Origin of the sequence: Salmonella sp. 741265073_HBA (assembly GCF_046569105.1) — a bacterium.
GTDB classification, from domain to species: Bacteria; Pseudomonadota; Gammaproteobacteria; order Enterobacterales; family Enterobacteriaceae; genus Salmonella; species Salmonella enterica.
Map to the genome: position 1 here is coordinate 173,015 of NZ_JBKFRY010000007.1, position 57,671 is coordinate 230,685.

Annotated in this window: 50 protein-coding genes and 3 pseudogenes (2 of these 53 running past the window's edge); 24 read left to right on the top strand and 29 right to left on the bottom strand. The window is 53.4% G+C overall.

Translation table 11 applies throughout. The annotated features are described in order from the left end of the window. From polB to rluA, 3 genes are all read left to right on the top strand, one after another. Window positions 1–96, top strand: the end of a protein-coding gene (gene polB / locus ACLD3P_RS12185) for a DNA polymerase II (RefSeq protein ID WP_023228074.1). Its footprint begins 2,256 nt before the window's first position; the window shows 96 of its 2,352 coding nt (coding positions 2,257–2,352); the start codon falls outside the window, past its left edge; its stop codon occupies window positions 94–96. A gap of 173 nt (window positions 97–269) precedes the next feature. Further along, window positions 270–3,176 carry an RNA polymerase-associated protein RapA gene (gene rapA, locus ACLD3P_RS12190; protein WP_001116966.1) on the top strand — a complete coding sequence of 969 codons (2,907 nt, stop codon included), beginning with the start codon at window positions 270–272 and terminating at the stop codon, window positions 3,174–3,176. 11 nt (window positions 3,177–3,187) lie between these two features. Next, window positions 3,188–3,847 (top strand): bifunctional tRNA pseudouridine(32) synthase/23S rRNA pseudouridine(746) synthase RluA, encoded by a 660-nt coding sequence (gene rluA / locus ACLD3P_RS12195; protein WP_131046609.1) that lies wholly within the window; start codon window positions 3,188–3,190, stop codon window positions 3,845–3,847. Between the two features lie 94 nt (window positions 3,848–3,941). Here rluA and djlA read toward each other — a convergent pair whose 3' ends face one another. Then, window positions 3,942–4,754 carry a co-chaperone DjlA gene (gene djlA, locus ACLD3P_RS12200; RefSeq protein ID WP_001200595.1) on the bottom strand — a complete coding sequence of 271 codons (813 nt, stop codon included), beginning with the start codon at window positions 4,752–4,754 and terminating at the stop codon, window positions 3,942–3,944. Between the two features lie 253 nt (window positions 4,755–5,007). Here djlA and lptD point away from each other — a divergent pair, with 253 nt between their 5' ends. From lptD to apaH, 6 genes are read left to right on the top strand one after another with little or no spacing between them, the layout of a single operon-like run. Next, window positions 5,008–7,368, top strand: coding sequence for an LPS assembly protein LptD (gene lptD / locus ACLD3P_RS12205; RefSeq protein WP_131046610.1), 2,361 nt, complete (start codon window positions 5,008–5,010; stop codon window positions 7,366–7,368). Window positions 7,369–7,421: 53 nt separating this feature from the next. After that, window positions 7,422–8,708 (top strand): peptidylprolyl isomerase SurA, encoded by a 1,287-nt coding sequence (surA, locus tag ACLD3P_RS12210; RefSeq protein WP_000800482.1) that lies wholly within the window; start codon window positions 7,422–7,424, stop codon window positions 8,706–8,708. Beyond that, window positions 8,708–9,697 carry a 4-hydroxythreonine-4-phosphate dehydrogenase PdxA gene (gene pdxA / locus ACLD3P_RS12215; RefSeq protein WP_047603035.1) on the top strand — a complete coding sequence of 330 codons (990 nt, stop codon included), beginning with the start codon at window positions 8,708–8,710 and terminating at the stop codon, window positions 9,695–9,697. The genes surA and pdxA overlap by 1 nt, the downstream gene beginning before the upstream one ends. Further along, window positions 9,694–10,515 carry a 16S rRNA (adenine(1518)-N(6)/adenine(1519)-N(6))-dimethyltransferase RsmA gene (gene rsmA / locus ACLD3P_RS12220; protein WP_001065397.1) on the top strand — a complete coding sequence of 274 codons (822 nt, stop codon included), beginning with the start codon at window positions 9,694–9,696 and terminating at the stop codon, window positions 10,513–10,515. The genes pdxA and rsmA overlap by 4 nt, the downstream gene beginning before the upstream one ends. Before the next feature lie 2 nt (window positions 10,516–10,517). Then, window positions 10,518–10,895: a Co2+/Mg2+ efflux protein ApaG gene (gene apaG / locus ACLD3P_RS12225; RefSeq protein WP_000610894.1), complete on the top strand. Its 378-nt coding sequence runs from the start codon at window positions 10,518–10,520 to the stop codon at window positions 10,893–10,895. 10 nt (window positions 10,896–10,905) lie between these two features. Then, window positions 10,906–11,754, top strand: coding sequence for a bis(5'-nucleosyl)-tetraphosphatase (symmetrical) ApaH (apaH, locus tag ACLD3P_RS12230; RefSeq protein ID WP_000257211.1), 849 nt, complete (start codon window positions 10,906–10,908; stop codon window positions 11,752–11,754). A gap of 264 nt (window positions 11,755–12,018) precedes the next feature. Here the strand turns inward: apaH and folA are convergent, their stop codons facing one another. The 3 genes from folA to kefF all read right to left on the bottom strand — a co-directional run bounded on the left by folA (window position 12,019) and on the right by kefF (window position 15,082). Beyond that, entirely contained in the window at window positions 12,019–12,498 is a 480-nt protein-coding gene (folA, locus tag ACLD3P_RS12235; RefSeq protein ID WP_000624379.1) for a type 3 dihydrofolate reductase, read from the bottom strand. A gap of 198 nt (window positions 12,499–12,696) precedes the next feature. Then, window positions 12,697–14,559, bottom strand: coding sequence for a glutathione-regulated potassium-efflux system protein KefC (gene kefC / locus ACLD3P_RS12240; RefSeq protein ID WP_000377164.1), 1,863 nt, complete (start codon window positions 14,557–14,559; stop codon window positions 12,697–12,699). Beyond that, window positions 14,552–15,082 carry a glutathione-regulated potassium-efflux system oxidoreductase KefF gene (kefF, locus tag ACLD3P_RS12245; protein ID WP_000600706.1) on the bottom strand — a complete coding sequence of 177 codons (531 nt, stop codon included), beginning with the start codon at window positions 15,080–15,082 and terminating at the stop codon, window positions 14,552–14,554. The genes kefC and kefF overlap by 8 nt, the downstream gene beginning before the upstream one ends. 135 nt (window positions 15,083–15,217) lie before the next feature. Here kefF and ACLD3P_RS12250 point away from each other — a divergent pair. Beyond that, window positions 15,218–15,283, top strand: a pseudogene (locus tag ACLD3P_RS12250) (hypothetical protein); the annotation flags it as partial. A gap of 351 nt (window positions 15,284–15,634) precedes the next feature. Here ACLD3P_RS12250 and ACLD3P_RS12255 read toward each other — a convergent pair. After that, the gene (locus ACLD3P_RS12255; protein WP_000066315.1) at window positions 15,635–17,524 is read right to left on the bottom strand and encodes a sulfatase-like hydrolase/transferase; all 1,890 of its coding nucleotides are present in this window, start codon (window positions 17,522–17,524) and stop codon (window positions 15,635–15,637) included. Window positions 17,525–18,421: 897 nt separating this feature from the next. On the opposite strand from ACLD3P_RS12255, the gene srfN reads away from it, so the two are divergent. Then, complete coding sequence (gene srfN, locus ACLD3P_RS12260; RefSeq protein ID WP_000745961.1) at window positions 18,422–18,712, top strand: DUF1471 family virulence protein SrfN; 291 nt, start codon at window positions 18,422–18,424, stop codon at window positions 18,710–18,712. Window positions 18,713–18,935: 223 nt separating this feature from the next. Here the strand turns inward: srfN and ACLD3P_RS12265 are convergent, their stop codons facing one another. From ACLD3P_RS12265 to ACLD3P_RS12300, 8 genes and pseudogenes are all read right to left on the bottom strand, one after another. Beyond that, a complete protein-coding gene (locus ACLD3P_RS12265) occupies window positions 18,936–19,352 on the bottom strand; it encodes a hypothetical protein (RefSeq protein ID WP_000802643.1) in 417 nt (138 codons plus the stop codon). Between the two features lie 164 nt (window positions 19,353–19,516). Beyond that, window positions 19,517–19,611, bottom strand: a pseudogene (locus ACLD3P_RS12270) (glutathione-regulated potassium-efflux system ancillary protein KefF); the annotation flags it as partial. A gap of 26 nt (window positions 19,612–19,637) precedes the next feature. Continuing rightward, a complete protein-coding gene (locus ACLD3P_RS12275; protein WP_001172089.1) occupies window positions 19,638–19,868 on the bottom strand; it encodes a YgdI/YgdR family lipoprotein in 231 nt (76 codons plus the stop codon). A gap of 88 nt (window positions 19,869–19,956) precedes the next feature. After that, on the bottom strand, window positions 19,957–21,297 hold the full coding sequence (locus ACLD3P_RS12280; RefSeq protein ID WP_001187057.1) for an MFS transporter: 1,341 nt from the start codon (window positions 21,295–21,297) through the stop codon (window positions 19,957–19,959). 146 nt (window positions 21,298–21,443) lie between these two features. Then, the gene (gene fixX / locus ACLD3P_RS12285) at window positions 21,444–21,731 is read right to left on the bottom strand and encodes a ferredoxin-like protein FixX (protein ID WP_000203736.1); all 288 of its coding nucleotides are present in this window, start codon (window positions 21,729–21,731) and stop codon (window positions 21,444–21,446) included. Next, window positions 21,728–23,014 (bottom strand): FAD-dependent oxidoreductase, encoded by a 1,287-nt coding sequence (locus ACLD3P_RS12290; RefSeq protein WP_411006703.1) that lies wholly within the window; start codon window positions 23,012–23,014, stop codon window positions 21,728–21,730. Before ACLD3P_RS12290 ends, fixX begins: the two co-directional genes overlap by 4 nt. Before the next feature lie 49 nt (window positions 23,015–23,063). Beyond that, a complete protein-coding gene (locus ACLD3P_RS12295; RefSeq protein WP_001032188.1) occupies window positions 23,064–24,005 on the bottom strand; it encodes an electron transfer flavoprotein subunit alpha/FixB family protein in 942 nt (313 codons plus the stop codon). Between the two features lie 15 nt (window positions 24,006–24,020). After that, complete coding sequence (locus ACLD3P_RS12300; RefSeq protein WP_000692185.1) at window positions 24,021–24,791, bottom strand: electron transfer flavoprotein FixA; 771 nt, start codon at window positions 24,789–24,791, stop codon at window positions 24,021–24,023. A gap of 480 nt (window positions 24,792–25,271) precedes the next feature. Between ACLD3P_RS12300 and caiT the strand changes: the two genes are divergently transcribed. The 6 genes from caiT to caiE all read left to right on the top strand — a co-directional run bounded on the left by caiT (window position 25,272) and on the right by caiE (window position 32,456). Beyond that, a complete protein-coding gene (gene caiT / locus ACLD3P_RS12305; protein WP_000787073.1) occupies window positions 25,272–26,789 on the top strand; it encodes an L-carnitine/gamma-butyrobetaine antiporter in 1,518 nt (505 codons plus the stop codon). A gap of 34 nt (window positions 26,790–26,823) precedes the next feature. Further along, window positions 26,824–27,966 carry a crotonobetainyl-CoA dehydrogenase gene (gene caiA, locus ACLD3P_RS12310; RefSeq protein ID WP_000347134.1) on the top strand — a complete coding sequence of 381 codons (1,143 nt, stop codon included), beginning with the start codon at window positions 26,824–26,826 and terminating at the stop codon, window positions 27,964–27,966. A 111-nt stretch (window positions 27,967–28,077) separates the two neighbouring features. Further along, a complete protein-coding gene (gene caiB / locus ACLD3P_RS12315) occupies window positions 28,078–29,295 on the top strand; it encodes an L-carnitine CoA-transferase (RefSeq protein WP_058108996.1) in 1,218 nt (405 codons plus the stop codon). Between the two features lie 62 nt (window positions 29,296–29,357). After that, window positions 29,358–30,911, top strand: a complete 1,554-nt coding sequence (gene caiC / locus ACLD3P_RS12320) for a crotonobetaine/carnitine-CoA ligase (RefSeq protein WP_131046612.1) — start codon at window positions 29,358–29,360, stop codon at window positions 30,909–30,911. Window positions 30,912–30,964: 53 nt separating this feature from the next. Beyond that, window positions 30,965–31,750, top strand: a complete 786-nt coding sequence (gene caiD, locus ACLD3P_RS12325) for a crotonobetainyl-CoA hydratase (protein ID WP_000004383.1) — start codon at window positions 30,965–30,967, stop codon at window positions 31,748–31,750. 109 nt (window positions 31,751–31,859) lie between these two features. After that, the gene (caiE, locus tag ACLD3P_RS12330) at window positions 31,860–32,456 is read left to right on the top strand and encodes a carnitine operon protein CaiE (RefSeq protein ID WP_071055486.1); all 597 of its coding nucleotides are present in this window, start codon (window positions 31,860–31,862) and stop codon (window positions 32,454–32,456) included. A gap of 76 nt (window positions 32,457–32,532) precedes the next feature. Here the strand turns inward: caiE and caiF are convergent, their stop codons facing one another. The 3 genes from caiF to carA form a co-directional block, all read right to left on the bottom strand. Continuing rightward, the gene (gene caiF, locus ACLD3P_RS12335) at window positions 32,533–32,928 is read right to left on the bottom strand and encodes a carnitine metabolism transcriptional regulator CaiF (RefSeq protein WP_024797390.1); all 396 of its coding nucleotides are present in this window, start codon (window positions 32,926–32,928) and stop codon (window positions 32,533–32,535) included. Window positions 32,929–33,201: 273 nt separating this feature from the next. After that, entirely contained in the window at window positions 33,202–36,429 is a 3,228-nt protein-coding gene (gene carB, locus ACLD3P_RS12340) for a carbamoyl-phosphate synthase large subunit (RefSeq protein WP_001126323.1), read from the bottom strand. 15 nt (window positions 36,430–36,444) lie between these two features. Then, window positions 36,445–37,593, bottom strand: coding sequence for a glutamine-hydrolyzing carbamoyl-phosphate synthase small subunit (gene carA, locus ACLD3P_RS12345; protein WP_076934731.1), 1,149 nt, complete (start codon window positions 37,591–37,593; stop codon window positions 36,445–36,447). Between the two features lie 638 nt (window positions 37,594–38,231). Here carA and ACLD3P_RS12350 point away from each other — a divergent pair. Then, the gene (locus ACLD3P_RS12350; protein WP_076934730.1) at window positions 38,232–38,507 is read left to right on the top strand and encodes a viral protein; all 276 of its coding nucleotides are present in this window, start codon (window positions 38,232–38,234) and stop codon (window positions 38,505–38,507) included. A 126-nt stretch (window positions 38,508–38,633) separates the two neighbouring features. Here ACLD3P_RS12350 and dapB read toward each other — a convergent pair whose 3' ends face one another. The 7 genes from dapB to citC form a co-directional block, all read right to left on the bottom strand. Continuing rightward, complete coding sequence (gene dapB, locus ACLD3P_RS12355; protein WP_079962243.1) at window positions 38,634–39,455, bottom strand: 4-hydroxy-tetrahydrodipicolinate reductase; 822 nt, start codon at window positions 39,453–39,455, stop codon at window positions 38,634–38,636. Window positions 39,456–39,634: 179 nt separating this feature from the next. After that, window positions 39,635–40,543, bottom strand: a complete 909-nt coding sequence (gene citG, locus ACLD3P_RS12360) for a triphosphoribosyl-dephospho-CoA synthase CitG (protein ID WP_001103238.1) — start codon at window positions 40,541–40,543, stop codon at window positions 39,635–39,637. After that, entirely contained in the window at window positions 40,521–41,072 is a 552-nt protein-coding gene (gene citX / locus ACLD3P_RS12365; protein ID WP_000679050.1) for a citrate lyase holo-[acyl-carrier protein] synthase, read from the bottom strand. Before citX ends, citG begins: the two co-directional genes overlap by 23 nt. Then, window positions 41,072–42,592, bottom strand: a complete 1,521-nt coding sequence (citF, locus tag ACLD3P_RS12370) for a citrate lyase subunit alpha (protein ID WP_000665574.1) — start codon at window positions 42,590–42,592, stop codon at window positions 41,072–41,074. The genes citX and citF overlap by 1 nt, the downstream gene beginning before the upstream one ends. A 10-nt stretch (window positions 42,593–42,602) precedes the next feature. Then, window positions 42,603–43,472, bottom strand: a complete 870-nt coding sequence (citE, locus tag ACLD3P_RS12375; protein ID WP_001247811.1) for a citrate (pro-3S)-lyase subunit beta — start codon at window positions 43,470–43,472, stop codon at window positions 42,603–42,605. Continuing rightward, window positions 43,469–43,762, bottom strand: a complete 294-nt coding sequence (gene citD / locus ACLD3P_RS12380) for a citrate lyase acyl carrier protein (protein WP_000691461.1) — start codon at window positions 43,760–43,762, stop codon at window positions 43,469–43,471. Before citD ends, citE begins: the two co-directional genes overlap by 4 nt. Window positions 43,763–43,791: 29 nt before the next feature. Beyond that, the gene (citC, locus tag ACLD3P_RS12385) at window positions 43,792–44,835 is read right to left on the bottom strand and encodes a [citrate (pro-3S)-lyase] ligase (protein WP_411006450.1); all 1,044 of its coding nucleotides are present in this window, start codon (window positions 44,833–44,835) and stop codon (window positions 43,792–43,794) included. A gap of 244 nt (window positions 44,836–45,079) precedes the next feature. On the opposite strand from citC, the gene citS reads away from it, so the two are divergent. The 5 genes from citS to ACLD3P_RS12410 all read left to right on the top strand — a co-directional run bounded on the left by citS (window position 45,080) and on the right by ACLD3P_RS12410 (window position 50,668). After that, complete coding sequence (gene citS, locus ACLD3P_RS12390) at window positions 45,080–46,420, top strand: citrate/sodium symporter CitS (RefSeq protein WP_024797394.1); 1,341 nt, start codon at window positions 45,080–45,082, stop codon at window positions 46,418–46,420. Window positions 46,421–46,578: 158 nt separating this feature from the next. After that, complete coding sequence (locus ACLD3P_RS12395; RefSeq protein WP_001001155.1) at window positions 46,579–46,818, top strand: oxaloacetate decarboxylase subunit gamma; 240 nt, start codon at window positions 46,579–46,581, stop codon at window positions 46,816–46,818. A 15-nt stretch (window positions 46,819–46,833) separates the two neighbouring features. Next, entirely contained in the window at window positions 46,834–48,600 is a 1,767-nt protein-coding gene (gene oadA / locus ACLD3P_RS12400; protein ID WP_411006451.1) for an oxaloacetate decarboxylase subunit alpha, read from the top strand. Window positions 48,601–48,615: 15 nt separating this feature from the next. Beyond that, window positions 48,616–49,917: an oxalacetate decarboxylase subunit beta gene (locus tag ACLD3P_RS12405; protein ID WP_131046574.1), complete on the top strand. Its 1,302-nt coding sequence runs from the start codon at window positions 48,616–48,618 to the stop codon at window positions 49,915–49,917. Between the two features lie 19 nt (window positions 49,918–49,936). Beyond that, complete coding sequence (locus ACLD3P_RS12410) at window positions 49,937–50,668, top strand: triphosphoribosyl-dephospho-CoA synthase (protein WP_000602033.1); 732 nt, start codon at window positions 49,937–49,939, stop codon at window positions 50,666–50,668. Between the two features lie 33 nt (window positions 50,669–50,701). Here the strand turns inward: ACLD3P_RS12410 and degS are convergent, their stop codons facing one another. The 3 genes from degS to zapG all read right to left on the bottom strand — a co-directional run bounded on the left by degS (window position 50,702) and on the right by zapG (window position 53,787). After that, complete coding sequence (gene degS, locus ACLD3P_RS12415) at window positions 50,702–51,772, bottom strand: outer membrane-stress sensor serine endopeptidase DegS (RefSeq protein ID WP_000497705.1); 1,071 nt, start codon at window positions 51,770–51,772, stop codon at window positions 50,702–50,704. A 92-nt stretch (window positions 51,773–51,864) separates the two neighbouring features. Then, window positions 51,865–53,232, bottom strand: a complete 1,368-nt coding sequence (gene degQ / locus ACLD3P_RS12420) for a serine endoprotease DegQ (protein WP_411006452.1) — start codon at window positions 53,230–53,232, stop codon at window positions 51,865–51,867. Between the two features lie 156 nt (window positions 53,233–53,388). Further along, window positions 53,389–53,787: a Z-ring associated protein ZapG gene (gene zapG, locus ACLD3P_RS12425; RefSeq protein ID WP_001519074.1), complete on the bottom strand. Its 399-nt coding sequence runs from the start codon at window positions 53,785–53,787 to the stop codon at window positions 53,389–53,391. A gap of 192 nt (window positions 53,788–53,979) precedes the next feature. Between zapG and zapE the strand changes: the two genes are divergently transcribed. Beyond that, complete coding sequence (gene zapE / locus ACLD3P_RS12430; protein ID WP_316970196.1) at window positions 53,980–55,104, top strand: cell division protein ZapE; 1,125 nt, start codon at window positions 53,980–53,982, stop codon at window positions 55,102–55,104. Between the two features lie 339 nt (window positions 55,105–55,443). On the opposite strand, the pseudogene ACLD3P_RS12435 reads toward zapE, so the two are convergent. The 3 genes and pseudogenes from ACLD3P_RS12435 to pfkB form a co-directional block, all read right to left on the bottom strand. Further along, window positions 55,444–55,827, bottom strand: a pseudogene (locus tag ACLD3P_RS12435) (PTS sugar transporter subunit IIA); the annotation flags it as partial. Further along, window positions 55,814–57,241, bottom strand: coding sequence for a PTS fructose transporter subunit IIC (locus ACLD3P_RS12440; protein WP_411006704.1), 1,428 nt, complete (start codon window positions 57,239–57,241; stop codon window positions 55,814–55,816). The gene ACLD3P_RS12440 and the pseudogene ACLD3P_RS12435, both read right to left, overlap by 14 nt. A gap of 26 nt (window positions 57,242–57,267) precedes the next feature. Further along, window positions 57,268–57,671 carry the 3' portion of a 1-phosphofructokinase gene (gene pfkB, locus ACLD3P_RS12445; RefSeq protein ID WP_001520582.1) on the bottom strand. The gene runs 511 nt beyond the window's last position, so the window shows 404 of its 915 coding nt (coding positions 512–915); its start codon lies beyond the right edge, outside the window; it ends in the stop codon at window positions 57,268–57,270.

The window sequence follows — 57,671 nt, forward strand, 5'->3', positions numbered from 1 at the left end:
CTTACCCGCCAGCTACAACCCGTGGCGGAAGGAATTCTTCCCTTCGTTGAAGATAATTTTGCTACACTACTGACCGGGCAACTGGGGTTATTTTGACGCGTGACGAAAGCGCCGCCTTCCAGTACCATAGCGCCCTTTCCATTCCTGGACCTAATTAACGCCACTACCACATTAGCCTGGTAGCGGGGTCGTATACTCGCAATTATCCAGTGCTGTCGCCTGGGAATGGCGAGTAATGCCTGCAATTAAAGATATAGAGCCGAACACATATGCCTTTTACACTTGGTCAACGCTGGATCAGCGATACAGAAAGCGAGCTGGGACTTGGAACCGTTGTTGCGATGGATGCGCGAACCGTCACCTTACTTTTCCCGTCCACGGGGGAAAACCGCCTGTATGCGCGCAGTGATTCTCCCGTGACCCGCGTCATGTTCAACCCTGGCGATACGATTACAAGCCATGAAGGCTGGCAGCTACATATCGATGAAGTAAAAGAAGAAAATGGCCTGCTTGTTTATGTCGGCACCCGCCTGGATACCGAAGAGACCAATGTGACGTTGCGCGAAGTTCTGCTCGACAGCAAGTTGGTTTTCAGTAAGCCCCAGGATCGTCTGTTCGCCGGTCAAATCGATCGAATGGATCGGTTCGCGCTGCGCTATCGCGCCCGTAAATTTCAGAGCGAGCAGTACCGGATGCCATACAGCGGCCTGCGCGGTCAGCGGACCAATCTGATCCCGCATCAGCTTAATATCGCTCATGATGTGGGTCGTCGCCACGCGCCGCGCGTACTGCTGGCGGATGAAGTGGGCTTAGGTAAAACCATTGAAGCCGGGATGATTCTGCATCAACAGTTATTATCCGGCGCGGCGGAACGCGTATTGATCATCGTTCCGGAAACCCTGCAACACCAGTGGCTGGTAGAAATGCTGCGCCGTTTCAACCTGCGCTTCGCGCTGTTCGATGACGAACGCTATACCGAAGCGCAACACGACGCGTATAACCCGTTTGAAACCGAACAACTGGTGATCTGCTCGCTGGATTTCGCCCGCCGTAATAAGCAGCGTCTGGAACATTTGTGCGACGCCGAGTGGGATTTGCTGGTGGTCGACGAAGCGCATCATCTGGTGTGGAGTACCGATGCGCCGAGCCGTGAATATATGGCCATCGAACAGTTAGCTGAACGCGTACCGGGCGTGCTGCTGCTGACCGCCACGCCAGAACAGCTGGGGATGGAAAGCCATTTCGCCCGTCTGCGCCTGCTCGATCCGAACCGTTTCCACGATTTCGAACAGTTTGTCGAAGAACAGAAAAACTACCGCCCTGTCGCCGATGCGGTGGCCATGCTGCTGGCGGGCAATAAACTCAGCAACGACGAACTGAACAGGCTGGGCGATCTGATCGGCGAACAGGATATTGAACCGCTGTTGCAGGCCGCTAATAGCGATCGCGACGACGCGCAGGCCGCCCGTGATGAGCTGGTGTCGATGCTGATGGATCGCCACGGCACCAGCCGCGTTCTGTTCCGCAACACCCGTAACGGCGTCAAGGGGTTCCCGAAACGTGAACTGCATACGGTAAAACTGCCGCTGCCGACCCAGTATCAGACCGCCATTAAGGTCTCCGGCATTATGGGCGCGCGTAAAAGCGCGGAAGATCGCGCCCGCGATATGCTCTATCCGGAACAAATTTATCAGGAGTTCGAAGGCGATACCGGCACCTGGTGGAACTTCGACCCACGCGTTGAGTGGCTGATGGGCTATCTGACCAGCCATCGTTCGCAAAAAGTGCTGGTGATCTGCGCTAAGGCGACCACCGCGTTACAGCTGGAGCAGGTGCTGCGCGAACGCGAAGGCATCCGCGCCGCCGTGTTCCATGAGGGCATGTCGATTATCGAACGCGATCGCGCCGCCGCCTGGTTCGCCGAAGAAGATACCGGCGCGCAGGTGCTGTTATGTTCCGAAATCGGCTCCGAAGGACGTAACTTCCAGTTTGCCAGCAATCTGGTGATGTTCGACTTGCCGTTTAACCCGGATCTGCTGGAACAGCGTATTGGTCGTCTGGATCGTATCGGCCAGGCGCATGATATCCAGATCCACGTCCCGTACCTGGAAAAAACCGCCCAGTCGGTGCTGGTTCGCTGGTATCACGAAGGGCTGGACGCCTTTGAGCACACCTGCCCGACCGGTCGCGCGATTTATGATTCAGCCTACGCCAGTCTGATTAACTATCTGGCCGCGCCTGAAGAAACCGACGGGTTTGACGATCTGATCAAATCCTGCCGCGAACAGCATGAAGCGCTAAAAGCCCAGTTAGAACAGGGCCGCGACCGCCTGCTGGAGATCCACTCCAACGGCGGAGAAAAAGCCCAACAGCTCGCACAAAGCATTGAAGAACAGGACGACGACACCAACCTGATCGCGTTCGCCATGAACCTGTTCGATATCGTCGGCATTAACCAGGACGATCGCGGCGACAATCTGATCGTGCTGACGCCGTCTGACCACATGTTGGTGCCGGATTTCCCCGGCCTGCCGGAAGACGGCTGTACTATCACGTTTGAACGTGACGTAGCCCTGTCTCGCGAAGATGCGCAGTTTATTACCTGGGAACATCCGCTCATCCGTAACGGACTGGATCTGATCCTCTCCGGCGATACCGGCAGCAGCACCATTTCGCTGTTGAAAAATAAAGCGCTGCCAGTCGGCACGCTGCTGGTCGAACTGGTTTACGTCGTGGAAGCGCAGGCGCCGAAACAGCTACAACTGAACCGCTTCCTGCCGCCGACGCCGGTACGTATGCTGTTAGATAAAAACGGCAACAATCTGGCCGCCCAGGTCGAGTTTGAAACCTTCAACCGTCAACTCAGCGCCGTGAATCGCCACACCGGCAGCAAACTGGTGAACGCCGTGCAACAGGACGTCCACGCCATTTTGCAACTGGGCGAGACGCAGATTGAAAAGTCCGCCAGAGCGCTGATTGATAACGCGCGTCGCGAGGCGGATGAAAAACTGTCCGGGGAACTGTCGCGTCTGGAAGCGCTGCGCGCCGTCAACCCGAACATCCGCGACGACGAACTTGCCGCTATCGACAGCAACCGTCAGCAGGTGCTGGAAAGCCTGAATCAGGCAGGCTGGCGTCTGGACGCGCTGCGTCTTATCGTCGTCACGCACCAATAACGGAGCCGTACATGGGGATGGAAAACTACAATCCGCCGCAGGAACCCTGGCTGGTTATCCTGTATCAGGATGAGCACATTATGGTGGTCAATAAGCCCAGCGGCCTGTTGTCCGTGCCGGGGCGTCTGGAAGCGCACAAAGACAGCATTATGACGCGTATCCAGCGCGACTACCCGCAGGCAGAGTCGGTGCATCGTCTGGATATGGCCACCAGCGGCGTGATTGTAGTGGCGCTGACCAAAGCCGCGGAGCGGGAGCTAAAACGCCAGTTCCGCGAACGTGAGCCGAAAAAGCAGTATATGGCGCGCGTATGGGGGCATCCCTCCCCGGCGGAAGGACTGGTCGACTTACCGCTCATCTGCGACTGGCCGAACCGGCCAAAGCAGAAAGTATGTTATGAAACCGGCAAACCGGCGCAAACGGAATATAACGTGGTGGAGTTTGCGGCGGATAATACCGCCCGCGTGGTGCTCAAACCGATCACCGGACGTTCACATCAGCTTCGTGTGCATATGCTGGCGTTAGGCCACCCGATTTTAGGCGATCGGTTTTACGCCTCGCCGGAAGCGTTGTCGCTGGCGCCGCGTTTGCAGTTACACGCCGAAATGCTGACCATTACCCATCCCGCTTACGGTAACAGCATGACGTTTAAAGTCCCGGCAGATTTTTAAATTCGGAGCCAATTTATGCCGGGGCGCTTCGCTTGCCCGGCCTACATTCATTAACGTAGGCCGGATAAGGCGCTAGTCGCATCCGGCAATTCAATCACTTGAAGCCTTTCTGTTCTTTGATTAGCTCATACGCTTTCTGAATTTCCTGCGCTTTTTGCTTCGCCATCTCCATCATCTCCGGCGGCAAACCTTTGGCCACCAGCTTATCGGGATGATGCTCGCTCATCAGTTTGCGATAAGCGCGTTTAATGGTGGTTGCATCGTCGGTGGTTTTAACCCCCAGCACATTACAGGCATCTTCCAGCGTCGGGCCGCGCTGCGCCTGCTGCCAGCCGCCGCCGGACTGTTGATGATAACCGCCGCCAAACTGCGCGCCGCCCTGCATCATACGCAGAAACTGATCGAACTGTACGCGGGAAATACCTAACTCTTCCGCAATCACATACAGCACTTCCCGCTCATTAGGATGCAGCGAGCCATCGGCAAACGCCGCCTGGATCTGAATTTCCAGAAACATCCGGATCAGATCAAAACGCCCGAAGCAGACGCTACGAAACTGCCGCATCTTTTCACGTAATGGGTAATTATCCGCTTTTCCGACCCGAAAGGCGTTCTGCGCGGCAGTACGTGAATCGCCGTGTAAATTCATACGATCCATCAACTGACTGGCGATATGAATATCCGCTTCCGTCACCCGTCCTTTTGATTTGGTTAAGTGGCCCATCACCTCAAAGGTGGTGGCAAAAAACAGCGCCTGCCGTTCCCGCTGGTTGGCAAACCACGCCATTTTTCGGCTGCGGGCTTTGTCGAACATATGGCCCACCAGCAGACCCAGGACCACGCCCCAAAAGCCGCCGCCCATCATCAGGGCTACGGCGACGCCAATTATCTTTCCCCAGTACTGCATAGACTCCCCAAAACGTTACGCTATCGGTGAGGCTATCTCCCACAAAATAAGGTGCTTTTCTGCGAATGAAGGCTACGGTCAATTGTGGGACATCGCCTATAATTTGCATTATCATACCTGTCATTCAATGCCGTGCCTAACACCACAGACGCTAAACGGCAGGATTAACACTGGCGCAGCGAAGATGAGTAAGTTAGGCTGTGACCGTTTGTCACGCGCAACGCTACCGATGATGGAACAATAAATACAACGTATGAAAAAACGTATTCCCACTCTTCTGGCCACCATGATCGCCAGCGCCCTTTATAGTCATCAGGGGCTGGCAGCCGATCTCGCCTCACAGTGTATGTTGGGCGTGCCGAGCTACGATCGTCCTCTGGTAAAAGGCGATACCAACGATCTGCCGGTTACTATCAATGCCGATAACGCTAAAGGTAACTACCCGGACGATGCCGTTTTTACCGGCAACGTGGACATTATGCAGGGGAATAGCCGCCTGCAAGCGGATGAAGTGCAGCTTCATCAGAAGCAGGCGGAAGGTCAGCCAGAACCTGTACGCACCGTCGATGCGCTGGGTAATGTGCATTATGATGACAATCAGGTCATCCTTAAAGGGCCGAAGGGCTGGGCGAACCTGAACACCAAAGACACGAACGTCTGGGAAGGCGATTACCAGATGGTGGGCCGTCAGGGGCGCGGTAAAGCCGATCTCATGAAGCAGCGCGGCGAAAACCGCTATACCATTCTGGAAAACGGCAGCTTTACCTCCTGTCTGCCTGGCTCCGATACCTGGAGCGTGGTGGGGAGTGAAGTCATCCATGACCGCGAAGAACAGGTTGCGGAGATCTGGAACGCCCGGTTTAAAGTAGGTCCGGTTCCGATCTTTTATAGCCCCTATTTACAGCTCCCCGTCGGTGACAAACGTCGCTCAGGTTTCCTGATCCCGAACGCGAAATACACGACCAAGAACTATTTCGAGTTCTACTTACCGTATTACTGGAACATCGCGCCCAATATGGACGCCACCATCACCCCGCACTATATGCACCGCCGCGGCAATATTATGTGGGAGAACGAATTCCGTTATCTCACACAGGCGGGCGAGGGAGTGATGGAATTAGATTATCTGCCTTCTGATAAAGTTTACGAGGACGATCATCCCAAAGAGGGCGATAAGCACCGCTGGTTATTCTACTGGCAGCACTCAGGCGTGATGGATCAGGTGTGGCGTTTTAACGTCGATTACACCAAAGTCAGCGACTCCAGCTACTTTAACGATTTCGACAGTAAGTACGGTTCGAGTACCGACGGTTACGCGACGCAGAAATTCAGCGTCGGCTACGCCGTACAAAACTTTGACGCTACGGTGTCGACCAAACAATTCCAGGTGTTTAACGATCAGAACACCAGCAGCTACTCTGCGGAGCCGCAGTTAGACGTTAACTACTACCATAACGATCTCGGGCCGTTTGATACCCGGATTTACGGCCAGGCGGTGCATTTCGTCAACACCAAAGACGATATGCCGGAAGCGACCCGCGTCCACCTGGAGCCGACCATTAGTCTGCCGCTCTCCAACCGCTGGGGCAGCCTGAACACCGAAGCGAAGCTGATGGCGACGCACTATCAGCAAACGAATCTGGACAGCTATAACAGCGATCCAAACAATAAAAATAAGCTGGAAGATTCGGTTAACCGCGTCATGCCGCAGTTTAAAGTCGACGGTAAGCTCATCTTCGAACGCGATATGGCGATGCTGGCGCCGGGGTATACCCAGACGCTGGAACCACGCGTGCAGTACCTGTATGTGCCGTACCGCGACCAGAGCGGCATCTATAACTACGATTCTTCTTTGCTGCAATCCGACTATAACGGCCTGTTCCGCGACCGCACTTATGGCGGTCTCGACCGTATTGCTTCCGCCAACCAGGTCACGACCGGCGTCACAACACGCATTTATGATGATGCCGCCGTTGAACGTTTTAACGTTTCTGTTGGTCAAATCTACTATTTCACGGAGTCTCGCACCGGCGATGACAACATTAAATGGGAGAATGACGACAAAACCGGTTCGCTGGTTTGGGCAGGCGACACTTACTGGCGTATTTCAGAACGCTGGGGGCTGCGTAGCGGAGTGCAGTACGATACCCGTCTGGATAGCGTCGCTACCAGCAGCAGCAGCCTCGAATACCGTCGGGATCAGGATCGTCTGGTACAGTTGAACTACCGCTATGCCAGCCCGGAATATATTCAGGCTACGTTGCCTTCGTATTATTCCACGGCAGAGCAGTATAAAAACGGCATCAACCAGGTGGGCGCGGTGGCAAGTTGGCCGATTGCCGATCGCTGGTCGATTGTCGGCGCGTACTACTTCGATACCAATTCGAGCAAACCTGCAGACCAGATGCTCGGCTTGCAGTACAACTCTTGCTGCTATGCGATCCGCGTCGGATACGAACGTAAGCTGAACGGTTGGGATAACGATAAACAACACGCGATTTATGATAACGCGATTGGCTTCAACATTGAGCTGCGCGGTTTGAGCTCTAACTACGGCCTCGGCACGCAAGAAATGTTGCGTTCGAACATTCTGCCGTACCAAAGCTCTATGTAATCTGATTGATTTACAACGTAATCCGCATTGCGGTTAATTGAAATGGAAAAAGTATGAAGAACTGGAAAACGCTGCTTCTCGGTATCGCCATGATCGCGAATACCAGTTTCGCTGCCCCCCAGGTAGTCGATAAAGTCGCAGCCGTCGTCAATAATGGCGTCGTGCTGGAAAGCGACGTTGATGGCTTAATGCAATCAGTCAAACTCAACGCGGGTCAGGCAGGTCAGCAGCTTCCGGACGACGCCACGCTGCGTCACCAGATCCTGGAACGTTTGATTATGGATCAAATTATCCTGCAGATGGGTCAGAAGATGGGGGTGAAGATCACGGATGAGCAGTTGGATCAGGCCATCGCCAACATCGCCAAACAAAACAATATGACGATGGATCAGATGCGCAGCCGTCTGGCTTACGATGGGCTGAACTATTCAACCTACCGTAACCAGATTCGTAAAGAGATGATTATCTCTGAAGTGCGCAACAACGAGGTTCGTCGCCGTATCACCGTTTTGCCGCAAGAAGTTGACGCGCTGGCAAAACAGATTGGCACCCAAAACGACGCCAGCACCGAGCTGAACCTGAGCCATATCCTGATTGCTCTGCCGGAAAACCCAACCTCCGAGCAGGTTAACGACGCGCAGCGCCAGGCGGAAAGCATTGTTGAAGAAGCGCGTAACGGCGCAGATTTCGGCAAACTGGCGATTACCTACTCTGCCGACCAGCAGGCGCTAAAAGGCGGTCAGATGGGCTGGGGCCGTATCCAGGAGCTGCCGGGGATTTTCGCCCAGGCGCTGAGCACCGCGAAGAAAGGCGACATTGTCGGCCCGATTCGCTCCGGCGTCGGCTTCCACATTCTGAAAGTAAACGACCTGCGCGGTCAGAGCCAGAGTATCTCCGTGACCGAAGTTCACGCTCGTCACATTCTGCTTAAGCCGTCGCCGATCATGAACGATCAGCAGGCGCGCCTGAAGCTGGAAGAAATCGCGGCTGACATTAAGAGTGGTAAAACCACATTTGCCGCTGCGGCGAAAGAGTACTCTCAGGACCCGGGCTCCGCTAACCAGGGCGGTGATTTGGGTTGGGCTACGCCAGATATTTTCGATCCGGCGTTCCGCGACGCGCTGACGAAGCTGCATAAAGGCCAAATAAGCGCGCCGGTACACTCCTCTTTCGGCTGGCATCTAATCGAATTGCTGGATACGCGTAAGGTAGACAAAACCGATGCGGCGCAGAAAGATCGCGCTTATCGTATGCTGATGAACCGTAAATTCTCAGAAGAAGCGGCGACCTGGATGCAAGAACAGCGCGCCAGCGCTTACGTTAAGATTTTGAGTAACTAATGAGCAGTGCGCAACGCGTTGTTATCACTCCCGGCGAACCCGCCGGGATTGGCCCCGACCTTGTTGTCCAACTGGCGCAACGCGCGTGGCCGATTGAACTGGTCGTCTGTGCGGACGGCGCGCTCCTGACGGAGCGGGCCGCCATGCTCGGCCTGCCTCTCTCGCTTCTCCCTTACTCGCCTGATGTCCCCGCTGCGCCGCAGCCCGCGGGAACGCTGACCCTATTGCCGGTCTCGCTGCGCGCGCCTGCCATCCCCGGTCAGTTGACGGTAGAAAATGGCCCCTATGTGGTAGAGACGCTGGCGCGAGCGTGTGATGGCTGTCTGAACGGTGAATTTGCCGCGCTGATCACAGGCCCAGTGCACAAAGGCGTTATTAACGACGCAGGCATTCCGTTTACCGGTCATACCGAGTTTTTCGAAGAGCGTTCGCAGGCGAAAAAAGTCGTGATGATGCTGGCAACCGAAGAACTTCGCGTGGCGCTGGCGACCACGCATCTGCCGCTACGGGTGATTGCAGACGCCATCACCCCTGCGCTTTTGCACGAAGTGATTGCTATTTTGCATCACGATTTGCGGACCAAATTTGGTATTGCCGAACCGCGCATTCTTGTCTGTGGCCTGAATCCGCACGCGGGCGAAGGCGGTCATATGGGCACGGAAGAGATAGACACCATCATTCCGGTGCTCGACGAGCTGCGGGCGCAGGGGATGAAACTCAACGGGCCGCTACCTGCTGATACGCTGTTTCAGCCCAAATATCTCGATAATGCCGACGCGGTGCTGGCGATGTACCACGATCAGGGCCTGCCCGTGCTAAAATACCAGGGATTCGGTCGGGGAGTGAATATTACGCTCGGCCTACCTTTTATTCGAACCTCCGTTGACCACGGCACCGCGCTTGAACTGGCAGGTCGTGGAAAAGCGGATGTCGGCAGTTTTATTACGGCGCTTAATCTCGCCATCAAAATGATTGTTAATACCCAATGAATAATCGAGTCCATCAGGGCCATTTAGCCCGTAAACGCTTCGGGCAAAACTTTCTCAACGATCGGTTTGTGATCGACAGTATTGTTTCTGCTATTAATCCGCAAAAAGGCCAGGCGATGGTTGAAATCGGCCCCGGTCTGGCGGCGCTGACGGAGCCGGTCGGCGAACGACTGGATAAGCTCACGGTCATTGAACTTGACCGCGATCTGGCGGCGCGTTTGCAAACCCATCCGTTCTTAGGGCCGAAGCTGACTATTTATCAGCAGGACGCCATGACCATGAACTTTGGCGAACTGTCTGCGCAGTTGGGCCAACCGCTGCGTGTGTTCGGCAATCTGCCCTATAATATCTCCACCCCGCTGATGTTCCATCTCTTTAGCTATACTGATGCCATTGCCGACATGCACTTTATGCTGCAAAAAGAAGTGGTAAATCGTCTGGTTGCAGGGCCGAACAGCAAAGCGTATGGTCGTTTAAGCGTGATGGCGCAATATTACTGTCAGGTGATCCCGGTGCTTGAAGTGCCGCCATCCGCCTTCACGCCGCCGCCCAAAGTGGACTCCGCCGTGGTGCGTCTGGTTCCACACGCAACAATGCCTTACCCGGTTAAAGATATTCGCGTGTTGAGCCGTATTACCACCGAGGCCTTTAACCAGCGCCGTAAAACGATCCGTAACAGTCTCGGCAATCTTTTTAGCGTTGAGACGTTAACGGAAATGGGTATTGACCCGGCAATGCGCGCGGAAAATATCTCTGTCGCGCAGTACTGCCAGATGGCCAACTATCTGTCGGAAAACGCGCCTTTGAAGGAGAGTTAAACATGATCAATTCGCCCAGAGTGTGTATTCAGGTGCAAAGCGTCTACATTGAGGCGCAATCCTCACCTGACGATGAACGTTACGTTTTTGCCTATACCGTAACCATCCGCAATCTGGGCCGGGCGCCAGTGCAGCTATTGGGCCGCTACTGGCTGATTACCAATGGTCATGGCCGTGAAACTGAAGTCCAGGGCGAAGGTGTGGTTGGCGTCCAGCCGCGCATTGCGCCTGGCGAAGAGTATCAGTACACCAGCGGCGCGGTAATTGAAACGCCGCTGGGCACCATGCAGGGTCATTACGAAATGATCGATGAAAATGGCGATGCCTTTACCATCGACATTCCCGTGTTTCGACTCGCCGTCCCTACACTCATTCACTAAAATTATAACAATGGCAACTTATCTCATCGGCGACGTTCACGGTTGCTACGACGAACTGATCGCCTTATTACAGCAAGTGGAATTTACGCCAGATACAGACACTCTATGGCTGACTGGCGATTTGGTCGCCCGCGGTCCCGGTTCGCTGGACGTGTTACGCTACGTCAAATCGCTTGGCAATAGCGTGCGTTTGGTGCTGGGAAATCACGATTTGCACCTGTTGGCCGTATTCGCCGGGATTAGCCGCAACAAACCTAAAGACCGGCTGACCCCGCTTCTTGAAGCGCCGGACGCCGATGAGCTGTTGAATTGGTTACGCCGTCAGCCGCTGTTGCAGGTAGATGAAGAGAAAAAGCTGGTCATGGCGCATGCAGGTATTACCCCGCAGTGGGATTTGCAGACGGCAAAAGAGTGCGCCCGCGATGTTGAAGCGGTGCTGTCGAGCGACTCGTACCCGTTTTTCCTCGACGCGATGTATGGCGATATGCCGAATAACTGGTCGCCGGAGTTAAGCGGTCTGGCGCGGCTACGCTTTATTACTAATGCCTTTACCCGTATGCGTTACTGCTTTCCTAACGGTCAACTGGATATGTACAGCAAAGCGTCGCCGGAAAACGCCCCTGCGCCGCTGAAGCCGTGGTTCGCCATTCCGGGGCCGGTGAGCGAGGCTTACAGTATTGCGTTCGGGCACTGGGCGTCGCTGGAAGGGAAAGGGACGCCGGAAGGTATTTACGCGCTGGATACCGGCTGCTGCTGGGGCGGGGAGTTGACCTGTTTACGTTGGGAAGATAAACAGTATTTTGTGCAGCCGTCAAACCGCCAGATGGATATGGGCGAAGGCGAAGCGGTCAACGCCTGATAGGTTTATGCCTGATGGCGCTACGCTTATCAGGCCTACATCTGGCTCAAGAATTGGTTTATGCCTGATGACGCTACGCTTTTCAGGCCTACATCTGGCTCAAGGATTGGTTTATGCCTGATGGCGCTACGCTTATCAGGCCCACATCTGGCTCAAGGATTGGTTTATGCCTGATGGCGCTACGCTTATCAGGCCTACATCTGTCTACATCTGGCTCAAGAGTAGGCCGGATAAGGCGTTTCGCCGCCATCCGGCACTACAGTGTTAACGACGCTCCAGAATCTCGAAACAATAGCTGTGAGAATTCTGCGCGTCGGCATCGTGAAACTCACTGAATACCGATTCCCAGTCATCCGGTTCATAATCCGGAAAATGGGTATCGCCTTCGACTTCCGCATCAATATGCGTCAGATAAAGCTTCTGCGCTTTTGGCAGGAACTGCTCGTACACGCGCCCGCCGCCAATGACCATAATTTCCGGCGCATCGCCGCAAGCGGCAATCGCCTCATCGACAGACTTCACCCACTGCACGCGATCGTCGGTGCCCGGCTGGCTGCTGATAACAATATTTTTACGTCCCGGTAAGGGGCGTCCGATGGACTCCCAGGTGTGACGTCCCATGACGACAGGTTTATTTAACGTGTTACGTTTAAACCAGGCGAGATCGGCAGGCAGGTTCCACGGCATGGCGTTTTCCATACCGATGACGCGATCCACCGCTAACGCCGCAATCAGACTGATCATTAATTATTTCCTGATACAAAAAAAATTGCCGCCACTATACGTAAAGCGCAATCTTTCGTCGACTGACGAAAAGAGGATGAGCACGAAAATTTTTCGTTCTGCTGGCGACGCCACTCATTTGATGTGGAGCGCCAGCATTACAGTAGTTCAAAAACAGCCAATTAGCAGTAAAGTTTGCAGAACATCACATTTTTTACTTTAGATTGACGGTTTGACCTCGGGTTCATCGGCGACCTCCCCGGAATGTTTGCCCTCAGCCGTTCCCTGCCAGCCGTGGCGCTGAATCAACGACAGATGCTCCCGGTCCTCGGTAATAATTTCGCTCAACATCGCGCTGGTACGTTTATAGGCGGCGGCGCGAGATAACGGATCGTTTTCCCCTTTCGCCATCTCTTCCACCATCCGGGTATTAAAATGGCGGAACAGATCCGCGCGCTCGCGGGCTTCATAACGCCCCAGCCCCAGCGCTTCCAGCGCCTGTCTCCCGCTTTTGAGCGCGCCTTCGAAGGTTTCACGTTCGGGCATCGCCACACCAGCCTGGCGCAGGCGGATGTAATGATCGACATCACGGGCGCGGGCGATAATCTGCAGATGCGGGAAATGCGACTTCACCAGTTCACTCAGTTGCAAATTGGTTTGCGGATCGTCAATGGCGTTAATCAATACCTCCGCCTTCGCCGCTCCGGCAGATTCCAGTAAATCCATACGCGTCGCGTCGCCATAAAAAACCTTCATGCCGAATTTACGCAGCGTTTCGATATGATCGGGGTCGTGATCGAGCACCACCATCTTCACCCCGCTCGACAGCAGCAAACGCCCGGCTATCTGACCAAATCGTCCAAACCCGGCCACAATAACCCGCGGTTGCTCTTCGTCGATTTCATCCGCCTCGCGCGCTTCCCCCGTCGCGGTCTTCTCCATGCGCGTCAGCAGCACCAGAAAAATCGGCGTTGCCGCCATCGACAGCGCGACCGCCAGCGTCAGCGCTTTTGCCCATTCCGGCTCAAGTACATCCGCCATTTGCGCCGCGCCAAAAACCACAAACGCAAACTCACTTCCCTGGCCTAATAAGACGGCAAACCAGCGACGCTGTTTTGCCGGTACGCCCAGCGGCCTCGCGACCAGCCACAGCATGACGATTTTGATTGCCAGAAAACCGGCCAACAACAGCAGAATGCGCAGCGGATTCTCCACCAGCGTGCCGAAATCAATCGACATGCCGACGCCAATAAAGAACAGCCCCAGCAGCAACCCCTTAAAAGGTTCAATATCGCTTTCCAGCGCATGACGATATTCTGAACTCGCCAGCAGAACGCCCGCCAGGAACGCGCCCATCGCCATTGACAGCCCAACCTCTTCCAGCAACAGGCCGAAACCAAACACCAGAAATAGCGCCACGGCGCTGAACACTTCCCGCAAACCAGAACGCGCGACAAAGCGCAGCGCCGGGCGCGTGACGTAGCGTCCCAGCAGCACCACCAGCGCCAACGCGCCTGCGACTTTCAACGCCGATAGCGCAAACGCGCCAAGCGTGGTGGATGCGCCGCTGGCGGCCAGCAGCGGGATCATCGCCACCAGCGGGATCGCCGCGATATCCTGGAACAAGAGCACTGCGAATGCGCTACGTCCTACTTGTGAAACGGTCAGGTTACGCTCATTCATTGCCTGCATGGCGATAGCCGTGGACGAAAGCGCCAGCGTCATGCCAATCAGTTCCGCCACCTGCCAACGCAGGCCAAGAAACATGCAGAACAGACCAATCAGTCCGCCGCAGACCACCATCTGTAACGCGCCGCCGCCAAATACCGAGGCGCGCAGCTTCCATAACCGTTGCGGGTCCAGCTCAAGCCCAATAACAAACAACATCAGCACGACGCCGATTTCCGCAAAATGCAGAATAGATTCGGCGTCCGTCACCAGCCGTAGTCCCCAGGGGCCGATAATACACCCCGCAATCAGATACCCCAGCACCGATCCTAAGCCCAAACGTACCGCAATCGGCACAATCAGCGCCGCCGAACCAAGATAGATCAGCGCCTGCAGTAGAGTATGGCTATCCATGATTCACCTCCTGCCATGCCAGTAAACGCTGTTTATACTGACGCGCCTGCGCCTGTAAGGTGTCATCATCACAAATGAACGTGCAGTGCATGGCAAACGGCGGCAGCCATTTGAGGCCGCAATAGAGCGCCGTCGCCTGTAGCGGCTGAGAGAGGACATCAAATCCCGGATGGGAGCCGATAGCAAAGTGGTTTTCACCACCGCCAGTCGTTACCGCCCACAGCAGATGTTTACCATGCAATGCCGTACCGCCATGACCGTAAGCCCAGCCGTGGGTGAGGACTTTATCCATCCATAATTTGAGTAAAGGAGGGACGCTGTACCACTGCATCGGATGCTGCCAGACGATAAGACTCGCGCGCGACAGCGCCTCCTGCTCGGCGGCAACGTCAATATTGAAATCGGGATAGAGGTGATAAAGCGAACGTATTTCGACGTTTTCCAGCGTCCCTGCCTGTTCAAGCATCCGTTTATTCGCATGAGAATGATGCGGATACGGATGCGCATAAATAATGAGGATCATGATTAGCCTGTGATGATCTGTTTTTTATTACAAAGTGTAGTGACAAATTCGCCAGGCTAATAGTGAATATTATTGAGCGGCTAACCAGAAAAAATTGAATTAACGCCAGCAAGGAGTTGGCGCCATCCTGCCCCGGAAGACGCCCTCGAAGGGCCGCAGGCGTTTGCAGAAAAGCGCGATCCGGTGTGGGAAGGTCGGTGATGATGGCAGCCTTAAATTGCTGACCAATCGGTTTAAGGCCTTCTTGTCGGGCGGCGCTGCGCTAAATTTGCCTGTAATGACTGTAATATCAATCCATTACATGATGACACAGGCCCAATAAGCGCAGCGCCAACAGCATCTGAACCTCCAGACACGCTGGATGCCAGATCGCCGACGCATAAATTAACCTAATGGGCTAGGTACTTAGAGCATGGCCCACCAGGCGTAATTGTTGAAGCCAGTTTGGGGCCGATCAGCGCGCAGAAACCGGAGCGTACACGTAGTACGTGAGGATTTTGAGCACTGCCCGGTCCCAAAATGGCGAGTAAAATAGCCTAATGGGTCAGGCTCTTAATCTTTCGCCATGCGGTTAAACTGCTCAATAGTAAGATCCCACGGCTCATGGGCCGCATCCGGCATAAAACTGCCGTCATCCACGCCAATTTCGTCCTTGATAATTTTATTCAGTTTTTCATTCATCGTAAGAATGAGATCCTGATATTTCTGTTTATCAGCAGCAAGGTTATGGTTCTCATCGGGATCATTTTTAAGATCGTAAAGTTCAAGATCGTTGTACTTAATAAGATCCTCCCAGGTTTCCGGCGTATTATGCTCCCTTAGCGAGAAATAGCGTGCAAACTTATAACGGCCATCGTTAATCATCCGCGTCCCTGAACGATGGCTGAAATCAGGATGCAAATGGGATATTTCCTGCTTGATTTGCGCCACCGTTTTTTGTTTATCTCTTTGTAGCGCGATAACGCGGTGGAGATAATGGGCATCGGTATACAAGATCATGCCATAGCAATATAAGCTGGCATTTCTCACCGCATTAACCGCAACGCCTTCCGGGTTTTTTAGCAATCCGCTAAAATTAACGCCTTTGCGGTTGCCTAACGCCTGGTGCTGTTTTTCTTCCGGCAAACCGGTCAGCCCAACTAATGTCGGCGCGATATCAAGATGACAGGTCAACGCCTGACATTTCTTATTACCGGGGTACGCCGGGTGGGAAATAATCATCGGTACATGGATCTGTTCTTTATAAACGGAAGCGCCTTTACCGTGCATCTGATGGCTTCCGCCTAATTCGCCATGATCGGCAGTAAATACAACAATCGTTTTATCAGTTAACTTGAGGGCATCAAGTTCATTTAATATCCGGTCAAGGTGAGTATCACAATCGCGGATACAGTTGAAATAGTAGTCAAGCAGTTTACGCCAACGACGATCTTCATCAGGAAACTGCCCTTCCAGCGCAGCGCGCGCCGTCTGGTATTCAAGATGCGCCGGCGGTCTTCCCTGCTCATTGAATGATTGATGCCTGTTTGCCGGCAGCGGATAGTTCGGCCAGCTTGCCTGATAAAGTTCGTTTTCCGGTGGCTGCGTGGGCGCCAGGGTATTATCATCCTGATCCAACTCGCCACGCCACTGTACCTTTTCTCCCTCTTTATCGGTATCAATAAACATGACGTCATGAGGATTAACGAGGTTAACGGCCAGGAACCAAGGCTTGTGTTGGTCATTCAAGGGCTGCCCCTTGCATCTTAACCAATTTATAGTCTGAGCCGTGGTGGTTGAATCATAAAAATAGCCGCCTTTACTATGGCCAATAATATCGCCGATGCCGTGATAGTCAGCAAAACCATATTTTTCCATAATTTTATGTAATTCTGGTTCAGGAATATCCCCGACATCAATATCCTCATCTTTTTCGTCAGGCAAAGGCTTCTCCAGTTTTTCTGTAAGATGCCACTTACCTTTATAGGCCGTATAGTATCCCAGTTCCCGCATCATATGGCCTGTGGTTCCAAGAGCGGGGTCAAGGTCATAAGGCATCCAGGGTAATCCCAGATTATCAAACATCTTTGTCTGGGGCATATGTAAGCCGGTATACAATACGGAGCGGGAAGGCGTACAGACATTACTGGTGTTCTGATGATTACAGAATGTCACCCCCGTTTTCATGAGCCGCTCTCTGCCGGGTACCGGGAAAGGAAACGTAGGAAAAAAACGCTCCTGGTCGGTCACGACTAACAGAATATTATATCCTTCTGGCAATTTTTCCGGGATTTCGCCGGTAAACGGTTTATCCCACGCCGGTTTCGCCTTGACGGCGCATTTTTCATCAGCCTTTACCGCGCCGGATAGCATACCGCCGGCGGCAAGAATACCGGCGCTGGTTAACAGTTTCCTACGCGTAAGATCCGTCTCTTCTGCGGACAGATTTTTTTTATTACTCATATTATTATACCTGTAGTCAGTAACTTTATCACATATTCATTTATTACTGTACGAGGAAGCGTGGATATGTATCAATGCCTTCCGGGTAAGAATATGTGTTATAAATTGATTTGTATTTCAAATTAGAAATATATTAATAAATGAGCATAATTCACTGAAAAATTATTTAGATGAAAAGTTCATTGTTTTTATTTTAGAGATACAACTGCAGACATTACTTCATAAAAAAATACATTATTAAACATACTCTATAGCGCTGTGTTCGTGCCTTTTCCCTTCAGCTACGGTGATTACCCTATGCCGCTACAATAAAATCGCCCCGAAAGAAACACTATCAGTAACAGGCCGCGCAACCATAGACATACAACCGGTAATATCACTCTGGGAAATTAAAACATAACTCAATTCTGTTATGTTGCTTATGAATAAAACTAGCGTATTACCGCGTGATTCAATAAAAATTACGCCATTAAAAGAAATAATATAAAAACTATTATTTACAGGGGGTTAAGTTTCTTTTTAGCTGGCAGTGCATTATTTTACATTGACAACAACATAAAGAGGTGACTATAACAAGATATAAGACGGTCACACCAAATAAGGCTATTTTCAGATAATCAACCGAGGTTATTACCCAAAATAATTCGAGTTGCTTAAAGGCGGCAAGGGAGTGAGTCACCAGGAGCATAGATAATTATGAGACTGAGGTGAGCGACAAATCTGCCGGGAGCAGATTTGAACGTCGCGTGCGACGGCCCGTCAGGGCGAGGCCCATGGGTGGGCCGAGTAATCCGTAGCCAACACATAAGCAACCTGAAGTATGAAGGGGATAAATAATTTCGTTACGGATTACTGATATTGCGCAAACCTTATCATCAATGCAACAGGAACAGAACTATGAAAAAACGCATTATTGCCGCCGCATTACTGGCAACGGTTGCTTCATTCAGCACACTTGCGGCAGAGCAGGTCTCTAAGCAAGAAATCAGCCACTTCAAACTGGTTAAGGTCGGCACCATAAATGTGTCCCAGAGTGGCGGGCAGATTTCCTCACCCTCTGATCTACGCGAAAAACTGTCAGAATTAGCCGATGCGAAAGGCGGAAAATATTACCATATTATCGCTGCACGTGAGCATGGTCCGAATTTTGAAGCCGTTGCCGAAGTTTATAACGATGCGACGAAATAAAGCTCTGATTGCGCCATAACGAGGGCACAGGCATGAAATAATAAGAGAGCGCCAGCAAGGTGCCATGTTCCGTCACAATCCACTCAGGGCCGTCTGGAAACAGATGCTGGCCCTCTTTTTTATCAACAGTTCATCCGGGGCAGGCAAGTCGGTAGAATGTATGCGCGCAGGCAGTAAGCCCTTCGTGAATAAGACGGTTTTGCGGGCTGTTTTAAGGTAATATTTAGTGCGCTTTTACCTGCCTGAACCAGTAATTTTCCATTTTCGTTATCCATTTCCCCTTTTTATTTTTCGGTATTACGCCAGCCCAAAGTAATTGCAGCTGTCGGTTATAGGTTCCAATAGCGTGTCCACCATACGCCCCTTCAAATGCTATCACCATGGGTCCCTGCCCTTTTACCCCCTCTTGTCCTTCATGGCAATAAAGCGCGTTGCGGTGAGTCACGTCAAGTTCATACTGCACGTTCAGTTTCACACATTTTTCCCCGCAGCTTTCTACTGGCGGCGATATTGTCATGGTATAAGGCGGGTTATCTGCCGTGGTTTTCCATGTTCCGATCAGGTCTTTGCAGACGTTTATCTCCGTAGCCCCGGAGGCGGCAGAAAATAGCGCGAGCAAATAAAAAGGTATTGGTTTCATTACAGACTCCTGTTCCTTATACCTCATCATTTATACCTAATCATAAGGATAAATGCCCTGCGATATGTTTTTTTCCGGGAAATGTTGAGCCGCTGTTCAGAGAAATGTCGATGAGTGTAACCTCATGTAAGCGGACAGCGCGGTGGGGAAAGCGGGAACACGGGCGAACGTATTTCGACGTTTTCCGGCGTCCCTGCCTGTTCAGGCATCCGTTTATTCGCATGGGAATAAATGGATGCGCATAAAGAGAGAATATTATTGAGCGGCTAACCAGAGAAAATTGAATTAATTATCCAGCTCGCTCATATTTTTCAGCTGATCGCGGTTAATCTGTTCGGTTTTCCCGGTGGCGGCGTTTTTGTAAGACACCATACCGGTATCGTTATCGACCTCGGGTTTCCCGTCGGTGACAATAGTTTTGCCATCCGTGGTTTCAACCGCCTGGTTAGAAGAGCATCCTGCGACGGTGAATAGTGTTGCTGCGGTAAACAGTGCGGTCATAAGACGTTTTTGCATGGTGTTCTCCCTGCTTTTCAGTTGTTTTAGCATGTGACTGTTAACTGTAGCGTTATTGGCGAAAAGCAGGGAGAAATGCAGAACACTCTTAACGCGGGTTATCCGATGGCGTTCCGCGCAAAGTCATGTTTCCGGTCTGTGTTAGCGTCAAGCCGCGGGTTTCCGGGGCAAACATCACCGATACGCCAAGCCCGACTAACGAAATCAACGCGCCAATCAGCATGACGTTATTAATGCCGTAACGAGTAATAAAAATCGGTAATGCCCAGGTGGAGACAATGGTTCCGATGCGGCTTAATGACATGATGACCCCCACGGCCGAAGCGCGAATATCCGTCGGGAAGAGTTCATTAGGATAAAGCCATTGCAGTATGCCCGGCCCGCCGGAAAAGAAGGCGTATACCGCAAACGCCACCACGACCAGTATGATGCCCAGATTTGACACCAGCCCCAGCAGTGCCAGCGCGATAGTCATCATGGCGAAGCTGCCAATAAGCAGAGGGCGACGGCCAATACTGTTTAGCCAGAACATCGCTGGTATACAGCCCAGCATAAAAAAGAGGCTAATCACCACATTTCCGAGCGCCGCGTTGCGCCCCTGCTCCCAGCCGAGTAACCCGACGATCTGCGGCCCAAAGGTATAGATAGCGAACATCGGGATTACCTGACAGGTCCAGATAGCCGCAACGAACAGTACAAACGGGAAATGACGGCGATTAAACAGTTGCAGGAAGCGGGTCTCCTGCGGCGGCTCATCGTCAAAGCAGACCGGTTCGCCGAACAGTTTGATCATCATTTGTTCGCACTCTTTTACCCGTCCTTTTCGCAATAGCCAGCGTGGCGATTCCGGCAGGTCAAAGCGGCCAATCAAAATGATTAAGCACGGGATAAAGGCGCTGCCAAGCATCCAGCGCCAGCCGCCTTCCATGTCATACAGCCAGTAACCCACCAGGTTGGCGCAGGTCGCGCCGACGTACCACATCGCGGCGATAAAACCGATGGAGAACGCGCGCTGGCGGGTGTTGGAAAACTCCGTAATCATGGAAGTGGCGATAGGGTAATCCGCGCCGATAACAATGCCAATTAAAACGCGCATCACCAGCAATTCAAGCGGCGTGGAAACAAACATGGTCGCCACGGAGATAACGCCGATAGCGATAATATCAAGCAGGAACATTTTACGCCGCCCGACTTTATCGCAAATATAGCCAAACAACGAGGTGCCGATAAACAGTCCGGCAAGCGTAGCCGCGCCGAGCGCGCCAATCCATTCAGCATCAAGGTGCAATAGCGGCGTCAGTTGTTCCAGCGCCACGCCAATGATCACCAGCACGTAGCCATCAAGGAACGGGCCGCCGCTTCCCCACAGCATAATTCTGCGATGAATGGAGGAGAATTTAAGGTCATCAAAGTTCCTGGGCTGCTGCATGGTGATGTCCTGTTTCAACACGGGCAAAGCGCATCTGTAGGCCGGATAAGGCGTTTCCGCCGCCATCCGGCATTGGCGCCACATGATTGCCGGATGGCGACGCTACCGCATCTTATCCGGCCTACGGGGGCACAACTTCGTACTTATTAGCCGTAGCGGAACTCCACGCCAAACGTCCCGCGCGGGTATTCCCATTTTTCCAGCGCCGTATCAAGGCCGAGGATCCGGCACGTTCCGCACTCCAGGCACCCGGCGTAATCAAAACGAACGCTGCCGTCGTCCTGCTTTTTATACAATCCCGCCGGACAGGCCTTAATTAGCACCTCCAGCGCCTGTTTATCAGGATCGGTTTTGAGAATGATGTGCGGGCTGTCTTCATCCACATTGAACTTATTGACGCCCAGTTTGACGTCCACATTGACGGGAGATGTCATAATACGGTCACTCCTTTCAGGCCATCTTTCATCAGGTTGATGAAGCCCACTTTCTTCGCATGGCGCAGGATTTTTTTACGCATCGGCACCGGAGCGGAGCCATCCACGGTGAACAGGTCGCGCGCGATATTGACCGCCATTTCGGGATAGGCGGTAAACATGCGGGGATTATCAAGAAAAGCCGGCAGTTTCTGATACATGCGCATATCGCGCATCGGACCTTCGTCCAGATGCTGACGGTATTCATCCAGCGACTGCTTGCTAAAATCGTCGCGCTTCATCGCCGAAAGCACCGTCTTCGCCGCCGCTTCGCCTGCGGATATGGCGAGATCCATACCCCGGATGGTAAAGCCGAGGTTCATACACATGCCGGCAGCATCCCCGGCAATCAGTACGCCATCGCCCACCAGTTCAGGCTGCATATTCATTCCCGCCTCGGGTACAACGTGCGCGGCATATTCCACCAGCTTGCCATCGGCGATCAGCGGCGCAACTGCCGGATGCTGTTTGAAATCTTCCAGCATTTGCGGGACCGATTTTTTCGCGTCTTTCAGATGATGAAGTCCACAGACCAGCCCCAGGGAAAGGGTTGTTTCATTCGTATACAGGAAGCCACCGCCCATCAGACCATCGGTTGGCGCCCCGGCAAACAGACAGGCGGCACCTTCGTTGCCCTGTAACTGGAAACGATCTTCAATGACCGACTTCGGCAATTCGATCAGTTCCTTCACGCCGACAGCAACATGCGATGCCTCAACACGCTTGGCCATGCCCAGCTTTTCAGCCAGCAGAGAATTCACCCCGTCAGCGAGGATCACGACTTTGGCTTCCAGAATATCGCCATCGGCTTCCACGCCCACGACTTTGCCATCACGCTGAACGACGTTATCGACGCGAATACCGGTGATCAGTTGCGCCCCCGCCTCTTCGGCCTGCTCCATCAGCCAGGCGTCAAATTTACTGCGTAAGACGGAATAGGAAACCTGCGACGCTGAAGCATCTTCACCATTGCAGTAGTCGATAGTCATCGCCCCGTTGTCGGTCATAAAGGCGAGTTTTTCGTGGGTGATCATGCGTTCAATGGGGGCCTGATCCGCAAAGCCGGGAATGATGCGTTCCAGGCTATGTGCATACAAACGCCCACCGGTGACATTCTTCGCGCCAGCAGAATTGCCGCGCTCGATAACCAGCACCTGTGCACCTTCGCGAGCAAGCACCAGCGCCGCAACCGAACCGGCCAGACCTGCACCCACGATGATGGCATCAAAGATATCTTCGGACATACGTACTCCTGTCAGCGGCAGGATACCTTCGCATCCTGCCCGAAATGGTTTATCGCGCTAAGGCAGCCGTCAGCGCAGGCAGGATCTTCAGCGCATCGCCAACGATGCCAAAATCTGCATACTGGAAGATTGGCGCGTTTTTATCTTTGTTGATGGCGAAAATCGTCTGCGCGCCGTTGGCACCAACCATGTGTTGGATCTGCCCGGAGATCCCCACCGCCAGATACAGCTCAGGCTTGAGCATCAGGTTGGAGATACCGACGTAGCGCTCGTGCTCCATCCACTTCTCGTTTTCCGCCACCGGGCGAGAGCAGGCCAGCTCGGCGCCAATCGTCTGGCACAGCGCTTCGGCCAGCGAGATATTCTCTTTGCTGCCGATGCCGCGTCCCACGCTGACCACCAGACGCGCTTTGTCGAGGTCAACGCTGTTGCTCTGACGCGCCTGGGTTGCGGTGCGGGTCACGGCAGTGGCCGGAGCCTGCCACTGCACGGTGTGCATCTCGCCGCTGCGGGAAGCATCCGGTTGTTGTGCGTCAAACGTTCCGCTGCTGAGTGTGATCACGGCAAACGGCGAAGCGATGGTTTCTGCCCCTATCGCCAGACCGCCGTAGACCATATGTTTAACCGCCGCTTTTCCATCCTGCAGGGCGACGTCGCTGGCATCGTTGGAAACCGCAGCCGACAAGCGATAGCCCAGCTTTGCCGCCAACAGCTTGCCCCGACGCGTATTCGGCAGCAGCACCGCGCCGCCCTCGCTATGCTGACGAATAGTCTCAGCCATCGCAGCAGCGTAGTCTTCGATCATGCGGTCTTCTGGTTTGCCGCTGAGCAGCCAGACATGATCCGCGCCCAAATGACATGCTGTCGCGCTGTCCGCTTCGTTCAGTACGAACGCGTTAACTTTTTCACCTACAGCCTGCGCGCCACTCATCAGTTCGGGCAGACGAGAAGGGGTATCGCTGAATACCCAGACACTGGAAAATTTGTTCATAACATCCCCTGATAATTAAATGATTTTGCGCAGATTCTCGACAAACGCGGCGATTTGTTCTTCACCGTCACCTTCAATCACCACACGCTGACGCTCGCGCTGCTTCGGTGCGGCAACCTGTTGTGCGGAATACGCGGGTACGCTGTTCAGCCCGATATCCGCAGGCGACCAGACCTGAACCGGTTTTTTCGCCGCGCCAAGAATGGCTTTCATCGAAGGGATTTGTGGGGTGTTAATGTCGGTGGAAACCGCGATCACCGCCGGGAGCGGGATGCTCAGCGTTTCAACTTCATCTTCCAGTTCGCGTTCTACCGTCAATGTGCTGTCGGTAAGAGAGAGGATTTTACTCACGCCGTTAATCGCCGGAATGTTCAGCGCTTCGCCCACCAGCAAACCAACCTGCTGAGCATAAAGATCGGAAGAACCGTCGCCGCAGATAAGTAGATCGAAACCTGATTTTTGCGCGGCAGCGGCCAGCGCGGTAGCGGTGTGTTGCGGCAGCGCCTGCTCAAATTGATCGTCAATGACCACAATCAGTTCATCAGGGCCACGAGAGAGGACATCTTTGCGCCCTTTTGCATTAGTCAGCGCTTTGCCGCCAACGCTCATGGCGACAACCTGAGCGTCTCCCAACTGCTGTTTTAACTGGCAAGCAGCTTCAATTGCATTCAGATCATATTGGCTGATTTTGCTATCCGCTTTGCTGAAATCGAGTGTTCCGTCAGCATTATTAATCGCAATATCCTGCTCATCAGGTACGCATTTGTAGCAAGTAATTATCTTCATTGCATCTCCAGAAATCATGAAGGAAACGTATTTATATCGGCGGTGTTAAATACAGATATCACGCTCTTTAATTCGGAAATAAAACCTTAATCACCAATATTGAAAATGTCACACATTGATATTCGTAACTTTCAATAGTGTTACGCACCTCACCAATATTGAAAGAAATATGCCAAATATGAAAATTTTCAATATTGTTTGCTGGCTCAACAATATTGAACGTCAGATACTTAAAAAAGTTAAAAAACCACAACCAACAAATTGATAAATAAAGAAAAAATCAAAATTTAGACACAAAATAATCAACGCAAAAAAGTGTGACGAAGATAACAGAATCACCCGAAGTGAATACCCATCATGAGTTACTCATTGAGGCGTCCCAGAGGTTAAAAACTTATCAACAAATCATTAATAATAAATAAACAAACGTTCATGGACTGGCACGCTAAATAAATTTCGTTTTCACACTGGAATTCACTTATGAAAAATGAAAAGAAAAAATCGGGAATTGAACCGAAGGTTTTTTTTCCGCCATTAATAATTGTCGGGATACTTTGCTGGCTAACAGTCAGAGATCTTGATGCCGCTAACGTCGTTATTAATGCGGTATTCAGTTATGTCACCAACGTCTGGGGTTGGGCATTTGAATGGTATATGGTCGTCATGCTCTTCGGCTGGTTCTGGCTGGTTTTTGGCCCCTATGCCAAAAAGAGATTAGGTGACGAAAAACCGGAGTTTAGCACCGCCAGCTGGATTTTCATGATGTTCGCCTCCTGTACATCCGCTGCGGTTCTGTTCTGGGGCTCTATTGAGATCTACTACTATATCTCCACCCCGCCGTTCGGCCTGGAACCCAATTCCACGGGCGCGAAAGAGATAGGTCTGGCGTACAGCCTGTTCCACTGGGGGCCGCTACCGTGGGCAACCTATAGTTTCCTTTCCGTGGCCTTCGCCTACTTCTTCTTTGTACGCAAGATGGATGTCATCCGCCCCAGCTCCACGCTGGTACCGCTCGTCGGTGAAAAGCATGCGAAAGGGTTGTTTGGTACCATCGTCGATAACTTCTACCTGGTGGCGCTGATCTTCGCGATGGGTACCAGCCTCGGTCTGGCTACCCCGCTGGTCACCGAGTGTATGCAATGGCTGTTCGGTATTCCGCATACGCTGCAACTCGACGCCATCATCATTACCTGCTGGATCATTCTGAACGCGATTTGCGTGGCCTGCGGCCTGCAAAAAGGGGTCAGAATCGCCAGCGATGTGCGTAGTTACCTGAGCTTCCTGATGCTCGGCTGGGTGTTTATCGTCAGCGGCGCCAGCTTCATCATGAACTACTTCACCGACTCCGTCGGGATGCTGTTAATGCATCTGCCACGGATGCTGTTCTATACCGACGCCATCGGTAAAGGCGGCTTCCCGCAGGGCTGGACCGTTTTCTACTGGGCGTGGTGGGTTATTTACGCCATCCAGATGAGTATCTTCCTGGCCCGTATTTCCCGTGGTCGTACCGTACGTGAACTGTGCTTCGGGATGGTGATGGGTCTGACCGCGTCTACCTGGATCCTGTGGACAGTGCTGGGCAGCAACACGCTGCTGCTGATGGATAAAAACATCCTCAACATTCCGCAGTTGATTGAACAACACGGCGTGGCGCGCGCCATTATCGAAACCTGGGCCGCCTTGCCGCTCAGCACCGCCACCATGTGGGGCTTCTTCATCCTCTGCTTTATTGCCACCGTCACGCTGATTAACGCCTGCTCTTACACCCTGGCGATGTCGACCTGTCGTGAAGTTCGCGATGGTGAAGAGCCGCCTCTGTTAGTGCGTATCGGCTGGTCGGTGCTGGTCGGCATCATCGGTATCGTTCTGCTGGCGCTGGGTGGTTTGAAGCCGATTCAGACCGCGATTATCGCCGGAGGATGCCCGCTGTTCTTCGTCAACATTATGGTGACGCTGTCCTTTATTAAAGACGCCAAAGTGCACTGGAAAGACAAGTAATTCTTATTAACCCAATTGATCAAGAGGCTGAAAGATGGATTTCAACTTAAATGACGAACAGGAGCTGTTTGTCGCCGGTATTCGCGAACTGATGGCCAGTGAGAACTGGGAAGCTTATTTTGCCGAGTGCGATCGTGACAGCGTCTACCCTGAGCGTTTTGTAAAAGCGCTGGCGGATATGGGTATTGATAGCCTGCTGATCCCGGAAGAACACGGCGGTCTGGAAGCGGGTTTTGTTACCGTCGCCGCCGTCTGGATGGAGCTGGGACGTCTTGGCGCGCCAACTTACGTGTTGTACCAATTGCCGGGAGGTTTTAACACTTTCCTGCGTGAAGGAACTCAGGAGCAAATTGATAAAATCATGGCGTTCCGGGGCACCGGTAAGCAGATGTGGAACTCTGCTATCACTGAACCGGGAGCGGGATCGGATGTTGGTAGTCTGAAAACCACTTATACACGCAAAAATGGTAAGGTTTATCTCAATGGCAGTAAGTGCTTTATCACCAGTAGCGCCTATACCCCGTACATCGTGGTCATGGCGAGAGACGGTGCATCGCCGGATAAACCGGTTTACACCGAGTGGTTTGTGGACATGAGCAAAGCGGGTATCAAGGTCAACAAACTGGAGAAACTCGGTCTGCGCATGGATAGCTGCTGTGAAATCACCTTTGACGACGTTGAACTGGACGAGAAAGACATGTTCGGTCGGGAAGGTAACGGCTTCAATCGCGTGAAAGAAGAGTTTGACCATGAGCGCTTCCTCGTCGCGCTGACCAACTACGGTACCGCAATGTGCGCTTTTGAAGACGCGGCGCGTTACGCTAATCAGCGCGTGCAGTTTGGTGAAGCTATTGGTCGTTTCCAGCTGATTCAGGAGAAGTTTGCGCATATGGCGATCAAACTGAACTCCATGAAAAATATGCTGCTGGAAGCCGCGTGGAAAGCAGATAACGGCACGATTACCTCCGGCGACGCGGCAATGTGCAAATACTTCTGCGCCAACGCCGCGTTTGAAGTGGTAGACACCGCCATGCAGGTACTGGGAGGTGTTGGTATCGCGGGCAACCACCGCATCACGCGTTTCTGGCGTGACCTGCGCGTTGACCGTGTTTCTGGTGGTTCTGACGAAATGCAGATCCTGACGTTGGGTCGTGCGGTACTCAAGCAATACCGCTAATCGATCCCTTGTAGGCCTGATAAGACGCGGGGCGTCGCCATCAGGCAATCATGCCGGATGGCGCTGTGCTTATCCGGCCTACATACCGCAAAAAATGCCAGGAGAAAAATGATGAATCATTTACCAATGCCAACCTTTGGCCCGCTTGCTGGGGTACGCGTTGTTTTTTCAGGAATCGAAATCGCCGGTCCGTTCGCCGGACAGATGTTCGCCGAATGGGGCGCTGAGGTTATCTGGATTGAAAACGTCGCATGGGCCGATACCATCCGCGTGCAGCCTAACTATCCGCAGCTCTCACGCCGTAACCTGCACGCCCTGTCGCTGAATATTTTCAAAGATGAAGGCCGGGAAGCGTTTCTGAAGCTGATGGAAACCACCGATATTTTCATTGAAGCCAGTAAAGGTCCGGCCTTTGCCCGCCGCGGTATTACCGATGAAGTGCTGTGGGAACATAACCCGAAACTGGTTATCGCCCACCTTTCCGGCTTCGGCCAGTTTGGTACCGAGGAGTACACCAATCTTCCGGCGTATAACACCATCGCGCAGGCATTCAGTGGTTATCTGATCCAAAACGGCGACGTTGATCAGCCGATGCCAGCCTTCCCCTATACCGCCGATTACTTCTCCGGGATGACCGCGACGACAGCCGCGCTGGCGGCCCTGCACAAAGTACGCGAAACGGGTAAAGGTGAAAGCATCGATATCGCGATGTACGAAGTGATGCTGCGCATGGGTCAGTACTTCATGATGGACTACTTCAACGGCGGCGAAATCTGTCCACGTATGACGAAAGGGAAAGACCCCTACTACGCCGGTTGCGGCCTGTATAAATGCGCCGATGGTTACATCGTCATGGAGTTGGTCGGCATCACGCAAATCAACGAGTGTTTTAAAGATATTGGCCTGGCCCACATTCTCGGTACGCCAGAAGTTCCGGAAGGCACGCAGCTCATCCATCGCGTGGAATGCCCTTACGGCCCGCTCGTCGAAGAGAAACTGGACGCCTGGCTGGCAGCACATACCATCGCCGAAGTTCAGGCGCGTTTTGCTGAGCTGAATATCGCCTGTGCGAAGGTGCTCACCATTCCAGAACTGGAAGGTAATCCGCAGTACGTTGCCCGCGAATCCATTACTCAGTGGCAAACAATGGACGGTCGCACCTGTAAAGGGCCGAACATCATGCCGAAATTTAAAAACAACCCGGGGAAAATCTGGCGTGGCATGCCGTCACACGGCATGGATACCGCCGCCATTCTGAAAAACATTGGTTATAGCGAAGCAGATATTAAGGAACTGGTCGGCAAAGGCCTGGCCAAAGTTGAGGATTAAACGCGATGCGCTAATCGGTTTTCCGGTTAGCGCTCACGCCTGATTTCAGTGGATAAAGCAATATGGATATCGTTGGCGGACAAAACTTACGTCAGATGTGGGACGACCTGGCCGGGGTGTACGGAGATAAAACGGCGTTAATTTTCGAATCCTGTGAGGGAATCGTTCGGCAGTTTAGCTATGCTTCGCTCAATGAAGAGATTAACCGCACGGCGAACCTTTTTTACTCCTTAGGGATCCGCAAGGGTGATAGGGTCGCGCTGCATCTGGATAACTGTCCGGAATTCATCTTTTGCTGGTTTGGACTGGCAAAAATCGGCGCCATTATGGTGCCGATTAATGCCCGCTTACTGGGCGAAGAAAGCGCCTGGATCCTGCAAAACAGCCAGGTGAGTCTGCTGGTTACCAGCGTCCAGTTTTATCCTATGTACCGTGAAATACGCCAGGACAAGAGCACTCCGCTTAATCATATCTGTCTGATTGGCGAGCAGCTTCCGGCTGACGATGGCGTGAGCCACTTTACCCAACTGCAATCCCGCCAGTCCACCACGCTGTGCTATACGCCCGTGTTATCCACTGACGATACGGCGGAAATTCTGTTTACCTCCGGTACCACCTCGCGTCCAAAAGGGGTGGTGATTACCCACTATAATCTGCGTTTTGCAGGCTATTACTCTGCCTGGCAAATCGCCCTGCGCGATGATGACGTGTACATGACGGTGATGCCCGCTTTTCATATCGACTGTCAGTGTACCGCCGCAATGCCAGCCTTTTCCGCCGGCAGCACCTTTGTGCTCCTGGAAAAGTACAGCGCCAGGGCATTCTGGGATCAGGTACGTAAATATCAGGCGACGGTGACCGAGTGCATTCCGATGATGATCCGCACGCTGATGGTTCAGCCCTCCGCACCAACGGACAGGCAGCATCATCTGCGCGAAGTGATGTTCTATCTCAATTTATCCGCGCAGGAAAAAGACGCCTTTACCGAACGCTTTGGCGTCAGGCTGCTGACCTCTTATGGTATGACTGAAACCATTGTCGGAATTATTGGCGACCGTCCCGGAGACAAACGGCGCTGGCCTTCCATTGGTCGCGTGGGTTTTAGCTATGAAGCTGAAATTCGCGACGATCAAAATCGCCCGCTGCCCGCCGGAGAAATTGGCGAAATCTGTATTAAAGGCATCCCCGGCAAGACTATCTTCAAAGAGTATTACATGCAGCCGGAGGCAACCGCCAGGGCGCTGGAACCAGAGGGCTGGTTACATACCGGTGATTCGGGTTACCAGGATGAGGATGGCTATTTCTATTTTGTCGACAGACGCTGCAACATGATTAAACGTGGCGGAGAAAATGTCTCCTGCGTCGAGCTGGAAAATATTATTTCTGCACATCCGAAAATTCAGGACATTGTGGTGGTCGGTATTAAAGATGCGATCCGTGATGAAGCCATTAAAGCGTTTATCGTCCTTAATGAAGGTGAAACATTAAGCGAGGCCGAGTTTTTCAGCTTCTGCGAAAACAATATGGCGAAATTCAAGGTTCCCTCTTTTATGGAGATCAGAACCGACCTGCCACGCAACTGTTCAGGAAAAATAATCAAAAAAAATCTGAAATAAACCTTCCGGCAGGAATCCCTCCCGCCGGGAAACTATTTATCTGGAGATGAACTATGAGTGAGTCATTACATCTGACCCGTAACGGCCCGATCCTGGAAATTACCCTCGACCGACCTAAAGCGAATGCCATTGACGCCAAAACCAGCTTTGCAATGGGTGAAGCTTTTCTTAATTTCCGTGACGATCCGGAATTACGCGTAGCAATCATTACCGGCGGCGGGGAGAAATTCTTTTCTGCTGGCTGGGACTTAAAAGCGGCAGCGGAAGGTGAAGCGCCGGATGCTGATTTTGGTCCCGGCGGCTTTGCTGGTTTAACCGAAATATTTGACCTCGATAAGCCGGTTATCGCCGCGGTGAACGGCTACGCGTTTGGCGGCGGTTTTGAGCTGGCGCTGGCGGCGGACTTTATTGTCTGCGCCGAAAACGCCAGCTTCGCGCTGCCGGAAGCAAAGCTCGGCATCGTGCCTGACAGCGGCGGCGTATTGCGTCTGCCTAAGCTGCTGCCACCGGCTATCGTCAACGAAATGGTAATGACCGGCAGACGAATGAGCGCCGAAGAAGCGCTGCGTTGGGGAGTCGTGAACCGCGTTGTCAGCCAGAGCGAACTGATGGATAGCGCGCGCGAACTGGCGCAACAACTGGTCAATAGCGCCCCGCTGGCTATCGCGGCGCTGAAAGAGATTTATCGCGCGACCAGCGAAATGCCGGTAGAAGAAGGCTACCGCTACATCCGCAGCGGCGTGCTGAAGCATTATCCGTCGGTACTGCATTCAGAAGATGCGCTCGAAGGACCGCAGGCATTTGCCGAAAAACGCGATCCGGTGTGGAAAGGTCGTTAATGTGACTATGCCGGATGGCGCTTCGCTTATCCGGCCTACAGCACATGCGCAACCGTAGACCGGATAAGGTGTTTACGCCGCCATCCGGCAAAAAAACCGAGGTACAACTATGAGCTATTACGCCTTTGAAGGACTGATCCCGGTGGTGCATCCGGACGCGTTTGTCCATCCCAGCGCCGTGCTGATTGGCGATGTCATCGTGGGCGCCGGTGTTTATATTGGCCCACTCGCGTCATTGCGTGGGGATTATGGTCGCCTGATCCTGGAGGCAGGCTCTAATCTGCAGGATGGCTGCATTATGCATGGCTACTGCGATACCGATACCATCGTGCATGAAAACGGCCATATCGGCCACGGCGCTATTCTACATGGCTGCGTGGTGGGACGGGACGCCCTGGTCGGCATGAATAGCGTCATTATGGACGGCGCAGTGATTGGCGAAGAGAGCATTGTCGCCGCCATGAGTTTTGTCAAAGCCGGATTTCAGGGTGAGGCAAGGCAACTGCTGGTGGGTTCACCGGCGCGCGTACTACGCCAGGTTACGGACCAGGAGCTGCACTGGAAACGCCTCAATACCAAAGAATATCAGGATCTTGTGATCCGTTGTCGAACGGGTTTATCTGAAACGAAGCCGTTAACGCAGGTCGAAGAACACCGGCCGCGCCTGAAAGGCACGACGGACGTGAAGCCAAAATCAGCACAGTAATTGATGCCGGATGCGCTCACGCTTATCCGGCCTACGCGTCAATTACCGTTTACCCCGCCAGCAGGTAAACAGACAATTAGCGACGCATACTCTTGGAGAGCATCATCTGCCATTTCTGCTCACGGTTTAGCTCTGTGGGGGGAACGGCAGACAGTCGCGGCGCTTTCGCCACGCTCACTTTTCTTTCCTGCAAATTATGATTCAATCGGCGATAGAGATGAGAGTCGATACTCACGACTTTCACCAGACGCTGGCACTGGCAGCCTCGTCCTGCAATCTGGTTAGGGATCATCTTCACTTCACAAACAATTTCCCCCACTTCTGACAGAATATAGGAGAGCGTATTAATTGCTTTGCAGTGTTCAATATCAAATTGACGGGAAATCTCCCTGGCCGTGATCCATCGGTTCTCTGCCATCATCCAGTCAGCAATTAACAAATAAAGCGGTCTTTCAACATATTTTTCACACATAAGCACACCATTTCACAAATTAAAAATCTGGCTACGGCCTGTCCAAACTAATAAAAACTAAGCCATATTAAAATTGTGGATATGAAAGATAGTATGCGACTTAAATATTGATTAGTGTGAGCAATATCGTGCTTATTACATAGAAAATGTGGTTACGGAAACGGACTTCTCCAGGAATGACCTTACGCAAGATAAAAAAAGGGTTTCTTTACAGAAACCCTTTCAGAATTATATTACAGGTCCGGTTAGAGCAATATCCACCGGACCCTTTATTTACGACTTTTTGATCTGCGCGTGCATTTCCTGCACCGAGGTTACCTTCTCGGTGGCATCGGCATTGAGCGCCATCGTCGTGGCAAAACCGCCGTTCAGCGTGGTGTCATAATGCACTTTATACTGCAGCGCGCTACGACGAATCACCCTGGAGTCTTCAATCGCGCGGCGGCCTGCGGTGGTATTGATGATATAGGTATATTCGCCATTCTTGATGCGGTCCTGAATGTGCGGACGACCTTCGTGCACCTTGTTCACCAGACGCGGGTTGATACCGGCTTCGCCCAGCACAATCGCCGTACCGTGAGTGGCATCCAGCTCAAAGCCCTGTTTCAGCAGCTTGGCCGCGAGATCCACCACGCGCTCTTTGTCGCCTTCGCGAACGGAGAGCAGCGCACGGCCCTGTTTCTTCATCGTGGAGTTACTGCCCAACTGTGCCTTGGCGAACGCTTCCGCGAAGGTACGGCCCACGCCCATCACTTCCCCGGTGGAGCGCATTTCTGGCCCTAACAGCGGGTCAACGCCGGGGAATTTGTTGAACGGCAGCACCACTTCTTTCACCGAGTAGTACGGCGGGATAATTTCTTGGGTCACGCCCTGCTCGGTCAGCGATTTACCGGCCATCACGCGCGCCGCCACTTTCGCCAGCGGTACGCCGGTGGCTTTGGAGACAAACGGTACGGTACGCGCCGCGCGCGGGTTGACCTCAATCAGGTAGACTTCGTTGTCCTTGACCGCAAACTGTACGTTCATCAGGCCGCGCACCTGCAACTCGAAAGCCAGCTTCTGCACCTGCTGGCGCATCACGTCCTGAATTTCCTGGCTCAGCGTGTAGGCCGGCAGGGAACAGGCGGAGTCGCCGGAGTGTACGCCAGCCTGCTCGATGTGTTCCATGATGCCGCCAATCAGCACCATTTCGCCGTCGCAGATAGCGTCCACGTCCACTTCAACCGCGTCATCAAGGAAGCGGTCCAGCAGCACCGGCGCATCGTTAGAGACGCTGACCGCCGTCTGGAAGTAGCGACGCAGATCGGCTTCGTCATAGACAATTTCCATCGCCCGGCCGCCCAGCACGTAAGACGGACGTACCACCAGCGGGTAGCCGATCTCTTTCGCCTTCTCAACCGCTTGTTCAATGGCGGTGACGGTGGCGTTGGCCGGTTGCTTCAGCTTCAGACGGTCAACCGCATGCTGGAAGCGTTCACGGTCTTCCGCGCGGTCGATGGCGTCCGGGCTGGTGCCGATAACCGGCACGCCTGCCGCTTCCAGCGCGCGCGCCAGCTTCAGCGGCGTCTGGCCACCATACTGTACAATCACGCCTTTCGGCTTCTCGATACGCACGATTTCCAGCACGTCTTCCAGCGTCACCGGCTCGAAGTACAGGCGGTCGGAGGTGTCGTAGTCGGTGGAGACGGTTTCCGGGTTACAGTTGACCATAATGGTTTCGTAACCGTCTTCGCGCAGCGCCAGCGAGGCGTGTACGCAGCAGTAGTCAAATTCGATACCCTGGCCGATACGGTTCGGGCCACCGCCGAGGACCATGATTTTGTCGCGATCAACGGACGGGTTCGCTTCGCACTCATCTTCATAAGTGGAGTACATGTAGGCGGTATCGGTGGCGAATTCCGCCGCGCAGGTATCCACACGCTTGTAGACCGGATGCAGGTCATACTGGTCACGCAGCTTGCGGATTTCCGCTTCACGCACGCCCGCCAGTTTCGCCAGACGCGCATCGGCAAAACCTTTACGCTTGAGCTGACGCAGGAAGTCGGCGTTGAGACCAGTAATCCCGACTTCAGCGACTTTCTCTTCCAGACGCACCAGCTCTTCAATTTGCACCAGGAACCAGCGGTCAATGTTGGTCAGGTTGAACACGCCATCCACAGACAAGCCTGCGCGGAAAGCATCGGCGATGTACCAGATACGCTCGGCGCCCGCATCTTTCAGCTCGCGGCGGATTTTGGTCAGCGCTTCCGGGTCGTCGAGGCTGACTTTCGGGTCGAAACCGGTGGCACCCACTTCCAGGCCACGCAGCGCTTTCTGCAGGGATTCCTGCTGCGTGCGACCAATCGCCATCACTTCCCCGACCGATTTCATCTGGGTGGTCAGACGGTCGTTAGCACCGGCGAATTTCTCAAAGTTAAAGCGCGGAATTTTGGTGACAACGTAGTCAATAGACGGCTCAAACGACGCCGGCGTACGGCCACCGGTGATATCGTTCATCAGCTCGTCGAGAGTATAACCCACCGCCAGTTTGGCCGCCACTTTGGCAATCGGGAAACCGGTGGCTTTCGACGCCAGCGCCGAGGAGCGGGAGACGCGCGGGTTCATTTCGATAACGATCAGACGACCGTTTTTCGGGTTCACTGCGAACTGGACGTTAGAACCGCCGGTTTCGACGCCGATTTCACGCAGTACCGCCATCGAGGCGTTACGCATGATTTGGTATTCTTTGTCGGTCAGCGTCTGTGCCGGGGCCACGGTGATGGAGTCGCCGGTATGGATGCCCATCGCATCGAAGTTTTCGATAGAGCAGACGATGATGCAGTTGTCGTTTTTATCACGCACCACTTCCATCTCGTACTCTTTCCAGCCGATCAGCGATTCATCAATCAGCAGCTCGTTGGTTGGCGAGAGGTCCAGACCGCGTTCGCAGATTTCTTCGAACTCTTCACGGTTGTAAGCGATACCGCCGCCGGTGCCGCCCATGGTAAAGCTAGGCCGGATGATGCACGGGAAGCCCACGTCAGCGGCAACCGCCAGCGCTTCTTCCATAGTGTGCGCGATACCGGAACGCGCGGTGTCGAGACCAATTTTCTTCATCGCGATATCGAAGCGACGACGGTCTTCGGCTTTATCAATGGCGTCTGCGGTGGCGCCAATCATGGTGACGCCGAACTCTTCAAGTACGCCCTGACGCTCCAGCTCCAGCGCGCAGTTCAGCGCCGTCTGGCCGCCCATGGTTGGCAGCACCGCATCCGGACGCTCTTTTTCAATGATTTTGCGCACCACTTCCCAGTGAATCGGCTCGATGTAGGTCGCATCAGCCATTTCCGGGTCGGTCATGATGGTGGCCGGGTTGGAGTTCACCAGAATAACGCGGTAGCCCTCTTCGCGCAGGGCCTTACACGCCTGAGCGCCGGAGTAGTCAAACTCACACGCCTGACCGATAACAATCGGGCCCGCGCCCAGAATCAGGATGCTTTTTATATCTGTACGTTTTGGCATTTTGTTGGCTCCTGATTATTTGGCTAAAGAACGGTAGTGCTTGATCAACTCGATAAAGTGGTCGAACAGCGGCGCCGCATCGTGCGGGCCGGGGCTGGCCTCCGGGTGGCCCTGGAAGCTGAACGCCGGTTTATCGGTACGGTGAATGCCCTGCAGGGTGCCGTCGAACAGCGACTTGTGGGTCACGCGCAGGTTGGCTGGCAGCGAGTCTTCATCCACCGCAAAGCCGTGGTTCTGCGCGGTGATCATCACCACGTTTCTGTCCATATCTTTTACCGGATGGTTGCCGCCGTGATGGCCGAACTTCATCTTAACGGTCTTCGCACCGCTCGCCAGCGCCAGCAGCTGATGGCCGAGGCAGATGCCAAATAGAGGAATGTCGGTTTCGAGGAATTTTTGGATAGCAGTAATCGCGTAGTCGCACGGCGCCGGGTCGCCAGGGCCGTTCGACAGGAAGATGCCGTCCGGGTTCATTTTCAGCACCTCTTCAGCAGAGGTCTGCGCTGGCACCACCGTCAGGCGGCAGCCGCGATCCACCAGCATACGCAGGATGTTGCGCTTGGCGCCAAAATCGTAGGCCACCACATGGAACGGCAGGTCATCCTCAGATTTCGCTTCCGGTAAACCGTCTTTCAGCGTCCAGCTACCCTGCGTCCAGCGGTAAGTTTCCGCCGTGGTCACTTCTTTCGCCAGATCCATACCGTTCAGTCCAGGAAATGCTTTCGCTTTTTCCAGCGCCAGCTTCGCATCCGGGCTATCGCCTGCAATGATGCAGCCGTTCTGTGCGCCTTTCTCACGCAGCAGTCGGGTCAGCTTGCGGGTATCGATATCAGCAATCGCCACAATGTTATGCCGTTTGAGGTAAGAAGAGAGGTCTTCGGTGTTACGGAAGTTGCTGGCAATCAACGGCAGATCGCGAATCACTAAACCTTGCGCATGAACCTGAGAAGATTCTTCATCGGCTTCATTGGTGCCGACATTACCAATATGGGGATAAGTAAGAGTGACGATTTGGCGGGAATAGGAAGGATCAGTGAGGATTTCTTGATAACCGGTCATTGAAGTATTGAAAACGACTTCCCCAACCGCCGAACCCGTTGCCCCAATGGCCCGACCGTGAAACTGGGTTCCGTCTTCCAGAACCAATAGCGCTGACTTAATCAAAACACCCTCCAGAGAATATTCACTCACTTTATTTGCATATTAATTCATTCAGTCAGTATGAAGCAATGCAAATTTGCTTACCCGTGGATTTCTGGCAAACGGCGGCATTCTGAAGTTAAGCCGGATAAAAGTCAACTTAAAGAGGGTATTTTTTATGTTATTTTGCACATTATAATGAAGTTATTCTGTTTGAGAGGCAAAAAGATCAACTAAGTGACGATAGAAAACGCTTGCGCTTCCTTGAGTTCGCAAAAAAGTGGCTGGCATGATAAAAAGTGGACCAAATGGTCAAATTTCACATTAAAACAACAAAAAATAACGATAAAAATTCGCTTAATAGCCATTAATACTATCAAATGAATAAAAAATTCAAAATTAAGCAAACTAATAAAAAAATAGTTTAAAAATCAATATATTGTAAAAATAAAAACAAATAAAAACACACCAAAAAATCAACAAAAAACAGCAAATTAAGATAATGTAATGAGAATCACAATCGAGATATAAAGGTCTAACTTCTTTTTCTTTAAGACTAGCGCATACGATTGGACCACAACCAGCCTCACTACAGCATAAAAAAGCTAACCTATTGAAGCAAAAGAGATAAAATACCCCCCGTGGAACAGCACTCCCCCCCGATGGATATCAGTCTTATCAGTCTGGTCGAGGTGCATTTTGCATATGGTAAGCCACTGCGGCTGAATATGAGTGACGTCAGTTCAGGCAGTAATTTTTTCCCGTTGAACGTAATGACCCGTACCGATGCGCCTGAAGGGCCAATTAACCGCATTTATCGTAATGGCAATTACGTCACGCAAATGGATGCCGTTGGCCCGGATGTCTTTAAACTGACTATTCTTAACGCGAAAACAACGGCAGAACATGTCGTGGGCGAAGAAACTGTCGAAACATGAATGGTGAAAGGCGTTATTTATCTGGCCGAATAACCGGGGGCAAAAAAACAAAAGGGCAATAATATATTGCCCTTTGTAATCAATTAATCTTGATTACCACAACCACATCACGAAGGTATTTAGTCGCTATAATACATCCAGCCCCAGCACATCCCGCATGTCAAATAGCCCATTTTTCTTCGTTTTTAGCCATAATGCCGATCGCAACGCGCCATTTGCAAACGTCATGCGGCTGGAAGCTTTATGCGTAATCTCTACGCGCTCGCCAATATCGGCAAACATCGCGGTATGTTCGCCGACGATGTCGCCCGCCCGAACGGTTGCAAAGCCAATCGTTCCCGGTACGCGCTCGCCGGTATAACCTTCACGCGAGTAGACCGCGCAGTCCTTCAGATTTTTATCCAGCGCCCCGGCGATTGCCTCGCCCATTGCCAGCGCCGTACCCGACGGTGCATCCACTTTATGGCGGTGGTGCGCTTCAATAATTTCAATATCGGTGTAGTCGCCCATTACCTTCGCGGCTTTCTCCAGCAGCTTGAGCATGACGTTAACGCCGACGCTAAAGTTTGCGGCGAAAACGATCGCAATCTCTTGCGACGCCTCGCGAATGGCCTGTTTACCGGCGTCGTCAAAGCCGGTAGTACCAATCACCATCCCTTTACCATGTTTACGGCAGAATGCCAGATGCGCCAGTGTGCCTTCAGGACGGGTAAAATCGACCAGAACATCGAAATCATCTTTGACCGACGCCAGATCGCTTTGAATGATGACGCCCGTTTTCCCCACGCCTGCCAGTTCGCCCGCATCGCTACCCAGCAATGAAGAGCCTTCGCGCTCCAGCGCGGCACCCAGCTGAACACCTTCCATCGCCATGGCGGCCTGGATTAACTGCCGTCCCATGCGGCCACCGGCGCCGACAATCGCAACGCGGATCTGTGCTTCATGCATAGCTATTCTCTTTTGTAAAAATTGCGTAAACCGTTTTCAGAGTAACCAGCGCGCCCGGAGGCCGCCATCTAAAATCGCCGATAATTAGAAATTAATGATAAACAGGGAGCGATATCAGTAAAAGACATGATTCATCCCGCAGGATGAATCATTGCTGGAGAGAATGAAAGAAGAGAAACTTACTCAGGATAGAGGGAACCGGCAGGAAAATGACTTAAAAACCAGGTCACTGCCAGTAAATCCGCGCTACCGCCAGGGCTTAAGTTACGCAGGATGAGTTCATCATCGAGGGACTGCATCGCTTCAATGCCCCCCTCAACCAATACGCCTCCTTGCCACAACAATTTTTGTGCCTGCTGCTGCACGTAGTAAAGCCCTTCCAGGCCTCCCCGTGACACCAGATTGGTATCATCATTCCACGCCATCAGATGCAACAATGTTTGCAGCAGGGCAAGATGGGTATCGTCATGCTCCTGCACGACCCGGTTAAACACCGGCAAAGCCTGCGTTCTGACGGTTCGAAAACCGCTTTCCGCTTCTCCCCGCGCGCCCGACAGGCCATAGCACTGGAAATGGGTTTCACTCTTTGTCAGTTTTCCCGCTTTTTTTGCTGAGAGCTCGTGGGCAACAATATTCCGACTCAGGCGGGCAACCTGGTCGCAGATACGATTTTGCTCCAACGGTTCTCCCCGCGCGAGAAGTCGGCCAATCGCTGCGCTCAGCAGGCCAAAAGCGAAAATCGCCCCGCGATGGGTATTCACACCATTGGTCGCCTGTAGCATATCGTTCTCACAGGCCATCCCCAGCGGACGCAGCATCACCAGGACATTTTCTGCCGCCAGCGCCGCCGTGTTGTTGCCCATGATAAAAAACTTTTCCATCCACGGAGCAATGGCGGTAGTGCTACGTTCAAATGCCGCCAGATCCATATCCCTATGCGCTCCCGAATTACGAATATCGACCAGACCGGGTTTTGGTGTCAGCCTGGCTTCCGTCAGCAGCGCTCTTGCAACCAACCCATTAAGTTCGCCAGCCGCCAGCGATGAGTACGCTGGCGTACGCCGTTCAGTCACAACGCTCACGTTCATAGCATTCAATCCTTCGTGCAATTTCATCCAACAAAAGGTCAAGGGTGTGATGCTTGCCCCGGGCACAGAGATGAGCATCCTGCTGGCATATCAAACATGGCCGGGCAGGATGCCCGAGTTCACGGCGTGATAGCGACTTACCGTCGCTATCAATAATGTCGATGTCCCAAAGCCGCCCTAACGGATGGCTCATCTCTAGTGTCGACATGTGCTGTTTCAACGCCATTGCCGGCGCACAGACCGCTGCCATCCATTCCGGGCCGCTGCGTTCATTTACCTGCATTTCCCAGACGTTGACCCACTCCTTCTGTTCGCAAAGCGCCAGTATTTCGGCAATTGCGTAATCGGCGACACGCCGCCAGACCGCTGAGTTTTTAACGGCGCCCGGTGCAACCAGCGTGAGGGAAATCAACGGTAGCCGATAGCAGTTCAACGCCTGACGCTGCCTGGCGGCACGTTTATCGCGCGCTTGTAGCATCTCCTCCAGCGTAACTGCCTGGCCCTGGTACAGCAGGTCTGTGCCCTTCATCAGCCTTTAACCTGGCGAATAACATCAATCACTGAACCGTCGCGATAACGCACCACAGCCACCACCCGATCGGTAAACTCAATCGGCTGCGGTTTACCGGTCAGTTGCTCAGCGCGCTGTTGCAGTTGTTCGATGGTCGTCAGCGCCACGCCCGCAGCACGCAGGTTATCAAGCAGATCCTGACGCGCAGGGTTCACCGCAATACCATGGTCGGTAACCAGCACATCAACACTCGCCCCAGGCGTGACGGTAGTCAGCACTTTTTCCACCACGCATGGGATTCGGCCACGGACCAGCGGTGCGGTAATAATGGTGAGATCGGCCCCTGCTGCCGTATCGCTATGGCCGCCCGATGCGCCACGCAGTACGCCGTTTGAACCGGTCATCACGTTAACGTTGAAATTCACGTCAATTTCCAGTGCGCTCAGCATCACCACGTTCAGGCGTTCGCATGCCGCGCCTTTAGAAGCGGGGTTCGCGTATTGATTGGTTGAGATTTCAATATGATGTGGATTCTGCGCCAGCGAACGGGCTGCATCGCCATCGAATGATTGCGTATCCAGCAGCGCTTTGATCAACCCTTTCTCATGCAGATCCACCATGGTGCCGGTGATCCCGCCCAGGCCAAAACTCGCCGTAATGTTGTGGCGACGCATTTTGTCTTCCAGGAAACGGGTGACCGCCAAAGATGCGCCACCGGTGCCGGTTTGCAGCGAGAAACCGTCACAAAAATAACCTGAGTGTTCGATCACATTGGCCGCCTGCCGGGCGATCAACAGTTCACGCGGGTTACTGGACAGACGAATCGCGCCCGCGGTAATTTTTTCCGGATCCCCTACCTCATCCACCTGCACGATCAAATCAACCTGATCCTGCGCGATACTGGCCGGATAATTGGGGAATTCGACCCACTCTTCAGTCAGGAGCACCACGCATTTAGCGTACTGCGCATCAACCTGCGCATACCCCAAAGAGCCGCAGCGTGACTTGCCGCTAAAGCCGTTCGCATTACCAAATTCGTCGCAGCACGGCACGCCGAGGAAAGCGACATCAATATTCAGCTCACCGCTCTGAATCAGCTTTACGCGGCCGCCGTGAGAGTGGATCTGTACCGGGTTTTCCATCAGGCCAGCGGAGATCTCTTCCCCTAACTTGCCGCGCAGCCCGGAGGTGTAGATCTGCCGCACCACGCCATTTTTAATGTGTTCGATAAGCGGCCAGTGGGCATCAATTAATGAGCTGGAGGCAAGCGTCAGATCGCGGAATCCCATTTCCGCCAGCTTCGCCATCACCATATTGACAACTTTGTCGCCACCACGAAACGCATGGTGGAAGGATATCGTCATGCCATTTTTAAGCCCGGAACGACGAATAGCCTCTTCAAGCGAGTCACAAATTTTACGCCGACGCTTTTCCGTTTCACTGGCAAGCCACGGGCTGTTCGCTGTTACCCCCTGGTAGGGCTGTAATCCTTCCGGTACGACATATTGCTGGTTGAGCATGGTTACAGTCTCTTTCATGGTTCCTTCCTTAATCACGAATACCGGAAGCCGACAGCGCCACCACTTTGCGCGCGTGGTCGATAATCGGGCCGTCAATCATTTTGCCGTTGAGTGAAACGACGCCCAGACCGCGAGACTCAGCCTCTTCAGCGGCGGCAATCACCTCATACGCATGCTCAACTTCTTTACGTGTCGGAGAATAAGCCTGATGTAACAGCTCAATCTGACGTGGGTTCACTAAGGACTTACCGTTAAAACCAAGCCCTTTCGCCAACTGCACTTCCTTCAGGAAGCCTTCTTCATTATTGATATCCGACCAAACGACATCATAGGCGGCAATACCCGCAACGCGCGCCGCATGCAGCACTGCGCAGCGGGCGTAGAACAGCTCGGTGCCATCGCCCCGGCTGGTACCCATATCCATCACGTAATCAAATGCCGCCAGCGCAATTGCCACCATGCGCGGGCTGGAGGTGGCGATGTCGACGGCATTGACCACGCCTTTCGCTGATTCGATCGCCGCCATCAGCCTGGTACTGCCGACTTCACGTCCACATTCACGTTCGATCCGTTCAACCTGCGCTTCCAGCTCCAGCACATCGTTTTTGCTGTCGGTTTTCGGCAGACGCACGATATCCGCGCCACCACGCACGACGGCCTCAAGATCGGCCAGACCGAACGGCGTGTTCAGTGGATTAATGCGCACCACTTTTTCAACATCCTGATAGAACGGATGTTGAAGCGCGTGATGGACTAAAAGACGGGCGGTATCTTTCTCACGTAATGCTACGGCGTCTTCTAAGTCGAACATCACCGCGTCCGCACCGTAGACAAACGAGGTGCTCAACATGGCCGCATTTGCGCCGGGAATAAACAACATACTGCGACGAGGTCTCATAACGCACTCCATTGAATTTCCGTTTGTTCTGCAGCGCGTAACGCCGCCGCCTGCACTCGGGCGCGTAAAATACACTCCAGCGCGCCTTTGTCATCGACGCTAACCAGCGCGCGTTCAACGCCCAGCTTCGCCAGCGTTTCCCGAACCACCTGCTCAATCGCCGCGCCAAACTGCTGCTTCACCAGACTCTCTAGCTCCAGCCGAATTCCTGGCTCGCTGGATGGACCAATCCTGATCATCACATCGCTGGATTCCAGCGTGCCTGCCAGGGCATCTTTAATGATTTTCATTAGTTATGTTCCTTGTTAACGGTGTTACGTCATATGGTTTCAGTGTGTCTGGCGGCATGCCGCTGCAGATATGCCAGGGTGCCAGCAGGCACCAGCGCGCTTATTGCCGGCCAATTACGTTCGGTATACAGTTTTCTGACGCGAGAGGCGGAAATAGCCGTGCCGTTTTTCTCCACCCGCGCCAGCTCGACGACCTCAATAACCGGGCCGCTGCGCTTCGGATCGTGTAAAATGTCGTGCATTCGCTGGTTATAGGCACAGGTCAGAGGACAAAACGGTTCACTGCCGACAAAACGATGGGTAATCCCCAGCGCTGGAGCCAGATGTTCACGGAAGAGTTGCAGATCGATCTGGCAATGGCAGTCGTCCACAACCCCTTTTTCTTTGAGGAAATAGCCGGGAAACGTCGCACGCGAGATCATATAAGCGGAGCCGGAATGCAACGTGACGTTGTCAATACCCGCGATTCCTTGTTCGATCAGCGCCCAACGGTCGGTATAGGAAAAAAATGAAGCATCTTCTTTGACCACAAACAGATGCAGCCAGTCACAGGCCGCAGCCGCTTGCTCCACCAGATAACGGTGGCCCAAGGTAAACGGATTGGCGTTCATGACGATGGCGCCGATCGTTTTTCCCGGTTGACGATAAAGCGCCAGTTGGCGACAAAAGCGCGCTAACCGTTCACTGCTGTTCTCCATTAACACCGCCAGCTGACCTGCCTGCGCAATGGGCCAAAACCCCGCGCCAGAAAACAGCAACCGATTTTGCGGCTTAGTGAACAGGAAAAGCTCGCTGCGGTTTAACTCGTAGGCCAATGTAAGCAACTCAGTCAGCAGTTTGAGGCTGAGCCCTTCCCCTTGTAAAACCGGGGAAACGGCGATGCATTTCAGTACGTTCCCGGCCAGAGAACCGCACCCGACTATCTCACCCCGCCAATATGCGCATACCGCGATTTCACAATCGTCTTCCAGGGCGAGTCCCTCGCCCTCCAGAAACATGGCGACCGACTCGCGACGCAATACATCCTTTTGCAAATAAATGCGTTTAAATATCAGATTCACTCTATTCAGCATCCGTCAGCAAATAACGCCGCATATTTCGCCAGTGTTTATATTATTCGTCTGGAATAGACATCACACTTTCCCCGCTGCCTTTATGACCTTTATAGTTTTTATTTCTTTAATTAATCAGAGTTAATAAAAACAATTAAATTAATTAAAAACACAACCATTCAGTGAAGATAGTCACATCTCACGGTTCATTGAATTTATTAGTATGCGCAGGTCTTGTTACCCATCAATACACAGGAAAATGTTTATGACCAACATGACCCAGGCTTCGGCTACGGAGAGAAAGGGGGCTAGCGATTTACTCAGATTCAAAATCTTTGGTATGCCGCTACCGCTTTATGCTTTTGCATTAATTACTTTATTACTTTCTCATTTTTATAATGCTATACCTACTGACTTAGTCGGTGGTTTTGCCCTTATGTTTGTGATGGGGGCCATTTTTGGTGAAATCGGCAAACGTTTACCGATCTTCAATAAATATATTGGCGGCGCACCGGTTATGATATTTCTGGTTGCAGCTTATTTTGTCTATGCTGGCATATTTACGCAGAAAGAAATTGATGCGATCAGCAACGTAATGGATAAAAGCAACTTCCTTAACCTGTTTATCGCAGTGTTGATCACAGGCGCTATCCTGTCGGTAAACCGTAAGCTGCTATTAAAATCACTGCTGGGCTATATCCCAACCATCCTCGCCGGGATTGTCGGCGCGTCCCTTTTCGGTATCGTCATTGGTCTGTGCTTCGGTATCCCGGTCGACCGTATCATGATGCTGTACGTTCTGCCGATTATGGGCGGTGGTAACGGCGCGGGCGCCGTGCCTCTGTCTGAAATTTATCACTCGGTTACCGGACGTTCTCGCGAAGAGTACTACTCAACGGCTATCGCCATTCTGACCATCGCAAACATCTTCGCCATTATTTTCGCCGCCCTCCTCGATATGATAGGCAAAAAATACACCTGGCTTAGCGGTGAAGGTGAGTTGGTTCGTAAGGCTTCCTTCAAAACCGAAGATGATGAAAAGGCCGGTCAGATTACCCATCGTGAAACGGCGGTTGGCATGGTGTTATCCACCACTTGCTTCCTGCTGGCCTATGTTGTTGCCAAGAAAATTCTGCCAAGCATCGGCGGCGTCTCTATTCACTACTTCGCCTGGATGGTTCTGATTGTTGCTGCGCTGAACGCATCAGGTCTTTGCTCACCGGAGATTAAAGCCGGGGCGAAACGTCTTTCTGACTTCTTCTCCAAACAACTGCTGTGGGTGCTGATGGTAGGTGTAGGTGTTTGCTACACCGATCTGCAAGAGATCATCGATGCCCTGACGTTCGCGAACGTCGTTATCGCCGCGATCATCGTGGTCGGCGCAGTCGTTGGCGCAGCTATCGGGGGCTGGTTGATTGGCTTCTACCCGATTGAATCATCCATTACTGCGGGTCTTTGTATGGCCAACCGCGGCGGCTCCGGCGATCTGGAAGTGCTCTCCGCCTGTAACCGTATGAATCTCATTTCATATGCACAAATTTCCTCTCGTCTGGGCGGCGGTATTGTGCTGGTTATCGCCAGCATCGTGTTCAGCATGATGGTGTAAAAAAACGCACGGCGGTGTCTTTGCCGCAAACGACCTGGAGAAAAGTAGAGGCCAAAGCCAGAGGTGGCCAAGGGAAATCCACTCTACTCCTTAGCCGGATTCACCAGGAAGGTTGTCGTCAAGGCCACCGTCGTGCCTCTCATTATGGAAAATGATTCATGAATGAAGCTGTACTACTGGGTGAAGGTTTCACCCTGATGTTTTTAGGGATGGGGTTCGTACTGAGCTTTCTGTTCCTGCTCATCTTTGCCATTCGCGGCATGTCTGCCGTGATTACTCGCTTCTTCCCGGAACCCGTCGCCGCGCCCGCACCGCGCGCCGTTCCCGTCGTGGACGACTTCACCCGCTTAAAGCCGGTGATTGCCGCCGCCATTCACCATCACCGCCTTAACGCTTAATTTCCGGAGGGATCCATGACCATTGCCATTACCGACGTCGTCCTGCGTGACGCCCACCAGTCCCTTTTCGCCACCCGCCTGCGTCTTGACGATATGCTGCCGATTGCCGCTCAGCTCGACGACGTGGGCTACGGCTCGCTGGAGTGCTGGGGCGGCGCCACCTTTGACGCCTGCATCCGTTTTCTCGGCGAGGACCCGTGGGTCCGCCTGCGCGAGCTTAAAAAGGCCATGCCCAAAACCCCCCTGCAGATGTTGCTGCGCGGCCAGAACCTGCTCGGCTACCGCCACTACGCCGATGACGTGGTGGAACGCTTCGTCGAACGCGCGGTGAAAAACGGCATGGACGTGTTCCGCGTCTTCGATGCCATGAACGACCCGCGCAATATGAAAGCCGCACTGCAGGCGGTGCGCAGCCACGGCGCGCACGCCCAGGGCACGCTCTCCTACACCACCAGCCCGGCCCACACCCTGCAGACCTGGCTGGATTTAACGGAGCAACTGCTGGAAACCGGCGTTGACTCGATTGCCATCAAGGATATGTCCGGCATTCTCACGCCGATGGCGGCGTATGAGCTGGTCAGCGAAATCAAAAAACGTTTTGAGGTGCGCCTGCACCTGCACTGTCACGCCACCACCGGGATGGCAGAGATGGCGCTGCTGAAAGCCATCGAGGCGGGCGTTGACGGCGTGGACACGGCGATTTCCTCCATGAGCGCCACCTACGGCCACCCGGCCACCGAAGCGCTGGTGGCGACGCTTGCCGGTACTGAGCATGACACCGGTCTGGATATCCTGAAGCTGGAGAGCATCGCCGCGTACTTCCGCGAGGTGCGCAAAAAGTATCACGCCTTTGAAGGCCAGCTGAAGGGCTACGACAGCCGTATTCTGGTGGCCCAGGTGCCGGGCGGAATGCTCACTAACCTCGAAAGCCAGCTGAAGCAGCAGAACGCGGCGGACAAACTCGACCAGGTGCTGGCGGAAATCCCCCGCGTGCGCGAGGACCTCGGCTTTATCCCGCTGGTGACCCCGACCTCGCAGATTGTCGGCACCCAGGCGGTGCTCAACGTCCTGACCGGCGAACGCTACAAAACCATCGCCAAAGAGACCGCCGGCATTCTGAAAGGCGAATACGGCCACACTCCGGTGCCGGTCAACGCCGCGCTACAGGCCCGCGTGCTGGAAGGGGGCGCTCCGGTGACCTGCCGCCCGGCGGACCTGCTGAAGCCGGAGCTGGCTGAACTGGAAGCCGACGTCAGGCGCCTGGCGCAGGAGAAGGGCATTCAGCTTGCGGGAAACGCCATCGACGACGTCCTCACCGTGGCGCTGTTCCCGCAGATTGGTCTCAAATTCCTTGAGAACCGCCACAACCCGGCGGCGTTTGAGCCACTGCCGCAGGCGGAAAGCACGAAACCGGCCCCGGCGGCAAAACCCGCCGCTTCCGGTATCTACACCGTCGAAGTAGAGGGCAAAGCCTTTGTGGTGAAGGTCAGCGACGGTGGCGATATCAGCCAGCTGACTGCTGCCGTTCCTGCTGCCTCTTCTGCTCCTGCCACCGCCCCGGCAGGCGCCGGCACCCCGGTCACCGCGCCGCTGGCGGGCAACATCTGGAAGGTGATTGCCACTGAAGGCCAGAGCGTGGCCGAAGGCGACGTGCTGCTGATTCTGGAAGCCATGAAGATGGAGACCGAAATCCGCGCCGCGCAGGCCGGGACGGTACGCGGTATTGCGGTGAAGTCCGGGGACGCGGTTTCCGTCGGCGACACCCTGATGACGCTTGCGTAAGGACGAGGAGCGGAAATGGAAAGTCTGAACGCCCTGCTTCAGGGCATGGGGCTGATGCACCTTGGCGCAGGCCAGGCCATCATGCTGCTGGTCAGCCTGCTGCTGCTGTGGCTGGCGATAGCGAAGAAGTTCGAGCCGTTGTTGCTGCTGCCGATTGGCTTCGGCGGGCTGCTCTCCAACATCCCGGAAGCGGGCATGGCGCTGACCGCGCTGGAAAGCCTGCTGGCGCACCACGACGCCGGGCAGCTGGCGGTGATTGCCGCGAAGCTCAACTGCGCGCCGGACGTGCACGCCATTAAAGAGGCATTAGCGCTGGCCCTGCCGTCGGTGCAGAGCCAGATGGAGAACCTGGCGGTGGACATGGGCTACACGCCGGGGGTGCTGGCGCTGTTCTATAAAGTGGCGATTGGCTCCGGCGTCGCGCCGCTGGTCATCTTTATGGGCGTGGGCGCGATGACCGACTTTGGCCCGCTGCTGGCCAACCCGCGCACCCTGCTGCTGGGGGCGGCGGCGCAGTTCGGCATCTTCGCTACGGTGCTCGGGGCGCTGACGCTGAACTACTTCGGCCTGATTTCCTTCACCCTGCCGCAGGCGGCGGCGATAGGCATTATCGGCGGCGCGGACGGTCCGACGGCCATTTACCTGTCGGGCAAGCTGGCGCCGGAGCTGCTGGGGGCCATTGCGGTGGCGGCGTACTCGTATATGGCGCTGGTGCCGTTAATCCAGCCGCCGATTATGAAGGCGCTGACCACGGAGACGGAGCGGAAAATCCGCATGGTGCAGCTGCGCACCATCAGCAAGCGGGAAAAAATCCTCTTCCCGGTGGTGCTGCTCATGCTGGTGGCCCTGCTGCTGCCGGACGCCGCGCCGCTGCTGGGGATGTTCTGCTTTGGCAACCTGATGCGCGAAAGCGGCGTGGTGGAGCGTCTGAGCGACACGGTACAGAACGGGCTGATTAATATCGTCACCATTTTCCTGGGGCTTTCCGTTGGCGCCAAGCTGGTGGCGGACAAGTTCCTGCAGCCGCAGACGCTGGGCATTCTGCTGCTGGGGGTGATTGCCTTTGGTATCGGGACGGCGGCCGGGGTGCTGATGGCGAAGCTGCTGAACCTGTGCAGTAAGAACAAAATCAACCCGCTTATCGGTTCGGCGGGGGTGTCGGCGGTGCCGATGGCTGCACGGGTGTCGAACAAAGTGGGGCTGGAATCGGACCCGCAGAACTTCCTGCTGATGCACGCGATGGGCCCGAACGTGGCCGGGGTGATTGGCTCGGCGATAGCCGCGGGCGTGATGCTCAAGTACGTGCTGGCAATGTAATCCAATCTAATCGGGAGCAGTGATTCTGCTCCCGCAAAATGAGGACACAGTAATGAGTGAAATGGTTGCGTTTCGGCAAGGTACATCCATGCCATCCAGAGAAACCATCTTGCGTTATGTTGTTGAGACGGTGAATCAGATAACTGAGCTTGAGCCAGCGCTGCATTTGCTGCCGTGGTCTGGCGTCAACTCAGCAATATATGAGCAACGTTTTGCACAGTGTTACGACGAGGGGCTTTGTGCCGCACAGACGTCGGCACCGAATGTTCCGCAGGGGATTCTGCCATCAACCGATTGGGCTCAGGGGATCGGGTTACTCTGTTTTGCCGCAGGGTATATGAGCGCAGGCGAGCGGCCATTAACACACAATCAGTTATGCGATTTCGTCAAACAGGCGGCTGTTGGTTTATCGCCGATTGAGGAGGAAGCGGCGAGCGGTTTCTCGACGGTACGTAGTATTGCATTACCCGTATTCAGGCGATTACAACGCGATGGTCACGCGTCTCGGATCCTGCTGTTACAAACGTTGCTGCATCTGGTCGCCTGGAAAAGCGCATCGCAGTATGCGCGTCAACAGGCGCAACGACTGCTCTGGATGGGTGGCATTCTGGGGGAAGGGGGCGAGTCTGGCTTATTGGCACTCGATAAGGCGCTGCGTGAAGAGGCCGTCGGGGAGAAAAGTCTCCCCGCTCTGCTGATCTTCACGAGTTTCCTGGCGCATTTTCCGGCAGGGCCAGTCTTTATTGACTAGCCGTCGAACGACGCGGGCAAAAGCAGCGTCGTTTTAGTTCGACGCCGGGTATTCCTGCACTGTCACCTGGAACGTGAGCTGCTTATCATCCCGCATTACCACGACCGGAATGACGGAGCCCGGGCGGATTTCCGCCACCTGATCCATCGTCTCCAGCGCGGACACGGCGGGTTTATTATTGACCGAAATAATCAAATCATTAACCTGAATACCGGCAAGCGCGGCGGGGCCGTTTGGCGTCACTTCATTAACGACAATGCCCTGAATCGGGTCCATGCCGCTACCCTGCTGCGCGTGCAGCGGCGCGATTTCTCGTCCGCCAATACCGATATAGCCGCGAATCACGCGACCGTCGCGGATAAGCTTATCCATAATTTTCGTGGCTAGCTGGAAAGGAATCGCAAAACCAAGGCCTTCCGGCGTTTCGCCATCGTTACTCTTATCAAAAGAGAGGGTGTTGATCCCCATCAGTTCGCCTAACGAGTTGACCAGCGCGCCGCCGGAATTACCGTGGTTAATCGAGGCGTCGGTCTGGAGAAAATTCTGTCGCCCCGTCGGGTTCAGGCCGATACGACCCGTTGCGCTGATGATCCCCTGGGTGATGGTCTGTCCCAGATTATATGGGTTGCCGATAGCCAGTACGACGTCGCCAATATGCGGTGTACGCTTTGTATTAATCGGGATGGTAGGCAGCCCGCCAGTGGCGTTGATCTTCAGCACCGCCAGATCGGTAAGCGAATCGGAGCCAACCAGTAGCGCTTCAAAGACGCGGCCATCCTGTAGCGCGACGATAATCTGATCGGCATCGTTAATCACGTGCTTGTTGGTAATAATATAACCGCGTTGATCCATGATCACGCCGGAACCCAGCGTGCGGATCTCCAGTTGATTATGCGCGGTACTGTTCATACTGCGGTTATAGACGTTGACGACGGCAGGCGCGGCGCGGCGAACCGCAAAATTATAACTGGCTGGCGTCTCATCGGTACTGTCGAATTGCGGGACGGCGATAGGATTAATTTTGCGCAAAGAAGGCATGACGGCCAACAGAATAGCGCCGACAATTAAACCTATTGCGACCGAACGTAAGAGCTTCACAAACATGATGGAGGCGTCGTTAAAAAAGGGAACGGCAGCAGCATACCATGAGTTAACCGGACATCACATCGCAGGCTGATGCCCGGTTTAAGACAGGATTAGCGCAGCAATAGATAAATGTTCTCGTTGCCGCGTACTACCTGAAGAGCAATGATGGACGGTTTTGCCGCCATCACTTTGCGCATTTCGGCGATAGAACTGATACGATCGCGGTTAACGCCGATGATAACATCATCTTTTTGCAAACCGGCCTGCGCGGCAGGACTGCTTTTTTCGACGCTATCAACCTTAACGCCTTTCGTCCCGTCTTTCAGCTGGTCGTCGCTCAACGTCGCGCCTTGCAACGCCGGGGCGATCATTTCGGCGCTGGCGGAAGAAGAGGTATTGGAATCCAGCGTGACTTCCACCTCCAGCGGCTTACCATCGCGCAGCAGGCCCAGCTTCACTTTCGTGCCCGGTTCGGTGGTGGCGATACGTGAACGCAGTTCGGCAAAGCTATTCAGCGGCTTACCGTTAAGACTGATAATCACGTCTCCGGATTTCACCCCGGCCTTCGCCGAACCTGAATTGGGTAAAACCTCGCTGACAAAAGCGCCACGCTGAACGTTCAGTTTGAATGCCTTGGCGATATCAGCGGTCATTTCAGTGCCTTTAATTCCCAGCAATCCGCGTTTGATTTCGCCGAACTGAATCAACTGCTGCGCCAGCGTCTGCGCCATATTGGAAGGAATAGCAAAGCCAATGCCGATACTCCCGCCACCTGGCGCGAGGATCGCGGTATTAATCCCGATCAGCTCGCCGTTCAGGTTAAGCAGCGCACCGCCGGAGTTGCCGCGGTTAATAGAGGCATCGGTTTGAATAAAGTTCTCAAGCCCTTCCAGATTAAGCCCGCTGCGTCCCAGCGCTGAAATAATCCCGGAGGTGGCGGTTTGCCCAAGACCAAACGGATTACCGACCGCTACGGCGAAATCGCCGACGCGGAGTTTGTCGGAATCGGCGATGGCAATTTGCGTTAACTTGCTGGGGTTCTGAATTTGTAACAGAGCGATATCGCTCTGGTCGTCGCCGCCGATCAGCTTCGCGTCGAATTCGCGTCCGTCATTCAGTTGAATACTGATCTTCTGTGCCTGATTAATCACATGATTATTGGTTAATACATAGCCTTTCGCGGCATCGATAATCACCCCCGAACCGAGTCCTTCAAACGGCTGGGACGGCTGGTCTGGCAGATCCTCGCCAAAGAATTTTTTAAACTCCTCCGGCACTTTTTGGCTCTGGGCGGCGGTTCCCTCGACTTTTACGCTGACGACAGCAGGCAGCACTTTCTCCAGCATAGGGGCAAGGCTTGGCAGCGTCGCCTGGCCTGGCACCTGGCCTGGTATCGATGCAAGGGCTGGAAACGGCGCCGAAAGAGTTAACCCGACACTTAACGCTAATGCACTTAACAGCTGGGTGTGTTTTTTCATGGATGCTGCTCTCGTACCTTGGATGAACGGATAGACAATTCAAAACAGATTGATGTTATTGAATTTTCAGCCTGGTAACAATGATAATAGCTGGGACAGGAAAGATAGAGAGAGGGCGCAAGCGATGCGCCCGATAAATTTCTTAACGGCGTGCGATTAATCGCGCTTTGCGCCGCTACGTAACAGGCCAGACGCGCCTTCAGAATAATCACGTGGCATTTGTACTGGCGCCTGATCGTTGCTCGCCTCAGACTCCGCCAGACGGTTACGGAACGGATTCGACTCCGCAGACATTTCCGGCAGCAGGCTGCTGGAGCTTTTCGCCATATGCTGATACAGCTGGCGGTAATCATGCGCCATGGTATCCAGCAGTTCCGCGCTGCGGGCAAAGTGGCTAACCAGCTCTTCACGGTACTCTTCCAGCTCAGCTTTGTTTTTTTCCAGTTCGTACTGCAATGCCTGCTGTTGACGTAACTTACGATTACCAAAACGCATGGCCACGGCACCAATGATGATACCGACGACTAATCCAATTAGCGCATATTCCCAGGTCATGAACATCTCCCGTTGTCTTATGTTTCCGTAGGGTGTTGGCTCCAGGCTCCATGCCCGCGCCTGATTATGCCACTATAACCGCTAATTCCGTAGAAGTGGAATCCCGACAGCATATCGCGTAGTGTAGAACGGCCTTTTTTTCGTCAGCCGTGAACGACGGCACATCGATTTTCAAGGAATAACAATAACATTATGCAAAGCCTTTCCCCTACATCGCGTTATCTCCAGGCACTCAACGAAGGCACCCATCAGCCTGACGACGTACAGAAAGAGGCGGTCGACCGTCTGGAAACCCTTTATCAGGCGCTCACCGCGAAAAAATCGTCGGCTACGCTACCCGGCGGTCTGATAGCGCGACTGGGGAAATTATTAGGCAAAAACGAACCGGACGCGCAAATACCGGTTCGCGGGCTGTATATGTGGGGGGGCGTGGGGCGCGGCAAAACATGGCTCATGGATCTCTTCTACCACAGCCTGCCGGGCGAGCGAAAACTACGTCTGCATTTTCATCGGTTTATGCTGCGCGTGCATGAAGAACTTACCGCGTTACAGGGACAGATCGATCCGTTAGACATTATTGCCGATCGGTTTAAAACCGAGACGGACGTACTGTGTTTCGATGAGTTTTTCGTCACCGATATTACCGACGCCATGCTGCTGGGCGGTTTAATGAAAGCGCTTTTTGCACGCGGCATTACGCTGGTCGCGACCTCCAATATTCCGCCGGATGAACTCTACCGCAACGGTTTGCAACGCGCCCGCTTCCTGCCGGCTATCGATGCCATTAAACAGCACTGCGACATTATGAATGTGGACGCCGGCGTCGATTACCGACTGCGGACGCTGACGCAGGCCCATTTATGGCTAACGCCGCTTAATGATGAAACCCGGCGGCAAATGGATAAACTGTGGCTGGCGTTAGCGGGGGCCGCGCGCGAGCACGCTCCGACGCTGGAAATCAATCATCGCCCTTTATCCACCCTGGGCGTTGAAAACCAAACGCTAGCGGTCTCTTTCGCTACGCTGTGCGTCGAGGCCCGCAGCCAGCATGATTACATTGCGCTCTCAAGGTTATTTCACACGGTTCTGCTGTTTGACGTGCCTGTCATGACGCCGCTGATGGAGAACGAAGCGCGCCGCTTTATTGCGCTGGTGGATGAGTTTTACGAGCGCCACGTTAAGCTGGTGGTCAGCGCCGCCGCGCCGTTATATGAGATTTATCAGGGGGAGCGCCTCAAGTTTGAATTTCAGCGCTGTCTGTCACGCCTGCAAGAGATGCAGAGTGCGGAGTATCTCAAGCGGGAGCATATGCCGTAAGCCGGACAAGCGCAGCGCCCCGGCATTGTGCGGTATCATATCTGTGCAACCTCCCCTACCGGAGGGTGAACCAGGCCTGAATAAAACCCGCGGCAAATCGCAAAAAGGGGTCGATCTTTGACCTGGACTTCTCTATAATCCTGCGACCCCACGTTACAAGAGAGTTTTTTCCCAAACTTTCTCTGTGCCGGCCAAACATATCCGAGGGGGTAGGTTTACCGGACTTTGTCGTGTGAACCTCAACTATTTAAAACGTTTGGGTGTTCACCAACGTGTAACTTATTTATTTGGGTAAGCTTTTAATGAAAACTTTTACAGCTAAACCAGAAACCGTAAAACGGCTTTAGCCAGTGCTTGCAGAATAGCGTCATCGCTGAGCACGCGAGTCAGTTGGCGCAAAATCTCAAGATGTTCATTGGAGCGCGCGGCAATTCCGGTGACCAGATACGCGGTATTGCCGTCACCCCAGTCAACGCCGTGGCGAAAAACGATTACCTTTACACCGGTTTGTAATACCGCATCGCGAGATTCTGGCGTACCGTGTGGGATCGCGATTCCATTTCCCAGATAAGTGGTAATCTGTGCTTCGCGATCCTACATGCCGCGTAAATAGTCAGGCGTGGTATTGCCAGCCGCAGATAACTTTTCCACCACACGGTGCAGAGCGGTGACTTTATCGAGGCGCTCATCGCTGATAAAAATATCGTGTTCACAGAGCTGCATTCTGACCTCCAGCCTTTGCTACAGGAGTTGTGTTGACTGAATTTTTGCGCACAGCCCACAATCTCCATAGGCCAAGCATCACCGCACCACATGCAGAGCCCGCAAGGATACATAACACCCAGACCAGCGGCTGACTCACCAAAGGTAAAATTAAGAAGCCGCCGTGAGGAGCCGGAACCTGAATACGCAAGCTGTAGCTAAGTACTGCGGAAATGCTGGAAGCAATCATCATCATCGGGATGACACGCAAAGGATCTTTCGCTGCGAAAGGAATCGCGCCTTCAGTGATGTGTGTACAACCGAGGATATAGTTAACCATGCCTGCGGCACGTTCTTCCTCGCTAAAACCTTTTGGAAAGAAGGTGGTCGCCAGAGCAATTACCAGTGGTGGAGTAATACATGCGGCAGACACACCAGCCATAAAGTAGAAGTTGCCTTGGCCCAGTAAAAGCGTGCCGGTGACATAAGCGGCTTTGTTTACCGGGCCGCCAAAGTCAAAGGAGCACATTGCACCCACCACAATACCCAGCAATATTGGATTCGCTTCCTGTAGCGATGCCAGCCAGTTCATCATGCTATTATTGATAGCTGCGACAGGTTGCCCAAGCAGCGACATCAACACGCCAATAACCAGTACGCCAATGAGCGGCATAATAAAAATCGATTTCAGGCCTTCATACTGACGCGGTAAGCCTTCGAGTCGATTCTTTACCCATAACATCAGGTAACCGGCGGCGAATCCGGCAATTATCCCACCAAGAAATCCTGCGCCGGTAGCATTTGCCAGTAAGCCGCCGACAAATCCAGCCACCATCCCTGGTCTGCCAGAAATAGAGAATGCAATATAAGCGGTAAAGACCGGAACCATAATCGAAAAGGCTTGCTGACCGATTTTCATTAGCATTGCGGCGGTTGCATTGTATTCAGCTGAATTAGGATCAGCGGAATAAATCCCCCATAAAAACGACACCGCAATTAATATGCCTCCGGCAACTACAAAAGGTAGCATATTTGAAACACCACTCATCAGGTGCTTATAAATTTGTCGCCCCAGTGATTCTTTTTCGATAATTTCCGTGCTGGTGGTTGATTCGCCTTTACGTATTGGGGCTTCACCATTAATAACTTTGTTAATCAGCTCCGCAGGATGATGGATTGCTTCTTTTACCGGTACTTCAATAACCGGTAAACCATTAAAGCGATCAGGTAAGACATCTTTATCCGCCGCAATAATGACTCCGGCAATATCTACCAGATCAGCAGGTTGAATAGCATTTTCAACGCCACTGGCACCATTGGTTTCAACTTTTATTTCAACAGATAATTTTTTCGCGGCATTTTTTAAGGCTTCTTCAGCCATAAATGTATGCGCAATACCGGTAGGGCAGCCGGTCACTGCAATGATCTTTTTCATAAGCAGACCTTATATTGTAATTTAACCTACAGCTTTCTGACGTGGATTTGCGAAAGTAAGGTTTCTATTGCCGCAAGTTGGCCTAGTCCGGCAGAACTTGCGACATCAGCTCCTGTTGCACTGGCAAGAGATAAGGCATATTCCACTTCTCCTGTAGATAACCACTGGCTGAGAAAGGCGGCCAGTGCAGCATCGCCTGCACAGGCGGAGCTCACCAAATCAACCGTTGGCGCGCTACAAAACCAGTAATCAATCCCATTGGAGAAATACATTCCTTTAGCGCCAAGGGTTAGCAGAACATTTTGTGCACCAAGTGCATGTAAAGTGGTTAGAGTATTTTTCGCATCATTGTCGTCAGAGACAGTTAAACCGAATATTGCTTTAACCTCTTCATCATTTGGTTTAATTAATAACGGTTTGAACTCCAGTA

Bases quoted from the DNA above. Each gene is read 5' to 3' on its own strand.
- rapA (WP_001116966.1), top strand. From the start codon at position 270: ATGCCTTTTACACTTGGTCAACGCTGGATCAGCGATACAGAAAGCGAG.
- rluA (WP_131046609.1), top strand. From the start codon at position 3,188: ATGGGGATGGAAAACTACAATCCGCCGCAGGAACCCTGGCTGGTTATC.
- djlA (WP_001200595.1), bottom strand. From the start codon at position 4,754: ATGCAGTACTGGGGAAAGATAATTGGCGTCGCCGTAGCCCTGATGATG.
- lptD (WP_131046610.1), top strand. From the start codon at position 5,008: ATGAAAAAACGTATTCCCACTCTTCTGGCCACCATGATCGCCAGCGCC.
- surA (WP_000800482.1), top strand. From the start codon at position 7,422: ATGAAGAACTGGAAAACGCTGCTTCTCGGTATCGCCATGATCGCGAAT.
- pdxA (WP_047603035.1), top strand. From the start codon at position 8,708: ATGAGCAGTGCGCAACGCGTTGTTATCACTCCCGGCGAACCCGCCGGG.
- rsmA (WP_001065397.1), top strand. From the start codon at position 9,694: ATGAATAATCGAGTCCATCAGGGCCATTTAGCCCGTAAACGCTTCGGG.
- apaG (WP_000610894.1), top strand. From the start codon at position 10,518: ATGATCAATTCGCCCAGAGTGTGTATTCAGGTGCAAAGCGTCTACATT.
- apaH (WP_000257211.1), top strand. From the start codon at position 10,906: ATGGCAACTTATCTCATCGGCGACGTTCACGGTTGCTACGACGAACTG.
- folA (WP_000624379.1), bottom strand. From the start codon at position 12,498: ATGATCAGTCTGATTGCGGCGTTAGCGGTGGATCGCGTCATCGGTATG.
- kefC (WP_000377164.1), bottom strand. From the start codon at position 14,559: ATGGATAGCCATACTCTACTGCAGGCGCTGATCTATCTTGGTTCGGCG.
- kefF (WP_000600706.1), bottom strand. From the start codon at position 15,082: ATGATCCTCATTATTTATGCGCATCCGTATCCGCATCATTCTCATGCG.
- ACLD3P_RS12255 (WP_000066315.1), bottom strand. From the start codon at position 17,524: ATGAGTAATAAAAAAAATCTGTCCGCAGAAGAGACGGATCTTACGCGT.
- srfN (WP_000745961.1), top strand. From the start codon at position 18,422: ATGAAAAAACGCATTATTGCCGCCGCATTACTGGCAACGGTTGCTTCA.
- ACLD3P_RS12265 (WP_000802643.1), bottom strand. From the start codon at position 19,352: ATGAAACCAATACCTTTTTATTTGCTCGCGCTATTTTCTGCCGCCTCC.
- ACLD3P_RS12275 (WP_001172089.1), bottom strand. From the start codon at position 19,868: ATGCAAAAACGTCTTATGACCGCACTGTTTACCGCAGCAACACTATTC.
- ACLD3P_RS12280 (WP_001187057.1), bottom strand. From the start codon at position 21,297: ATGCAGCAGCCCAGGAACTTTGATGACCTTAAATTCTCCTCCATTCAT.
- fixX (WP_000203736.1), bottom strand. From the start codon at position 21,731: ATGACATCTCCCGTCAATGTGGACGTCAAACTGGGCGTCAATAAGTTC.
- ACLD3P_RS12290 (WP_411006703.1), bottom strand. From the start codon at position 23,014: ATGTCCGAAGATATCTTTGATGCCATCATCGTGGGTGCAGGTCTGGCC.
- ACLD3P_RS12295 (WP_001032188.1), bottom strand. From the start codon at position 24,005: ATGAACAAATTTTCCAGTGTCTGGGTATTCAGCGATACCCCTTCTCGT.
- ACLD3P_RS12300 (WP_000692185.1), bottom strand. From the start codon at position 24,791: ATGAAGATAATTACTTGCTACAAATGCGTACCTGATGAGCAGGATATT.
- caiT (WP_000787073.1), top strand. From the start codon at position 25,272: ATGAAAAATGAAAAGAAAAAATCGGGAATTGAACCGAAGGTTTTTTTT.
- caiA (WP_000347134.1), top strand. From the start codon at position 26,824: ATGGATTTCAACTTAAATGACGAACAGGAGCTGTTTGTCGCCGGTATT.
- caiB (WP_058108996.1), top strand. From the start codon at position 28,078: ATGAATCATTTACCAATGCCAACCTTTGGCCCGCTTGCTGGGGTACGC.
- caiC (WP_131046612.1), top strand. From the start codon at position 29,358: ATGGATATCGTTGGCGGACAAAACTTACGTCAGATGTGGGACGACCTG.
- caiD (WP_000004383.1), top strand. From the start codon at position 30,965: ATGAGTGAGTCATTACATCTGACCCGTAACGGCCCGATCCTGGAAATT.
- caiE (WP_071055486.1), top strand. From the start codon at position 31,860: ATGAGCTATTACGCCTTTGAAGGACTGATCCCGGTGGTGCATCCGGAC.
- caiF (WP_024797390.1), bottom strand. From the start codon at position 32,928: ATGTGTGAAAAATATGTTGAAAGACCGCTTTATTTGTTAATTGCTGAC.
- carB (WP_001126323.1), bottom strand. From the start codon at position 36,429: ATGCCAAAACGTACAGATATAAAAAGCATCCTGATTCTGGGCGCGGGC.
- ACLD3P_RS12350 (WP_076934730.1), top strand. From the start codon at position 38,232: ATGGATATCAGTCTTATCAGTCTGGTCGAGGTGCATTTTGCATATGGT.
- dapB (WP_079962243.1), bottom strand. From the start codon at position 39,455: ATGCATGAAGCACAGATCCGCGTTGCGATTGTCGGCGCCGGTGGCCGC.
- citG (WP_001103238.1), bottom strand. From the start codon at position 40,543: ATGAACGTGAGCGTTGTGACTGAACGGCGTACGCCAGCGTACTCATCG.
- citX (WP_000679050.1), bottom strand. From the start codon at position 41,072: ATGAAGGGCACAGACCTGCTGTACCAGGGCCAGGCAGTTACGCTGGAG.
- citF (WP_000665574.1), bottom strand. From the start codon at position 42,592: ATGAAAGAGACTGTAACCATGCTCAACCAGCAATATGTCGTACCGGAA.
- citE (WP_001247811.1), bottom strand. From the start codon at position 43,472: ATGAGACCTCGTCGCAGTATGTTGTTTATTCCCGGCGCAAATGCGGCC.
- citD (WP_000691461.1), bottom strand. From the start codon at position 43,762: ATGAAAATCATTAAAGATGCCCTGGCAGGCACGCTGGAATCCAGCGAT.
- citC (WP_411006450.1), bottom strand. From the start codon at position 44,835: ATGCTGAATAGAGTGAATCTGATATTTAAACGCATTTATTTGCAAAAG.
- citS (WP_024797394.1), top strand. From the start codon at position 45,080: ATGACCAACATGACCCAGGCTTCGGCTACGGAGAGAAAGGGGGCTAGC.
- ACLD3P_RS12395 (WP_001001155.1), top strand. From the start codon at position 46,579: ATGAATGAAGCTGTACTACTGGGTGAAGGTTTCACCCTGATGTTTTTA.
- oadA (WP_411006451.1), top strand. From the start codon at position 46,834: ATGACCATTGCCATTACCGACGTCGTCCTGCGTGACGCCCACCAGTCC.
- ACLD3P_RS12405 (WP_131046574.1), top strand. From the start codon at position 48,616: ATGGAAAGTCTGAACGCCCTGCTTCAGGGCATGGGGCTGATGCACCTT.
- degS (WP_000497705.1), bottom strand. From the start codon at position 51,772: ATGTTTGTGAAGCTCTTACGTTCGGTCGCAATAGGTTTAATTGTCGGC.
- degQ (WP_411006452.1), bottom strand. From the start codon at position 53,232: ATGAAAAAACACACCCAGCTGTTAAGTGCATTAGCGTTAAGTGTCGGG.
- zapG (WP_001519074.1), bottom strand. From the start codon at position 53,787: ATGACCTGGGAATATGCGCTAATTGGATTAGTCGTCGGTATCATCATT.
- zapE (WP_316970196.1), top strand. From the start codon at position 53,980: ATGCAAAGCCTTTCCCCTACATCGCGTTATCTCCAGGCACTCAACGAA.
- ACLD3P_RS12440 (WP_411006704.1), bottom strand. From the start codon at position 57,241: ATGAAAAAGATCATTGCAGTGACCGGCTGCCCTACCGGTATTGCGCAT.